The sequence below is a fragment of the Trabulsiella odontotermitis genome (genome assembly GCF_001297775.1).
GTDB classification, from domain to species: Bacteria; Pseudomonadota; Gammaproteobacteria; order Enterobacterales; family Enterobacteriaceae; genus Trabulsiella; species Trabulsiella odontotermitis.
In genome coordinates this window covers 115,344-172,361 of the sequence record NZ_LIFX01000005.1, presented here as the reverse complement: position 1 = coordinate 172,361, position 57,018 = coordinate 115,344, and the positions used below count along the sequence as shown (strand labels likewise).

Below are 57,018 nucleotides of genomic sequence, written 5' to 3'. Positions count from 1 at the left end.
CCGTATCTGGTGAATCCTGGCGACAGCGAACTGAATTTCCTCGCGGCGCTGGAATCCACCGGGACAAACGTTCTTGCTGGCGAATTTAGTGGTCTGGTTCGTCTGAAGATGGAGTACCTGTAATGAAACCTTCAGTGAAGCTGCTGCTTTGCGCATTACTGTTCCCCTCCGCCGCCTGTCTGGCGGTGGACGGTGAAATCGTCCCGGTGAACGGAACGTATGATTATTTCATCGACATTGGAAACCAGGATATTACCAATAACCAGGCCGGGGCGACCGTCGTTGATGAATTCGATCTGGCGGGGATGTTTCAGGGGCGGGCCTATTGCTCGCAACCGATGGCTGATCAGCCGGTCTATTTTATGTCACAGGCGACGTTAAACCAGTCTGGCTCGACGCCCGGTTATCTCAAGCTCAATGACTATATGGACGTCAAAATTGAGATCTACATCGGAGGCAACCTGCAGCAATACGTCACGGTTCCGTTCGAAAACGTCTCTAACAACGTCAACCAGAACTACTGCAACGTGCCCGACACGATTCTGACTAACCAGTTCGCGTCCGGCGCCCGGGGCCGTGTGACTTTTATGATCACCAAACCGATTATCAACGGCCTGAATTTACAGGGCTCGGAGATTGCCAGGCTGTTTGGTCGCCTGGGGCCAGGGCCGATGGGGCAAACCGCGCTGTCGCGGATCACCATCGCCTCCGGCGTGCTGACCGTACCGGATAAATGCACCGTCAACCAGGGCTCACCCATCGTGGTGGATTTCGGCACCATTCCCGGATCGGGAAACCTGCTGGATGGCACCCGTTACAGCCAGAACGTTCCTATTCACGTGAAATGCGAGGGCGGCAGTTTCTCGCAGGGCGCGCTGAACATCAAACTCGGTATTCAGCAGCCCAACCCGGCGTTTGTCGATGGCAAATACCTGAGCACCACCGGCACCGTGGACCGTTCGGATCTGGGGATCGCTTTGAAAGATCGTCAGGGAACGCCCGTCTCACCGAACACGTTTTATAACGTGCCGGGCTTCGCCAATAACGAAGGTGACTGGAACCTCACTGCGGCACCGATCGCCAGAAGCGCCACTTCCGTGATCCCGGAAGGCGAATTCCGGGCATCCGCAACGATCGTGGCTGAATTCCAGTAAGGAGGGAATATGAAACGACTGATGACCCTCGCTGTCCTGCTGTTGACCGCATCGCTCCCGGCGCCGGTACTGGCGCTGGGGGAACTGATTGGCGGCGATCTCAGTTTTAAAGGGCTGGTGATCGCCTATCCGTGCAGCATTGCGCCGGAGTCTGAGCGCGTGCCGGTGGATTTCGGCAAGATCTCGATTAAGTCGCTGTATGGCACCGGGAGAACAACGCCGGTCCCGTTCTCCATCAAATTGCAGGACTGTAACCCGACGACATTCGACTCGGTCACCGTGACGTTTAACGGCATCACCAATACGATGATGGCGGATCGGCTGGCAATCCAGCCTACCGCGCCGGACAACGCCAGCGGTGTCGGCATCGGCTTACTGGAGGCGGACGACACGCCGGTGCGTTTAGGGATCGCCACCAGCCCGACGGCGATCACTGACACCGTAATGCAGCTTAATTTTCAGGCTTTTGTCGAAGCGGAACCCGATGCGCTGGCAAACGGGACAATAGCCACCGGGCCGTTTACCGCCACGGCGAATTACACATTGAATTATCAATAGCGCGGATCCGGGACATGACGTACCAGTGTTTCATTTACGATCAGAATCGCTTTTTTTCGCAGGGGATTGTCACGTTAACCCTGCGTTTGTTCGCCAGGGAAAACCTGTCTGGTTGCGCCGCCAGTTATGATTTTTCACAGATGCTGGCGCTGATACGAGAAAACAGCAGTATTGAACGTCAATTGTGGTTGTTGTGCGATCTGGACAGTCTGCCGCGCGAGCGGTTTCAGGTACTGCATTTAATGAGAAGCTTTTGTCAGCATAAAAACAGAAAGCTGATCATTTTATTGAGTGAACACAACATGCCGCTGTTTATTACGCTCTATTCGCTGCTGCCGAATGCACACTGGTTGCACAAACAAGAGAGCATTGAATATGCCTGGCGCTTTTTTCAGGATTTATTACACAAACGGCACAATGGAAACTGTTTCAGCGATTCACTGACAAAATACACCGGCAACAGGCTGCGTAACCGAACCGATGACGCCATCTCGGGAAATGAGTGGTGGCTGATGGAAGAAATTATCAAAGGAAAATCACTTTCACAAATTTCCGGTGAGGTGAACGTTGATGTGCGCCGGTTGAGCTATATAAAACGCCACTTAATGAAAAGGCTGAATATAAGAAACAATATCGATTTGTTTGCTGCCATAAAAGGCATCATTCCCTGAGCAATTTTACTGGTGCAGTCCATCACCGGTAATTCGTTGCAATTCACTACCTATAAACCACAACCTGGATAAGGAAAACTAGATGAAAAAACTGACTGCATTTGAAGCCGCGGGAATCGTTGGCGGCTGCTGCAAGACCTGTGAAAGCGTATACCAGAACGTAACCGTGGGCGGTGTGACCTCCTGTAAACTGGTCACTACCTGCAAAGACAAACACGGCACCACCACCACCATGCAGAATGCTGACGCCAGCAAGTGTGGTGGCATTCCGAACCGTTTTCGTTAATCAGTAATTGCCCGGAGAGCCTCTGCTCTCCGGGTATTTTTCTTTCCTGTTGCGAGATGATTATGGCTATTCAATTTAAGCGCGCTGGTTTTATTAGCTATTCCCTGTTTCTTATTATTGTCTCGTCGCTGATGACGGTACTCTGCTATCACGTTTTTGTATTTAATACCTTTGCAACGGATGAAACGCAGACTCAGGCGTTTCGTGAAGTCAGTGCTGAACAGATTAAAAACAGCCCTATTAAAGACGACAACAGCATTATCGAAGTGATGTCCTACGGCTGCCATTATTGCGCCGCCAATGAAGAAAATCTGACAGAATTTGCCCGTACGTTGCCAGCGGGCAGCGTATTTAAAACGATCCATATTACCAGCGACAGTAATGGCCTTGCGGTTTACGCGCCGATATTTGCCACGCTCGAAGAAATGGGCATTGAAGAAGAAGTCCGCGACAGCGCCTATAACGCCATTATTACGCGCAGCCTGAATCTGGCCGATGAACCCACCCTGCTGGAGTGGCTGGTCAAAAATAATATCGACGTGAAACACTTTCAGGCCACCCGCCAGAGCGACGCCGTGAAAGCACGGCTGGCAGAAATGGCGGACATTACCCGGCATTACGCCATCACCGCCACACCGATGTTTATTATCAACAAACGCTATGTCGTGGCGCAGGATCGCGATTTCCCTGAATTTGCCCAACGGATGCAGCAGTTGCTGACAGGGGAAAAATAAGCGCCGTGGTCAGGTTTATTATCCTCTGGAGTGTCTTTAGCGTTAAACACAGCCTGGGGCGGGTGCACCACCTGCGCGGTGAGATGGCGCGCGTCAGACTCGCCATGCTGCGCAGGATCGTGCGCTATGTGCCGATCACCGTGGTGCTGGGCGTGGCGCGGGGTCTGTGCGCGCTGGGTCTGGCCGGGCGCGCTTTCCGCTTGCAGAACGCGGTGGCAACGGAGAATTTCCGCTGTCTGACCGGACAGCCGACGCCGATTAACGCGGTGTGGATTGCCGTTCGCCGCCGTCTGCTGGAAGAAGCGGCGACCTGGGGACAAAACCCGACGCTGCTGCGCCAGCTTCGCCATTGCGCCGACCAACTGGACGCGGTGGTGGCACCGCTGCATCACCAGAAAATCCCGGTCATCCTGGCGCCGTTGCATGCGGTGTCGGATGTGCTGGCGGCCATCGTCGGTGCCAGCGTCACGCCGGGCAAGGCGAGCGTGGTGGTCTCTGCCAGCGCCGAACTCTATAACCAGCATGCCCGTACGCTCGGCGGTATTCAGCTCGCCTATTGCTCCATTCATCAGGAGAACAAGGCGCTCGCCAGCAATCTGATGTCGCTGATCGCCGATGTCGCCGCGGGCGAGCAGAACATGATCATCTTCCCGGATATCTCCCCGGACTACACCCTGCAGGCGGAAGGCGCACTGGAAGCGAAACTGCCGTGCCGCTTATTTGGCCGGGCGGCGAAATTACACCATGGCGTGGTGCGGCTCTCCGGCGTGATTACCGCGCAGGTGGTGTTTTATCACCTCTGTTACGACGGCGGTTTGCAGATCCGCATTCACCCGCCAGTAGCCGCGAAGGCAGTGGCAGGCACGATGCCCGGCATTATCGAACAGACATTGCGGGAAACCCCGCAGGACTGGCTGCTCTGGCACAGCCACTCTCTCTATTTCATTAATCATTAGAACGCATCATGAAAACCACGCTCCCCGACATGATTTATCAGGAAGAGACCAATGAGTGCGGCCTTGCCTGCGTGGCGATGCTGGCGCAAACCCAGGGGCAAACCGTCTCGCTGGATACGCTGCGCGAGATGTTTCCGGCCTCCGATCACGGCACGTCGCTGGATTCGCTGATGGCCATTCTGGCGCGGCTGGGCATTGCCACCACGCCGGTGCTGTTTGAACACCATGAACTGAGTACGCTGCCGCTGCCCGCCATTCTGCACTACGGCGCGAGCCATTACGTGTTGCTCACCTGGCGCAAGGGGAATCACGTCTGCGTGATGAACCCGGCGGTGGGCGAACAGTGGCTGCCGTTTGCGGCGCTGAAGCAGGAGATCAGTGGTTATGCGCTGATTGTCGAGCCGGACACCGTCCTGCCCGCACCAGCCGATCTGCCGCCCTCATCAACCGCAAAAACGGTGCCGCGGGCGATGAGCCTGAAGGAAACCGCCGTCGTGCCGGGCATTTATCGCCTGATGCTGCTGACCTTCCTCGTGTCGCTCACCCTGTTCCTGATGCCCACCATGGTGAGCAACGCCATCAACCAGGCCTTCTCCAGCACGGAGAACAGCGACTTCCCCTACGGCTGGTTTATCGTGGCGTTTATCGTCGCCACCTTCATGGCGCTGGGCGTGCGGGTCATCAGCGAGCGGTTTATCAAACGCTTTGTGCTGGTCAACAGCGGCCTCGGGTTTTCCCGCCTGCTCAGCAACCCGCTGCGTTTTTTTGAAAAGCGCGCGCCGGGGGAGATTTACAGTCGCTTCACCGCCTGGCAGGTGGGGCTGTTGCAGAAAATCGAACTGGACAACGGTCTGCGCTCCGACTGGGTGATCTGCGCCATCGCGCTTGCCATCATGTTCTGGATAGCACCCGTGCTGGCGGCGATTTCGGCGGTGGGCGTCACCATCATGGGGCTTATCAGCGTCTGGGCGGTGTTTCGCGACCGCTGGTACACCCAGCAACTGCAACTGAAAAGCGCGGCGCTCAACGACTTTTTTATGGAGACGTTGCAGGGCATTCTGACCATCAAAACCGCCGGGCTGGAAAACCGCCGTCAGGCGCAGTTTGCCTGGTTCAGCCGCGATCTTTTCTCCTGCCTGCAGAAGCAGAAAGTCTATGAACAGGTAAAAGAAGGGCTTTATCAGCTGACCGGCAGCCTGGAGATGGTGGTGTTTATGCTGCTGGTGCTGCCGATGGTGCACGGCAAGCTCATCTCGTTTGGCGACTTTTTTGCCTACAGTTTTCTGCGGCAGATTTTTACCTCGTACGTCACGCGGATCTTCTTCTCCATTATTCAGAAATCCCAGTTAAACGTGATTGATACCCGCGCGCACAGCCTGTTCCCGCAACACGCAGAGGCCAGCGCCCCGCTGCTGGCGGAGCCTGCATCCACCGTCCCGGATCTGCGTTTTGATGACGTCTGCTATTACTACGATCCGCAAAAACCCATTCTGGATTCGGTGTCGCTCTCGTTACCGGCGGGCGAACAGATTGCGATTGTCGGCGAATCCGGCGCGGGCAAGAGCACGCTGCTGCGGTTGATTGCCGGGTTGTTTTCTCCGCAGCGCGGCACCTGCTACGCCGGAGAAACGCCGATCCCCCGTCAGCAACTGGCGCAAACCGTCTGCCTGCAAAGCCAGGAAGATATTCTGTTTAACGCCTCGGTTCGCGAAAACATCACCCTGTTCGACGCGCAGTACCGCGAGCGGGATCGCCCACGGATCGAGTCGCTGCTGGCGTCGCTGGCGCTGGGCGATGTGGTGCAGGCGCTGCCTGGCGGTATCGATGCGTTGATCCGCGAAAGCCATGCCGCGCTCTCGCTCGGTCAGCGTCAGCGCCTGTTGCTGGCGCGGGCACTGTACAGCGCACGCCCGGTGTTGTTGCTTGATGAACCCACCGCCAACCTCGACGACGACACCGCGGCGATTGTGATGGATGCCATTCATACCCACTGCCGTCAGACCGGAAAATCATTGATTGTCGTGACCCACAGCGACCAGGTACTGGCCGGGTTTCAGCGCATCTACCAGCTGGCGGAGGGGCAACTCACCCGTCTGAACAGCCCCTTAACTTCCCTGGACTTTAAGAAGGAACTTACCGCATGAAGCTATGGCGTCTCAAACCCCGTTGGTTATTCGCAGGCGCTGGCATCGTGGCGACAGCAGCGTTGATCAGTGTGGCGATCGCCTCCCTCACCTCACCGTCACCACAGGAAAACCTGCACGTTGAAACGGTCGACAAAGGCGATATCGAAAAAGTGGTGCTGGTGACCGGCATCCTCAAACCCGCCGTGCAGGTTAACGTCGGGGCGCAGGTGAACGGACAACTGCGCAAGCTGTATGTGCGACTCGGCGACAAGGTGAAAAAAGGCCAGTTGCTGGCGGAGATCGATCCGACTATCCAGGAATCCGAACTGAATAACGCCGAGGCGCAACTGGCGAGCGCCCGGGCGCAGAAACGCGCCGAAGAGACCGCGCTCAAGCGTTATCGTCTGGAATACGCACGCCAGCAGGCGATGATGCGCGACGGCTCCGGCGTACGCAGCGATTTAGAGCAGGCCAGTGCGGATTATGAAGCGCAGATCCAGCAGATTGAGGTCAGCGATTCGCAGATTGTGCAGGCGGAGATGGCGGTAAAAACCGCCAACGCCAATCTCGGCTATACCCGCATCGTCGCGCCGATTGACGGCGAAGTGCTCGGTATCGTCACCCATGAAGGGCAAACGATTGTGTCGTCGCAAATGGCGCCAACCATTCTGGTGCTGGCGGATCTCGACACCATGCTGGTGCAGACGCGGATCTCCGAAGCCGATATCCAAAAAATCCACCCCGGTCAGCCGCTGCGCTTTTACGTGATTGCCAACCCCGACAAGCACTACACCAGCACGATGGGATTTGTACAACCGGCACCACAGGAGGCGCTGGAAGAACAGCAACCCGGCATCACCGGCAATAACCAGCAGGCCACCGCCGTGTATTACAACGGCACCTTTGATATCCCGAATACGCAGCGCGAACTCAAAACCGCCATGACAGCGCAGGTGTTTATTCAGATTGCCGAAGCCAAAGGCGTGCTGCGCATTCCGGTGGCGGCGCTCGGTCAGGCGCTGGATACCGACAGCTACCGGGTTACCACGGTTGAGAACGGCAAAACCCAGCAGCGCACGATCCGGATCGGGATTAACGATCGCCAGTACGCGGAAGTACTGGAAGGGTTGCAGATGGGCGATCGCGTTGTCGTGGCGCAGGACACGGTGCAGGGATAAGCCATGGAACCGATCATCGCCTTGCGCCATGTGTATCGTGAATTTTCTGCCGGAGCGCAAAAAATCCCGGTACTGACCGACATTTCGCTGTCGATCGCCGCCGGAGAAATGGTGGCGATTGTCGGCGCGTCCGGCTCGGGAAAATCCACGCTGATGAATATCATCGGCTGCCTGGACAAGCCCACTGCCGGTGAAGTCATTATTAACGGCACGGCGGTACACAACGCCAGCAGCCTGCGGCTTGCCGAGCTGCGCAGCCGCTATCTGGGCTTTATTTTCCAGCGCTACCACCTGATGCCTTATCTGACGGCAGAAGAAAACATCGCCATTCCGGCGCTGTATACCGCCATGCCGGAAGCGCAACGCGTTTCCCGCACCCAGGCACTGGCGCAAAAACTCGGTCTGGAAGACCGTCTCCAGCATCGCCCGGCACAACTTTCCGGCGGGCAGCAGCAGCGGGTGAGCATCTGCCGGGCACTGATCAACGGCGCGCAGGTGATTCTGGCGGATGAACCCACCGGGGCGCTCGACAGCGTCAACGGCAAAGCGCTGATGGCGGTGCTCCACCAGCTCCACGCCTCAGGCCATACGGTGATCATCGTGACGCATGATCGCGACATCGCCTCGCAGGCGCAACGCATTGTTGAGATCAGCGATGGCCGCATCGTGGCGGATATCCGGCAAACAGAGGAAGTGAACAACGCGGTTACGCTGCCTGAACAGGATAACGGGCGCGCCTCGCTGGGGCGCAGCATCCACGAGTCAGTTCGCATGGCATGGCGTTCTCTGCTCGGTCACCGGATGCGCGCGTTTCTCTCGATGCTGGGGATCATCATCGGCATCTCGTCCGTGGTGTCGTCGATGGCGGTGGGCGAAGGCGCGCGGCAGGCGATCATGAGCGAGATCGGTAAACTCGGCAACACCACGCTTGAGATCCGCCCCGGCACCGGCTGGGGGAACAAGCGCCCGGACATGGAGCGCGCGCTGTCGATGGATGACGTCAGCAGTTTGCAAAAACTGCCGTGGATCCTGGGCGTGTCGCCGATGGTCAGCAGCATGACGCTCGCCGTCCGCAAAGGTCTCGACTCTTCAATGATGCTGTCCGGCGTTTCACAGGACTATTTCCCGTTGCAGGGGCTGCGGTTTGTGCAGGGTAACGGCTTTACCGCCCGCGACGTCGCCGAAGGCGAACCGGTGCTGATCCTCGACGAAACCGGGCGCGATACGCTCTTTCCGGGCGGGGAAGATCCGCTGGGGCAAATCGTGCAGATTGCCGGAGCGCCGTGGCGGGTGATTGGCGTGGCGGCGAAACCCGGCCCGAAAGTAGTGGGCGGATACATGGCGGCGTGGGTGCCGCATACCTCGCTCCAGCACCGCATCACCGGTGAAAAGCCGCTCGAAGCTATCACCCTGCGTTTTCAGGAGACCCTGACGCCACAGGAAGCAACGCAGCGCGCCGAACGCCATCTTTTACGCGAGCACGGCAAAAAGGATTTCTTCACCCAGACCGACGATCAGCTGGCTAACGCCCTGCAGAAAACCTCCGATTCGATGTCGTTGTTGATCACCACCATTGCGGCGATTTCCCTGCTGGTGGGCGGCGTGGGGGTGATGAATATCATGCTGGTGTCGGTGACGGAGCGCACGCATGAGATCGGTATCCGTTTGTCGGTCGGCGCGCGTCCGCTGGACATCATGAACCAGTTTCTGATCGAAGCGGTGATGATCTGCGCCCTCGGCGGGCTTATCGGCGTCATTGGCTCCTGGGTCGCCGGTAATCTCTTTTCCCTTTTCACCGATGAGTTTTCGATGGTCTTCACTGCCTTTCCGGTGGTGATGGCCTGCGGGTTTTCCGCATTGATCGGCCTGACGTTTGGCTATTTCCCGGCGCGCAGAGCAGCCCGCCTCAACCCGACGGAGGCACTGGCCCGCGAATGAAGACGAAAATCGCTTATCTCCTCCCGGCCCTGTTTCTGCTGACCAGTTGCGGCAGTTTTACCCGCAGCGACTACCAGCGCCCGTTGTTGTCGCTGCCCACGCAGTGGCAACCAGCAACCGGCGTTGAGAGCACGCATGCGTATCAAAACTGGTGGCAGCGGTTTGACGATCCCCGTCTGTCTCGGGTGATCGAACAGGTGCTGGAAAGTAACAACGATCTCGCCGCAGCGGCCATTACGCTCCAGCAGGCGCGGATCGCCGCCGGGTTAACCAATACCAACATGACGCCGGACGTGGCGGTCTCAGGCTCGGCAAGCAACAGCAAAAACCTGCGCCGCAATCCTACCGCGCAGGAGAGCTACAACAGCGGCATTACCATCGGCTACGAGCTTGATCTGTGGGGAAAACTGGCGCGCACCCGCGAACAAAGCGAATGGGAAGCGGTGGCCAGCGAACAGGATTATGACGCGACGGTATTGTCGACCATCGGCACCACTGCCCAGCTTTACTGGAGCATCGCCCTGTATAACCAGCAAATCCGCAACCAGCGGGCGGGGATCGCCATTTCAGAACAGACTGTGCAACTGGTGGATTCCTGGTACCGCGCCGGGAAAGTCGGGCAGCTTGATCTGTTGCAGGCGCAGCAGTCGTTACTCAGCCGCCAGAACCAGCTTCGCGCGATGGAGCAACAGCGGGATAACAGCCGCAACGCGCTGGCGCTGTTGCTGAACCGCCCGGCGGAGCAACACGCGGATGAATCGACGGTGCTGGATGCCAGCCAACGGGTGCCGGTAATGCAAAAAACACCGCTGAAGGTGATGGCCCGCCGTCCGGATATTCAGGCGGCGGAATCGCGCCTGCGCGCCGCGCTCGCCGGGTATGACGCCTCGCGCCTGAGCTTTTACCCGTCGCTGTCGCTGGATGCCGCGCTTAACGCCGGAAGCCAGATTTTCAGCCAGTGGTTCAGCGACCCCATTCGCACTGTTGGCGGTTCGCTGGCGTTGCCGTTCATTCAGTGGAACACCATGACGCTCACCGTGAAGCAGGCGGATCTACAGGTGAAACAGGCGGCGATTGCTTTTCGCAGCACAGCCTATGCGGCGCTCGCCGAGGTGGATAACGCGATGGAAAAGCGGCTCAGCGCTGAAGTTCAGCGGGCCCGTCTGCATGAATCACTGGCGCTCAGCCAGCAGCGCCTGCGGCTGACCGAAAGCCGCTATCGCGAAGGCGCGGTAGATTTTCAGACCCTGCTGGATGCGCAGGATGATCTGCTGACACTCGAAAATTCACTTGCTCAAACGCAGTACGACTACCTCTACGCCACGTTGCAGCTCTGGCTGGCGCAAGGGGGTGGCGAAACACAATACAGGATAACGAATCATGACTATGAATAATGCATTGAAGCGCGTCGTCGTTACCGGCTATGGTGCCATCACCCCGCTTGGCGCCACGTCAGAAGAGAGCTGGCAGGCGATCATGGATAACCGCCTCGGCTATCGTTACGTCGACAAAACTGCCCTGAACATCCATACCCATTTCCAGGGTTTTGTGGATAAAGAACCTGATCTGAAAGGCGTTCCCGCCGCGATCCGCCGTCGACTTCCGCGTTATGCGCGTCTGACGCTGGGAGCGGCACGGCAGGCGATGACCATGGCCTTTGGCGAGACCCCGCCGCAGACCTTTTATAACCCCCTCGCCTGCGGCGTGATCATGGGCACCGGCTGGGCCGGGCTCGATGAAAGTTATGACGCCATTGACGAGTTTTCCACCACCGGGGTGACCTCGCCGTTTAACTGCTTCTTCTCCATGCCCAGCGTCACGACCGCCGCGTGCAGCCAGTTCTGGGGGCTGAATGGCTATCAGAATACGGTGATCGCCGCCTGCGCCACTGGCACCATCGCGATTGGCGATGCGTTTGAGGTGATCCGCAGCGGCAGAGCCAGCATGATGCTGGCGGGTGCGGGGGAGTCGCTCACCAGTACCTGCGCGGTGTGGAACATTGATGTGCTGGGGGCGTTAAGCAAAGAAAAGGACGATCCGCGTCGGGCAAACTGCCCGTTCAGTGCTCATCGCAGCGGGTTTGTGCTCTCTGAAGGCGCGGCGGTGTTGTGCCTCGAAGAGCGGGACAGCGCACTGGCGCGCGGGGCGACGATCCTCGGTGAAATCACTGGTTACGCCAACTTTTCCGACGCCTGGGACTTCACCTCTCCGGCGGACGATTGCCTCGCCCGCGTGCAAACCATCACCCATGCGCTGCAACAGGCGGGGCTGGAGCCGCAACAGCTCGACTATATCAATGCCCACGGTACCTCGACGCCGCTGAATGATATCAACGAAACGCAGGCGCTGAAGATGGCTCTCGGCGACGCGGCGTATCAGATCCCGGTTTCCAGCACCAAATCCTACTCGGGGCACTTAATCTCGGCGGCGGGTTGTTTCGAAAGCATTGTCTGCCTGCAGGCCATCGCAAACAGCATCATGCCCGCCACGGCGAATTTCCAGCAGGCCGATCCGCTTTGTGATCTCGACTATATCGTTGACGGCCATCGCCCTGGTGATCTTCACCGGACGCTGAATCTGAGTTTCGGTTTTGGTGGGGCAAATGCGGCGTTGGTCCTGGAGAAGTCGTTATGACGCCGCTTTACTACACCCTTGACGATGCCCACCGCTGGGCGGCGTTTTCAGGGGATTACAACCCGGTGCATTTTGATGAAGCGTGGGTGAAAGCGCAGGGCGGGACGGCGCTGAGCGTCCACGGCATGCTGGCGTTGCTGGATGTAAAACGCTCGCTGAGCCCTGAGGTGGCACACGCCCCGTACCTGAGTTGTACTGTGCGTTTGCGCCGACCGCTGTTGCATGACACGACGTATCTCCTGACACACGACAGCGCCAGAAAAGGCGCCGCGGTGGTCACCGACATCCTCGCCGGGCAGATTTTTCTCTCCTGTCAGTTCACCCCGCAGACCCACTTTCCGCCTTCCGAAATCAGGCATCGGGCGGTGCTGGGCGGCGCCACGCTGGCGGCGTTGCAGACGAAATTTGTGCCGCTGCTGCCAATGGCACAACAGTGGCATTTCCTGGATGCGCTGTTGTTTCGCCAACTTATTCAGGACAACAGCGTGCTTCGTCAGGACGCTATCGCCGCCCTGCTGCCGCACTGCGACACGCTGGCTTCGCTGCTGTCGTGTTACCCGGTAGTGCAAACCCATCAGGAGGTTATTTTCGACAGCCAGTTACTGGCGCCCTGGCATGAGGACGCCCTACCGGGCGCGCTTGAGATCGAGACATTACCGGCGCTGGTGGTCGGCGACCTTCAGCACGGCGCGATTGTGCGTATCGCCAACCAGACCCGTTTTTTACACCATAACATCAGCAGCGCCATCACCCTGAAAGTGGGGCCCACTGGCGCGCAATAAAGCAAGGAGATTGCCATGAGTCAATACGAGATGATTTACGCCAAAATCAGCGACATGATTTGCGACGCCAAAGATCTGGAGCCAGAGGCATTAACCCCCGATACCACCCTGCCCGCGCTGGAGCTGGACAGCCTCGACTATGTTGAGCTGATGGTGCTGGCAAAGCGGGAGTTTTCGGTGACGCTGACGGCGGAGATGTTCATACAGAACCCGCATATGACGCTGCGGGAATTGTGCCAGGCGATTGAGAAGCAGATGGCGGGCTGATATGACGCAGAAATGGATGTTAATTACCGGCGGAAGCCGGGGGATCGGCCGGGCGCTGGTGACTCACCTGTTGCCGGAGTGGAATATCGCGTTTACCGGTCGTAGCGAGGCGGGTATCGACCATACGCTGACGCTCACCCGGGGCCTGAATGCCGCCACCTGGGTTAAGGGATATTGCTGTGATGGCAACGATGAAGCTCGGGTGGAACAGGTCGCGACGTCGCTCATTCGTGAGTTCGGCGCACCCGCCGCCATTGTGCATAACGCGGGGATGACCCTTGATGCGCTGCATATTCATCAGAACGCAAAAGACTGGCATGAGGTGCTGGGAAATAACCTGATTTCCATCGTCAACTGGAACCGACACCTGCTCCCGGCGATGATGACGCAGGGGAGCGGCTCCATCGTGCTGATGTCATCCGTCTCGGCGCTCAAAGGCAACAGCGGGCAGACGGCTTATGCAGCCAGCAAGGCGGCGATGATTGGGCTGGCGCACTCTCTGGCGCTGGAGGTCGGGCGTTTTGGCATTCGGGTAAACTGCCTGGCGCCGGGGCTGATTGAAGGCGACATGGTACAGACCATTCCGGAAGCGAAGCTGAAAGCGTTGCGGCAGAACATTCCGCTGCGTCGTCTCGGACGGATGCAGGATGTGGTACAGGCGACGGCATTTCTGATTGGGGAAGGAAGTGGTTATGTTACCGGCCAGACGCTGGTGATTGATGGTGGTTTGTCTGTCTAGTGTCTGCTCAGCTGATTAATGTACTGCACCAGCGCGAGCCGTTCCCGGACAGATTCATTAAAAATTTGCAGTAACACCGCGCTGTGCTGGCAGACCAGTTCCGTCAGTTCCGGCGCGATTTCCACGGTTTCCCCAACGCGCGCGTTGAATTCCGTTAATAACGTGACTTCCGGCAATAACGACGCCAGATAAATACTGGCCTTCAGAATATTCACTTCGGGGAGGTTTTCCGGGGCCGCCTCTCCTTCTTTTTGACGCCGACACCAGATGGCAATATCACTGATAGCCTCAATGGGCGAAAGCACTTCCCAGACCACGTTTTCATCACCGGCATGGGCTGGCGCGGCGCACAACGCCAGGGACGTCAGATTATGCAACAACCCGGCAATTTCAATTTTCAGACACTGGACTGGCGCAATTCCCCGCTCTCTTGCCAGATAACCGGCTATTCGGCCAATCACCAGCGAATGCTGTAAGCCATGCTGGCTGAAACCATCGACAACAAACGCCAGCATCCCGGCGATATCACGAAAGTTATGTAATGAAATAGCGTCATTGCGGATACGCGGTATTTCGTTAATGTAATCATCGAAATCCGTCGACGTCATCATTAACCAGAAATGCTCACAACTGGATACTTTTCTGAATGCGGTGATATATTCAGGTTTGAAGAGTGAATGTTCGCCTTCGAAAATAATATTGGTAATGGCTTCTTTTTCCGCGACCAGGTCTTCCATACGATAGCGCGCCACCAGAACATCAATGCGGTCAGCGAGATAAATAATATGGCTCTCTTTCGGTACTTTTTTACCATCCACATATTCGCCTTTACCTTCTTCCCAGCGGATATGGTGATAACGCACGATATCCTGCAACGGATTCAGTAAGGGAACGCTTGCCAGCAATGCACCGCCGATCGCCGCATGATCATTAAGTTCATTATCGTAATAGCTAAGCGGTTGTAGCCGCGACTCCTCATCCAGGCCGCCAATATCATGGAGAAGTGCCGCCAGCAGTGTTTTGCGGCACTGCGCCAGCGAAAAATGGGACTCTCTGGCTAAATGCCAGGCGATAAACGCCGTTCTGACATGATGTAAGTTAAGCCGGGGGTTGATCATGTCTATTATCTTAGAGATGCAAGCCAGTGATTCTGTGAGGTTTATATTTATCATAATTGAGAATTTAACTTATTTTATACTCCACTTAAGCAAAACCACACTGATTAACGTCGTTTGCAACCATACTGCGGGAATGTGTGGTTACCAAATAAGAACATGTCATCACTTACTTTTTTAATAAAAACGAGTTTCCCTTCCCCTCCTTCACCAAAAAATAAGTCGTTAGCAATCTTATCATTCACATTATCAGAATCATCACGAGTAATTTTGATATGCAATATTGTATATAAATTCGCGTTAGTATTATAACTTTTATATTTCAATTTAACCGTTCGCGAGATAATATACTTTTCATTATTTTTCGTGAGTAACCCATCGATATTGACCAGCAAATGCCCGTCACTGATATCAAAAAAAGCAAAACCTTCCGCACGAGTATTAACTGTATTGATGTTCCGCACAATAGAAAATTGCGATACACATGAAAAAGAAGAATGCCGGGCGTAGATTTCGTTTGAAACGATTAGCATGATGATCACGGAAACGATAACCGTTATGATTCGTTTAACCATTGCCCTGCTCTCTGATGTAAAAACTGACGCAGATGCTTTTACTCCTCTTACACTCAACTATCAACAACTGCATATAATTCCCCAAACTGCTTTTTATCTGCTGACGATAAACATAAATATCTTTAATGGAAGAACAATCTAATGGCTGCGATGCTAAATGAAAACTCTCCTCAACTTCCTTCATAGAAAGCGCAGGGGATAAAAAGAACTGGCATTTTCCGTGCGCGATTTCTTGCGTTTCATCATTAACGTTACTGATGCCAACGTAAATACCGAACATGATTATAATACTGGCCGCGACAATGAGAAGTTTAGTAAACAGGGGCCAGTATCGCCGCTTTTGATATACCAGCGGAGCCGGAGCGTCAGGCATTTTCTCATCAAGGCAAGGCGTTTTGTACTCACGATCGTTATTGATAATCGCATCTTCAGATATTTTAAAGCCGATGCGCGGTACGGTGACGATGATTTCTTTTTTCACGCCCAGATCACACAGGTTCCTGCGCAGCGTAGAAATATATTGATTCAGGTTGCTGTTTGACGCACGTGCGCCATATTTATCAAAAACAGACTGGAAGATTTCGTTTCGCGATAAGAGATCGCCCTGATGTTCAAGCAATTCCGCCAGCAGGCGGGTTGACGTCTGGGATAATTCAATGCAGTCCCCGGTCAACACGTTAACGAGTGAGGCATCCTCGGTGTCAAAAGTAATAAATCCTTCTATATCAAACCTCATGTCACCTCCTTACCAAACCGCGTTTCCTACCGACAGATAGAGCTTTTATCAAAAAACAAGATAAAAAGCAGATAAAAACTCTATATGTGCGTCAATCTCCAGCTAACGTTGCTAGCCTGGCGAGCGAGGCGGCATACTGTAAACTCCTTTAAAACCGTGGAGTCTGCAAAATGAAACTCTCGCTGTGTTCTTACAACTCAGGTGCGTTACATCAGGACTACAACGCTCCTCTCGACAATCTGCAACTGTTGACGACGGAAACGGGAATAAGTGGCTTCGCTACGGTCAGGGTTCCGGAACAAGTATTTATTCTCGATCTGTTAAATAAACATAGCACTGAAGGTCTGTCCACGAGGGAGTTGGCCGACCAGTGCGGTATTTCAATTTATAAAGTCAGGCATTTGTTACTGCCGCTGGAAAAATATGGCCAGGTCATCCGGGATAAGATGCAAAAGCACCATCAATGGTTTTTATCAAAAGATACCGGAGAAATTAACGATCATTCTAACAAGGAGCATTATCGGTTGCAACAATGATAAATAAATCAACCAGATAAACTTAAAACACCTGAAATGAGAAAGGAAGATCTCGCAAATATTATAGAAAGTTCTTAATAGAATATTCATGCAGTAATATTATTTTACATTTTTCGGCGACGTATTTTTCTCTTATCTACACCTAAAGCGTTATTTAAACATTTTTGTTAATAAAAAGTGAAATGTGATTTTTAGTCTTTTTCCGGTCAGCTGATTGCCGATTACCCACTGTGCGATCTGATCTGAAATTGTAACGATGCCCCATACTGGCGGCATCGTTTTTCAGTTTTTCTCATTTTCCACGATTCAGATAATGATTTTTCTGCCGGAATAAAACACGCTGGCAGACACCCATATCACAATTCCGGCTGTTTTCCGTTTTGTCGATTTAAGTTCCTTCAGAGTAACACCGGCAATTTCACCCGTCATAATCCGTCTTTTTATTTCGCTGGCGCTGAGAAAAAGTTGTTTTTTCATCACCGACAACAGGCTGACCTGAAACGAACAACGCAGCCGGATGTGCACCTTTAACCGTTTATTGCAAAGATGCCCCGCAGACCACTGCTCGCGAACGTGAAATTCAGGCATCCCCGACAGTACGGCATTATTGCGTTTCAGGATCTGGTCATCATGCGAAAAATGCACAAGCGTAGCTTCATCATTCGCCATGATCCTGCGATAGAGTGTGTGGCTAATGCGGCCCACCGGCAGGCGGGAGAACAGGCTGATATTCCAGGTGTAATCGCAGTGCGTACACTTATAAATGCTCCAGACATCGAGCCGCTTTTTCTGTGAATTCATCCGGAACGCTCCGGCCGGGAGAAACTCGCGTTTGACGTTGCACGCCGGGCAGCGTCTGGCAACCCGTTGATAGCCGACAGGGCTGACAATCCATGTGACTTGCATACTGTACCTTTCTTTAACCCATACAAAACTGGATCCGTTAAAAAACGAACCTTCGCGTTTGTTATGCGAAAAATATCGGTGAGATACTTTTCAGCGGGTTAAGAAAAGATTTCCAGCACAACAGTCCCTTGTTTTGATGAGTGGATGCCGAGCGTAGCAATCCCAAAGCCAAATATATATACGTTTAGTCAATGATTGTGGCATTACCATCAAGTTTGTTTGATCTGACATGGCATTCCAGGGGCGGGAAAATAAGTATATTTATTAACCACAAACACCACACAAGGAGAGTACCATGCCAACATTCGATAAGTTCTGTGAGGCTTGCGGCGTACCGATGTCCGTGATGGACCAGCCGAGCGCCAGCGATAAATATTGCTACTATTGCAGCGACAAAGAAGGGAACCTGAAACCCTGGGAAGAAGCCCTTGCCGGTACGGCGGAGTTTCTCGACAGCTGGCAGCATGTCGGCCCGGAGGAAGCCCGTAAGCGCGCGAAGCGCTACCTGACCGCAATGCCCGCCTGGGCGCATAAAGCGGACGACTAAACCCACCGTGGCCGCCGCCAGTCGCCAGGCTGTCGTCATTCTGCATGAAATCTACGGCATAAACGCGCACATCCGGCATGTGCGCGAGGAATGGCAAGGGCGTGGGTTCATCGCCCGCCACGAACCGGTGTTTGATAAGGGGATGGTGAGGAGAGCGAGGGAAAGGGTTTGGGAGTTTGTTGGGAGTATTTGTGTGTGGAAGGGAGTCAGGTCGGAGGCATAGAAAACGGTATAGCTATGCCCCAGCAACCCGATCATTTGTTCACAGAACGCATTAGTTTCCGGCGATCAATCAAGTTACCCTTTTCATCAAAATAGCGGCTCGGCCAGATAATGCTTGGCTCAAGATCCAGCGCTTCTGCAATGAGATATTCGCCTTTAGGCCATGGCTTGCTAAGCGCGTTGGCAAGCGTGGAAGAGCCCAATCCCGACTGGCGGGATAGTGCGGCTAATGATGATTTACGCTTATGTAATAGAGCAATAATATCAGCCGGATGCATATCTTTTCTTTCCATATACGTAACCTCTTTGAATCAACCTGGCAGTTCAGATTTTCACCGCAAATACTAAGGAATGCTTAGTACATTTTCAACTGCTAAATACCAAAATCATGATTCTGTTTCCAGACAACCGGGATCATCATGCTGCCACACCGTTTAAAAGAAGCGCGCCTGAGAGCTGGCCTGTCCCAGCAAAAATTAGGCATTCTCGCGGGCATTGATGAAGCCACCGCAAGCGCCCGGATGAACCAGTATGAACGAGGGATCCACACACCTGATTTTGCGTTGGCGTGTAAGCTGGCGGCCGTTCTGAATATCCCGGCTTGTTACTTTTATACGGTTGAGGATGATTTGGCTGAGGTGGTGGCGGGTTGGTTCAACGAAAAAGCTTAATTATGTTCACGCAAACTATGTAATCGTTTTACTCCCATAAAAGATCTCTTTCAAAATCATAGAGTTCAATTAACTTAGTCTGAACCCCAATACGCTTATCGATCATGAAGTCTGCAAGTTGCTCACCATCGATAAGCACGATAGGGACGCATGATGGCTTAAATGAAATATTTTCAGCGTCTTTTGTATAACTGCTGGTTGTAATAAAAATACCTTGCTCATACTCCCCAGTAATATCTCCACGAAAAGCAGAAATAGCACTTCTGCCTACTTTATTTTCAGCAGAATATTTCTTGCATTGGACAGCAACGCGCATGCTTGCCAAACCTGCTTTTAAGAGGCCAGTGACATCAATCCCTCCATCCCGACCACGCCGAGTAAGGTTCATTTTAAGGAAACCATATTTTGTCAGAAAAATACGACAAAAATCTTCGAATTGCTCTGCTGATAATTCTCTAAGACCTTCAATAATTTCTTTCCGTACTCTTTCTCGTTGCAATGAGGCTAATTCATGTATTTTTAATGCAGATGTGTCAACAGGCTCAGCCTTATTAAGAAAATAACTTAAATTATTATCGCTAAAATGTACGTTTTGAGAGATTAGTCCATATCGCCCATCACTCAATTTCACAAAATGCCTACTTTGATGCATAATGCCAAGATTTTTATTTATGCAATGGCGATCAAGTGTAATTCTTAAAACTGATTTTGGATCTTTAGCACCAAATGCATATAAATTATAAGAAATTATTTCCTCATATATTTCAGTAACATAAGCTGCACGCTCCAATATATTCAAAGCATTAATAGCTGCATCAACAATAGTCTTTGCTGTCACAATAACCTCTGAATTTTCTCTTGAATATCCTTTAACGGAAGTTCTTCCGTCATATAACACCATGAAATACGGATAGCTCCATCAATTCGTTCTTCGTCATATCCCATTGCCTCAAGAACATGGCTTGCCGTATAATTTTGTGAAGTACAAGCCGAACCGTTTGATACTGCAACAATACCTTTCAGGGCTACCATCGCCGCTTCTGAGTTTACATGAGGTATTGAAATATTTAAGACATGGCTAGCACTATTCTCACCATTCACTTTTGCGCCTAGTGGCAAAAGTATATCAAGCAACGACGTTTTTATTTTCTGACATTTATTGCGCCATTCCAAATAATGTTCCTGGGCTTCGGAACATGCCAACCCTAATCCTGCAATTAATGCCACAGGCAGAGTCCCTGGACGTAATCCCTTCTCTTGCCCTCCACCAAACATCAATGGCTCGAGAGGAATTTTCGAAAAACCTCTTCTCCTGACTATAAGAGCACCAATACCTTTAGGTGCATATAATTTATGGCCGCTAATGCTCAACATATCAATTCGACTATTAGTTAATTCTTCAGGATATTTTCCGTATCCTTGAGCGGCATCAATATGAAAATAGGCACCATGATCTTCAAGGATTTTACAAATTTCGCTAATGGGTTGTATTGAGCCTGTTTCATTATTTATATGCATAATAGATACCAAAAGTGTATCTTCACGCAATGACTTTTTAAGATCGGTCGGATTCACAATACCGCTTTGGTCTACGTTTAAGTAAGTGACATCAAATCCATTTTTAGCAAGATACCCAATCGGCTCAAGGACAGCTTTGTGCTCAATGGGAGTCGTTATGATATGTCTTTTCCCACTTTTTATTGCCTCAGCACTCAACCCTAAGATTGCAATATTATTACTTTCCGTTGCTCCACTAGTGAAAAAAACTTCACTTTTATCTGCATCCGCCAGTGAGGCCACTTGTCCCCGTGCCTTTTCTACAGCATGCTTAGCACTCAAACCAAACTCATGAGTACGGCTACCTGCATTCCCAAATTCTTCTCGCAAGTAGTATGTCACTAACTCTGCGACAGTCGGGGAGACTGGGGTTGTTGCATTGCAATCAAGGTAGATGCTCATCGACGTTCCACTCACATACGAGTACAGGTTTTTGTAACTTGTATGCTGACATACCCGTATAGGGACATCAAGAAGCGAAACATCAAAAGCCAAATCAAAGAGCTGTATAAGTATATAGTATTTTTTAAGGGTCTAGCTATTGACGCCACCCACCAGACGCTTAAGATAACTGAGATGAAAGAAACGTTAACCATTCGTATTGTCCCTATGAAATGTAGAGAAAAGTGGATAAAAAACCATAACTGTGAACATTTCTCTGTGATCAATCAAATGATCCCTCCTGGTGCCGCAAGCAAGAGACAAATCCCCTCATAGGTTGTAAAGTTAGAGGTTTGCTCTTGTCGTTTCCTAGTGATACGTCAATTGTGAATGTTGCAGTTGTCGCACAAGTAGCGCGTTCAAGCTCTCAACTAACCAAAGGTAGAAAATGACAGTACAAAATCACCAACCAGCTCGCTCAGCCTTTGACGATCTTGGATTTAAAGAGACGATTGCCAAACTTGTACAGCAAACGAAAGATCTTTACTTGAGCGATGACATACCTTGGGTTATCGGCTATAGCGGGGGAAAGGACTCCACTGCAATTCTCCAGCTGATCTGGCAAGCACTTTCTGAGCTCACTGTTGAGAAACGAGCTCACAAGCAAGTTCATGTCATCAGTACAGATACATTGGTCGAAAACCCTATCGTTGCTCTATGGGTCACCCGCTCCCTCAAGCAAATGGAAATGGCCGTAAGAGAACAAAAAATTCCGTTGGTACCGCATCGCCTGACTCCAGCTGTTAACGACAGATTTTGGGTGAACTTAATCGGTAGAGGCTATCCAGCGCCGCGTTACAAGTTCAGATGGTGTACGGATCGCTTAAAAATCAGCCCATCAAACAACTTTATAAAAAGTGTCGTCCAAAATAACGGTGAGGCAATTCTGGTACTGGGTACCCGTAAAGCAGAAAGCAATGCTCGAGCAACTACAATGGAAGTTTATGAGAACCGAGCCGATAACACCCGGCGCGCAGCAGGCTTATCTGTAAACAAAGAACTGGATAGGGTCTGGGTATATACACCTATTGCAGACTGGAGCAATGACGATGTATGGCAATTTTTGATGCAAGTTAAAAATCCTTGGGGTTTTAAAAACCAAGAACTTTTAACTATGTATCAAGGGGCTACAGAGGATGGAGAATGCCCTTTAGTAGTAGACAAATCAACTCCAAGTTGTGGCGACAGCCGTTTCGGGTGTTATGTCTGCACAATGGTTGGAGAAGATAAATCAATGTCAGCAATGATCCAGAACGATAGCGAAAAAGAATGGATGTATCCGCTTCTTGCCTTACGTAATGAGATCGACATAAATGATTCAAACAGGGAAAAGAAAGCTAAAAAGATTCAGGCTGACAAAGATCGCCGTGACTTTAGGCGCATGAACGGAAGCTTAACAGTCCACATCAATGAATATGGTGCAGACTTGGTTCGCGGACCATACCGGCAAGCTTTCCGTGAACATATGTTGCGAAAAGTACTAGAAGCCCAATTGCAAGTACAGGCCCTTGGACCTGAAGAAGTGAAAGATTTGGAACTCCTTACTCTTGAGGATTTAGAAGCTATCCGAGAATTATGGGTGGAAAGCAAAAATGAAGTTGAGGATAGCGTCCCTTCGATTTACCAGTCAGTCATGAACAAACCTTATCCTGGAGATAAGGCCAAAAATCATCCATTGCTGAACCGCAGCGTAATGCAGAAATTAAAAGAAAAGTGTGCGGAATTTGATGATACCGATGGGCTTAAATATGAGCAAGTTCGTGAGTTGCTAACTATTGCCGATAAACACAAGCATCTTCTTCGTCGCTCCACACTCTATAAAGAACTTGAAGCTGCTTTAGATAAAACAGCTTTTAATGACATTTCAGAAGCACGTAAATTTGCACTCGAAAAGCGGCTAAATGAGAATGCATATAAAATTCAAGACGTAAACATTGATGATAATGAGAAAAACAAATTGCAATGGGAAATTGAAAAAATTGAGCAATCTCTCGTTAACTTCGATTATTTACAATTAGAACAGATTGATGTTCAAGAGATATAATTATGATTTTTGAAGAAATAAAACTTTACAATTTTGGAATATATCAAGGACATCATACTATCTCACTCGATAGCCCTGATCACAAAAAACCAATCATATTAATTGGTGCTCTCAATGGTGCCGGTAAAACGACTTTTCTGGATGCACTTCAGCTGGCACTGTACGGTAAGTTTGCAAAATGTTCTAATCGTGGGCGGTTAGGATATTTAGCTTACTTGGAAAAAAATATTAATTCATTTTCTGAAGACAAAGCAGCAAGCGTCTCTCTGCGATTTCGCCATGGTGATGATAAAAAAGCCCCACAGGTATATGAAATAAAGAGGTCATGGGTTAAAGAAGCTAATAAAGAATGCAGAGAAAATATTTCAGTTTGTTTTAATGGTAAGCATGACCAGCTTTTAAGTGAACATTGGGAGGAATTTGTTAATGAGTTTATCCCTCAATCGATTTCTGAATTATTTTTCTTCGATGGTGAAAAAATCGAGAACTTCGCTGATCCTAAACGTTCAGCAGAACTCCTTAGAACAGGAATAGAAGCATTACTCGGACTTGAGCTCCTATCCACATTAGCAATCGATTTAAACGAACTAAAGAAAAAAAAGCAGGAAAAGCAATTAAATAAAGAAGATACAACCGCTCTCGAAGATGTAAAGAAGAAACTAGTGTCACTAAATAAATATAAAGACCAACTTAGTTTACAACTGAAATCTATTGAAGTACGAGAAAAAGAAGAAGAAGTGAAATTAGCTTTTCTTCAGCACAAAATGCATTCTAGCGGAGCAGATAAACTAGATTTAAAATCATCTTTAGAAAAAGAGAAAACAGAACTTTCACAGAAATTATTTGCTGTGAAGCATGAGCTTTTTAAATTAGTTTCAGGTCCTCTTCCACTAGGTTTGTTAGGGGATTTACTTAGTAAAGCAGATGCTCAAGCGATACTTGAGCGAAAATCAAATATTTTTAAAGATGCTGAAGCATTGTTACAGAAACAAAAAGAACAACTGTTAAATATCTTGTCAAATGTTATAGACAATGATGAATTGTCACGTTTGAAAAGTGAATTTAATAAATTATTAGAAAACGAAAGAGAAAAAAATAACATCAATTGTTATTTGGATACTAACCCTATCTATTTTTCTAGCTTAAGTGATCGCATTGCCGAGGATAAACGTTCAGCGAATAAACTTCTAGGCCTCAAGACAGAAATAGAAGAAGCCATTGTATTGTCCGAGCGAAAAATAAATGCAATCCCAACACTTGAATCGGTAAAGGAATTATTCACAAAGCATGCAAAACAAGAAGAAAAATTAGCAATTGTGCAAAAAGAAAAAGAACAATTGGTCAATTCATTAAATGAAACCATTTGTGCAATCAAACAAAATGAGAGCCAACTTAGCTCAATTTTGATTAGCACGAACTCTGTACATTTCGAACATAAAAGGCAGAATCAAATTGTAAAACATATAGACACATTAAAAGAAATAATTCTTTCTTTTAATAAGAAACTTGTTAGAGACAATATTACTAAGCTTGAGAAAAAAATCAAATCGAAATTTGATCAATTGAAAAGAAAAGATAGCCTAATTAGTAAAATTGAGATTAACCCATTTGATTATTCTATGACTTTATTTACGTCAAATAAAACTGAAATTTCAACAGATCGCCTTTCCGCCGGGGAGAGACAGTTACTAGCTATAGCTATCCTTTGGGGATTAGCTGATAGTTCAGGAAAGGAATTACCAACAATCATTGATACCCCAATGGGGCGCCTAGATGGTGAGCATAGAACTCGTTTGATAGAACAGTATTTCCCCAATGCAGCTTCACAAGTTATCCTACTTTCCACTGATGAAGAAATTTATGGGCGATATTACAATAAATTGAAATCTTTTATAGCTCAAGAATATCATATCGAATATGATGAAAAAGAAGAGACTTCATACTTTTCAAAAGGATATCTGGAGGGCGCATTGTGAGTATCGAACACGTACGATTATCCGAAAAAGCGAAGCAGCAGCTTATCACACTAAAACGTCGAACTGGGATTGAGAATTGGAATGTGCTTTGTCGGTGGGCATTCTGTTTGTCCCTTTCAGAAAAGGCAATTCCTCCTCATGAAGATATTATGACTGACAGCTCGGTTGAGATGACATGGAAAACATTCTCTGGAGAACAGTCAGAAATATATTTGGCTTTGCTTAAACAGAGAGTTTATGAGGACTATAAAGACCACCCCGAAACCGTGGATATGAATTACTTATTTAAACTTCACTTACATCGTGGTATCTCGTATATGCTAAATAGAGTTCACAATTTGGATGACATGATTTTTTTGTAGTTAAATAGCAAAGGTACATATAATGAATATGTGCCTTTAAGAATTAAGGGGCAATGAATAACCCTTAGTTATTAAATTCAGTGCGCAAAACAAAACGCTCGCGCTCCTGAGCATGCTCATAGCACAGAATTTTCATACTTATTGGATTTATTATTTTCCCAATTCCATGGAAGGATGATATTGTCAATTGTGAGTTTTCGAGATTATTTTTACATCCATCACACTCACATTTTCTTTTCAAACCTAATGTTCGAATAGCCCAATAATAATTATCGATACTTTGATATGGTTGTATTTTTTTAGTATATTTGGTACCCCTCCCATACATTGTCACTTGCGAACTTTTCACCATATTTGCCCAACCACAAATCAATCGAAAATTTTCTATCGAATCATCGCCACCTAATGCGAAAGGATAGAGATGATCAATTTCTATTTTTAGATCTCGATCAATTAAGCCTATTGGCATATATTTATCTACATAGTCTGGCAACTTTATGGTCGCATTTTGTCTACCTAAGAAAAGGTCAATCGCTTCTTGTGAAAAAAGCATACCGGTTAACCAACAGCGAGGTTTGTCACCGAGTAGCTCCAATAACTCACGCTTCTCGGACAAAGATATTTTTTTTCTTTTATAACTTTCAGTGATAATTCTTATTCTTTGTAGAACATATTTAGATATTATCCCCGATATTTCTTGTTTATCATTTCGGTCATAAGTCCATCCACAGATCTTATCAATAATTAAAAAAACATCATAAAAAATTTCAGCGTAAGTCACGTTATTTGACAGATATTTTGCATCAATAAACTGCTCAATGAACCAACGCCCCCATTCACGATACATATCACCTTTTAAAAGATCCCTCCGGAATCCAAGCATGGGGTCAGGAAAAGACATATGCGATAATTCACTTTGAGTATCGTTGCACCATGCTTTCTGTATATTTAATATACTATTAATTACGAAATTAAAATCTCTTTCCATAAGTCAGTCAGTCTTCTTAGGATTACGATACATTCTGATTTGAGGCAACGCTGAACTATTTTTTCTATAATCTGACCACAACTGAGCCCAACGATCTCTAATTCCTTTTGAATCCTTTTTCACACCTGATAATTCCCAATCCCGATCAAAGTATGCAGGTTTGATCTCCTGCAACCATTCATCGACTAAGACCTCTAAATGCTCTGTCGAATCTATTCCTGACCTTATTTCAACAAGATATTGAAAGAAATCAGAAGAAAGAATCATTAATGAAATTTTATTAAAAATATTAGATTCACGAGGGGCTCCCCAAAAATTTTTTCTCTCATTATTTTCTCGCTGAGCTAGCTTATTACTTACTCTATTCCAAAAACAAACAAAAATTTTTCGCCACGGCCCTTCGAGGGAACGCCAATAATCATATTGTGAAGAAAATTCATAGTCCTCAAAATCAGCAACTACACCTGATGAAGCCAGATATTTTTCTTGCCAGATTTTTGCGTAATCATTCCTCTCACCGAACAGAATCCCGCCTTTTAACTCCTTGAAGATATTTATAATTTTCCCCATAACAGACCATTGCAACATTTCTTTAGAATCATTATTAACACCACGTTCTACAAGATTTGCAAAAGGGCTTGCTGGATTCCTCGCCATCCATGTTATAGCCCGAGCCTCTTCAAGTTGTATACCGGAATCCATTAAGCGCTGCGAAACAACTTCCATTTCATCGTTAGTCAATGTTGTCGAGACTATAGTTCCCAAGAGAGAACGTCCAATCGGCGTAGCTTTTTGGTTAATAACGACGAATTGAAATACTTGCTCAGATGGACTTTCTGACATTAGTAATGAAACAGGCAATATTCGCGTATGTCTTTTCAAAATTTCATCATTAGCCATAGGAGCATCAATACCACTATCTATAAAAGATGAAAGTTCATCATCGAATTCACCATTTTCAAGCCTAGAAGAAATTTCGCTAATGGCACCTAATAGTCTATGCTGCCCATCAACTAAAGAAACAGGGAGAATAAATGAAATAAGAGATTCTTTAGAAAACCCTAGAAAATTTTCTCGATCTTTATATAATCCAGGATTCTCTTTTAATATTTCATGGCGTAATGCAATTTCTTTTATGAAGTCTGCTATATGTGACTCATCAAAAATTAGAGAGTCTTGGTCAGAACCTTGAGCTTCTTCTAAGTCCTCTCTATCATCATATACGTCCTCTGGTATAGAGAAACCTTCTGACTCAATCTCCATTGATTCATTTGCAACTGATAATTGTTTTTTTAATTCTTGCTTTTCTTCTTCTGACAATGAAAGATTCACTTTTCCATGTAAACGGCTTTCCAAGGACTGTCTCAAAATACCAAATAAATCAATAATCGGCATCTCATAAAAACTAGGAAATTCAATTTCGAGGACCCCTGCAACATCATTACCATCCTTGCTTTTGAAATTGACAGAGCATCCAGCTATATCTCTCATTGCACAGATAAGAGTGTTTTGAACTACGTTTTGCTGATTTAAGTAAAATTTCTTCAATTCACTTAATCTTGCTTTATTGTCAACACGCTGAAAACCGACTGTTTCTACATCATCAAATGATTTCTTTTGAGGAACACCTGCCCATTGACGAATCTCATATGCAGAAGCACCAAACAATACAACATCACTACACATTTCATTCTGTTTGATTTTAATTGCTGGATATTCAAATGTGAGCTTATGCATTCCTTTTTCCTTTTAGATTTGTATATTGCATCGTAAGAACATTCAATTGTGTTTTTACGCTTCTCATTATTCCCTTATATTTTTCATTGTCAAGTGATCCATCTGATTGCCCAACAAGTTAATACTTAGATAACCCATTGATATTTATGAAAAAATAGACAACAAGTCCTGCATGCAGATTTCATCTGTCAATTGAAGGCTACAAAAACTTTGAGATCCACAAAGCTCTTTATCGCTTCCGTCTCACTAAGGTAACCGCCTTCAGTTCTGTGAATACATGTATGTTCTCATACAATACTGACGTCATTATGACCCAGTCCTTACTTATGAATCTCAATGTTTGATCTATACATAATAAATTATGAACTTGTAATATCAAAGCTGCACTGCTCAATCACTGGTACAAGAGATACAATTTCGACCTAACCTATAAATCTATGGCGCACATTCAAATGACCGTGCAAATGCTGGCGCTGTTTGCGAAATCAAGCAACATATAATATTAACTTTTTGAAGGACAAAATCATATTCTACTAGCAAACTTGAGATATCTGAAGGCACAAAAAAAGCCGCCCTCAGGCGACTTCATTGCATCACTTGGTGCCGAAGGCCGGACTCGAACCGGCACGGGGTATAGCGGCTTAGCTTGCTTCAAGAATCATTGTTAACTCATTGAACCAGCGAGACTAAAGCTCATAACCCCGGCACATTTCACAGACTGTTTAGCCATGAAAAAGCCCTGACAACATAACCGGGGTTTGTATGAGTTTCAAGAGAGATCGTTATCTAGTTTTAGATCCCTGCGGGAATTACCTCGTGCGGATAGCTATCCCCAGCTACATGCGCCACCTGTTCCAAGGGAAGCGCTACTTTATGAAAAGCACAGGGACACGTGACATACGCCAAGCACGGTTGTTTCGGGATGCTATTGCTCTGGAGTGGACTCGCTTACGGAATCTGCTAAAGCCGCAAGGCGGCTCATCCGTCGATCAAATCATTGATGAGCTACGCCGTGTAAGTGTGTATGCCAAGGAAGCACCCGCATCATTTGGTGCATCAATTCAGGCTTGCCCTTCCCTGCTTAAAATGCGCGATCTGTATCTTCTCCAATACAGCGAGAAACGAAAGCTAACCACGCTATCCAAGACCAATAAAGCCGTAGAGGTGCTGTTAACCCACCTGAAAAAGAAAGATGTTCAGTTGCGGGATATTAATCGAACCATAGTTACAGGCTGGTTAGATAAGCTCAAAACGGAGCGAGCGCCCCAAACTATCCAGAACTATATAAGCGCACTGGCGCAGATATGGGATCTGGCACGCAATCGCTATCACGATGCGCCGCAGGATAATCCTTGGCGCGGTCATGCGCTCGAAGCAAAAAGCAGCAAAGTCAGCTATGAAGTCTTCGAACCGGGAGAGCTGGCAAAGGTCTATGCCTTGCTTGATGACGAGATGAAGGCAGTAACGGCTATTGGTGCATACAGCGGTATGCGGATCAATGAGATATGTACGCTACGTGAAAGCAGCATTAAAACTATCGAGGGTATATTGTGCTTTGAGATCACCGAAGGGAAAACCAAGAGCGCAGCGCGAATCGTCCCAATACACAGCAAACTAATCCCCCTCGTGAAATCATTGCTCAAAACCACACATAGCGGTTTTCTGTTCTATCATGCCTCAATCACAGACCGGGCGGATGGGAAACGCTCAACGTGGCACACGCAGCAATTCACTCGGGCCAAGCGTAAAGCTCTTGGCGAGCCTGCCGCAGAGAGAAAAGTGTTTCATTCACTCCGCCATGCGTTTGTGCAACAGCTCGACCGTGCTCAAGTGCCAGAGGATCGTATTGCCCTGCTCGTCGGCCATGAGCGAGGTAACACGGAGAGCTTCAAAACATATTCAAAAAACGCAGCAGCACCAGCCGAGCTGTCGCGCTACGTGGAGTTTGTGAACCATCAAATAACCATTTAAATTTATGGATGTTTGTACCGTCCATCTGAGCCAACCCATCTCTACAGCTACCCGCAATCCGTTGCAATGACCCCCTCATCTGTTAAGATGCAGGGGCGTTTTCGCATGTCTTAATGATCAGCAATAGGTAAAAAATGTCCACACTTAAACCCGCCATCTTCTCTTTCTTTTCCGGCTCAGGCTTTTTAGACCTTGGCTTTGAAAACTCAGGCTACGAAGTGGTTTTTGTGAATGAATTTCACCCGCCGTTTATGGATGCTTACAAGCACTCACGTGCGGTAATGAACAAGCCTATCCCCCGTTTCGGCTATGCAGAAAAGAGCATAGAGGAAGTTGATCACAAGCAGTTGAAGGATGCTATTAAAGCCCTCAAGAAAGAGAAAAGACTGATTGGCTTCATTGGTGGCCCACCTTGCCCGGACTTCTCCGTTGCGGGCAAGAACAAAGGGCGCGATGGGGAAAATGGTAAGCTGTCCCAAAGCTACATTGATATAATTGTCGAGATGAAACCTGACTTCTTCTTGTTCGAGAACGTCAAGGGGCTATATCGTACACTCAAGCATCGTGAATTTTTTGAGCATCTCAAAGAGCAGTTGATGAATGTGGGTTACACCCTTCATGAAAGGTTGATTAATTCGATTGAATACGGTGCTCCGCAAGACCGAGAGCGCATTATTCTATTGGGTTTCCAAAGTAAGAAATTAGCCAAGTCATTTAATTGGAGTGGCAGATTATACCCCGATCGTAATGCCTTTAATTACAGTTGGCCAACAACAAATGAATTTTCCGAGGACTCTATACTGGCATTGCCAGAGTCACTCCCAAAAGAATTAACTGTTGATTACTGGTTTAAGAAAAACAATGTTTCTGAACATGTGAACGCAAAGCATGTGTTTACGGCCAGAGCCGGATTAGTTCGCTTCAAGGCTGTTGCAGAAGGTGACGATAGTAAAAAATCTTACAAGCGCCTCCACCGCTGGAGATATTCTCCGACTGCTGCTTATGGTAACAACGAGGTCCATTTACATCCATATAAGCCACGCAGAATAACAGTTGCAGAAGCGCTTGCCATTCAGTCTTTGCCGAAAGAGTTTGAATTGCCATCTTATATGACTCTTTCAAATATGTTCAAAACTGTTGGCAATGGAGTTCCTTACCTTGCGGCCTTCGGAATAGCAAAATCTATATTAGAGCATTTAGGGATAAAAGATGAATTTGACAGCAATGAATCTTGTGAATGCGATAGCCAACCTGCCCAAAAACAGGCAGTTTGATTATGTGAATGAAAGTAATGCTGGGAAGATTGTTGTCGACTCGATTAAGTCGCCACAAGGCCCGATACGCTTTAAGCGTTTTAACCCAACCAAAGGCGAGACGCTCAAAGATGCAAAGATGGACAGCATCTCTAGCCAGATGCTTTGGCGTTTGGCTAACGCAATTCAAGAGGATGCGCCTATCAATTTAGATAGAGTGCTTGGTGCAAGCTATAACTCTCGTTCCGTTATTGAGAGTTTGCTTGCGCACACACCGCAATTTTATTGGTGTAAACTCGACCGTTTAGAAGTTATTAACACTAAACAGACGGTAAAGAAAGGCCACAAGCATCTTGTATACTTACCCAATTCACCACACGAAAACGGTAAGCTCTCTGAATACAAAGCTAATATTGTAATATCAGAGATGAAAACAGAAGTTGTATATCAAAGCGTTGATCTGGAAACGATCCGCCCAGTGGAGGGCATGTCGATTGAAGAATCAAGAAGACATGCACAAATCCAGATTGCCTTAGTAAAAATCGGCCACCACTTAGGCTACAGAACATGGGTGGCAGCTAATGATCGTGGACTTAAATATAACGGAAAAGTCATTGCTCAAATGGATGGGGTAATTGATAGCCTCTCAAATGAAAAGGTATTAAGCTCGTACAGCGAGGCCATTGACGGTGCAAAACTAATAGATTGCATTTGGTTTAGAAATGGAAAATTAATGCCCGCCGTGATGGAAATTGAGCACAGCACTGGGATTAAAAGCGGGTTAACCCGGATGAAGAATTTTTGTGACTATGCCCCACGGCTTCAAGATATCAGATGGACAATCGTAGCCCCCGATGAATATCGCGCTAAAGTCATTGAGTTTGCGAATATGCCGCAATTCCGAGAGCTGGACACAAAATTCTTCCCGTACTCAGCAGTCGAAGAGTTGTATTCTCTTTGTGAACGACGCAAACCTCAAGGAATTACAGATCAATTCCTTAATGCGTTTATGGAAAACTGCGTAACCCACTGACTAGAAGTTAAACATCTTTCGTGCCGGGTGCAAACCCGGCGCAGCCAGAACTCATCACCCCGGATAAACAACGCCCAGCCCTTGGTTTTGTTGGCGGTAGCTCGCCAGCATCGCGTTCATGCTGCTAGGCGACAGCCCACACAAACGCCCAGTATGGTAGCCACCCTCGGCAGCATTAGCAGAGCGATGAACCACAGCACGCACGCGCCCTGTTCGGTGGCAGTGATCCAGCACGGCAGACGCAAGGCGCAGCGGCTTACCTGTCACCGCACAGCGTCGGTATTGATAATTCCACAGGAAGACACGGACAGCGGCCACATCAGCGCGGCGCAACTCCAGCCGCCCGGAACCATTCAACAGAAAGCGATAAACATCTTCGAATACAGCAGCGTTTGTAATCCGTTCAGCCAACGGCATGTTGCCGAGGTGTTCCAGATAGTCCCGCATCGCTTTTCTTAGTAGTTGGTCTGTCCGTGTAACCATGATTCAAAATCTCCATTGTCAGACGCAGCCCTCTTGCAGGCTTCGTATTCTTCGCGCTGGCGTTGGCAAACCAGAACATAAAGCTCATCGGCCATCACATTAACACGTTCGTAACTGATACCATTGCGGCGCATCAGCCCCAGCAGCTTACGAAATTCAGCTTCCAGCTCAGGCTCTCCGGTATCCATTACCCACTGTTTCAGGTCAGCGAGTGCGCCATTCATTGGCGGCGGCTCGATGTACCGCCACCTTAATTTAATCGTGGTTATCATCTTCTTTATTCTCTCTGTAAGCCGGGTGCATTGCCCGGTATTGCTCAATGGTCAAACCCTCGCTGGCCGCTGTAAGCCGTTCCTTTTGCTTACCCGCCAATCGCAAGGCGCTGTCTCTCCAGCAGAGCAGAAAGAAGATGGTCAGCACCTGTTTACTCAAGCCATCCAGAAGATCGCCAAGCCCTTGCTCCAGCATACAGGCACGCCATGCAGCGGCGTGCTCAGTCATAGCACCGACTATCGGGACAGGTGCGCCGAGCATCGTCGCAAGCTGGCTCATAACACTATTAGCATCGCCCGGATGCAGTCGGGGAATAGTCATGCGGCCAGCCTGCGCCAACAGTTCAGCGTACCGCTGGCGGCGTGGGTCATCATCTGCCAGCGGTTTAATTGGCTTTTCATCAGCCATATATGGAACCTCCGAGGATTAGGCAGCCTGCAACAAATCGGCTGGCGTTGAGGGATGGTATCTGGCTTTAGCTTTTAGATAGGCAGCACGCGCCGCCGCTTCGGTAGTAAATAAGCCAAGGTGACGGAGTACACCATCAACGCGTATGTAAGCCTCCCATTTGCTACAGCCCTTATTCCAGCTATACCCCCTTGCCCTGCGTCGGTTCTGGTCGTTTTCCCGCTGCGTAACCAAACGCAGATTGCATAGGCGGTTGTCGTCACGGATACCGTTGATGTGATCGATCTGCTTACCGTGAGGAATAGCGCCATGCGCAAGAATCCACGCCACGCGATGGGCTTTTAGCTGGTACTGCTTGCCATCAAGTCGCAGGGCAACTTGACGATAGCCATCAGCTCGCCGGGTGGAGTCAGCATAGGAGCCAGCCTTAACCCGGCGTCGGTTAGCTTTATGTTGTAGGCGGCCTGTCACCGGGTCATACAGGAAAAGGGAACACAGCAGCTCAGGGGCGTAAGGATCATTAACCATGACTCAGCCCCTCCAGTTATGCAGCTTGTCGGAAATTGATAACGCAGTCCGGGCGGCGCAGCCCAACATTGAACAGGCGATATGAGTCCATCACCATTGTCATTTCGCGTTCATCATCCCACTGGCGATTGATAATGCTCTGCGCTTCGACTGTCACAAGTACAGACACAGGCCGGAACAGCGTCGCCCGTGTTAGTGCTTCCCCTGCGGTCACATCATAATCAGCGCCCAGCTCATGCGCGGTAATTGCTTCCTGCGGGTAACTGTTCAGCTCAATAACTCGCACCCCGGCCACGTAACCGATGCGCCGCCATGCGTAATCGTTGCCACTATCCCGGCTGTAACGGACGTTCATCAGCTTCTTATGTTCCATCAGGATGCTGAACCATGCAGGGTCAATGAGAAGCACCAGCTCGGCCACCGGAATATCTTTCTCAGTGAGGAAGCGATTAGCAGCCGCTTTGACGGCGTGAACCAATTCGTTTGCGGCGTCCTCTGCGCTCACCGCTGTCAGGTCGAGCGAGACAACGTTATCCGTAATCGGGTTAAACGTTGGTTGCAGTGTCGGCGGCGGTACAAAGTCAGTCGCTTTGATTAACTGGATGGTATGCGCTTCGTCGTAGAACTTAGCGTGCGCAGTGCCGATATTGCGGCTCAGCTCTGCGCGAAAGGTGGGTGCAGTCCAGTCATCCTGATAATCAATCGGGATGCGGATATAACTCAGCGTATCCACAGAGATAACCAACTTGTCCGACTTAACGGCGGTAGGCTCCAGCGATTGCCCTGCGGTTCTGCCCTTCACCTCAAGATCACCACTCAGGCGATCAATGCGGTATTGGTTGCTGGCTTTCAGCGGCTTGTATGTGCTCAGCCCCTCGGCCAGAAAGACGCTCTTTGCCTCAAGGCGGGTCTGAACGTCCCGGTCATACGCTTCAATGTGAATGTCGTTGTCAGCATCTACACCGCCCCAGTGCGGGCGGAATTGGTCAGGGGTATAAACATTGTCAGTCATAGAAATAGCTCCCGCGCCAGCGTTAGCCAGCGCGATTTATAGAAATGGGAAAAGAGAATGTGACGGATCAGGCAGCAGCTTTTTCAGCCGCGATCTCAAGAATCAGGCCGATAAGCGCGAAAGCAGGCCAGCGGGGATTAAGCTCGTGCAGGTGCGCAACGCCTCCACCGAAAGCATCGCGCATGTCAGCACCAGAGATGCCCGCGCGTTTGGCCGCCCTGCGCAACAATCGCAGCTCAGAGCCGGGAACATACGCCGAGGGCATACGCACGCCAAAGCGTGAGGCGAGCCGCCGCCAGTGCACTTCGTCAGCAAAGTCCTGCTTAAGCTGGCTGGCGTTGGCTTTCCAGTGTTCAATCCTTACGCTACGGGCAGCCCTAGCCGCTGCCACGTTTTCAGGTGTCAGTAAGGTCATTGTCAGATCTCAATGCAAAATGGGTTTATGTGTGGTGTTTGAGAGGTAATTTCGCGTTTTACAGGTGCAGGTATACGAATGCACATCTGGCGATGTACAACGCGATTCAGGCTCTAAAACGTAAGGTTAAGACGTGGGGAAGACAGGACAGGCGATTGCTTAACGGCCAGCGCGTTTGCCAGCGGAGCGCTGCGCAACCAGAGCGCGGTATTGATCGTCGTACTGGCGATGGCCGGGGCCATACCCTGATTGCTGCGCCCACTGCGAAAGCTGGTCATACGCCGCGATAAACTCCGCATGTGACATTCCGACAGATTGCGCGGCAGGCTGGCCGTATGGGTTCCCCTGCGATGGAACATAACCAGTCGCAGTGCCTGCGGCCATCCTCTCGTGCAGGTACTGAACTGCCCGCTGCATCTGCGCAGGGTCGCCAGACATAACCATCCGTTCAAGGGTGGATTGCGTCCCGGCGTCGAGTGTGCCAGCGTATTGCAACATCGCGTCAACTGTACCCTGACCTAGCTGGCTTTCTATGGACTGGTGAAACTGCCCCATCAATCCTTGCAGCTCGGCGGTGTACTCAATAGCTGTTCCATCCATCAGGGGGATAGTATCGCCAACCTGAACGGCAACATCGGCGTTCTGGTCTTGCTGATTGGCAATGTTGCCTTTGTTCCACTGTCCGCCATCGTTGCCGTTAACTGGTTGCGTTTTCAGGAAATCGTCATCGGCAGGCGCAGAGCTAAAGCGGGATGCGCCATTATCAGCCCCGACAGGTGCGGCCATGTATGGCAATTGCTGTGGCGCAGCATCAGCACCGGAAAGGTACGGATTAACATTCTGATCAGCCATGATTATGCAACCTCTTGTGATGTAACTCGGCGGTGTGCCAGTTCAAGTAAAAGCATGTGCGCGTGTACGCATCGGGCAGGAATCATCTTCTGTCCGTGGTACGCTTTGCCGAGATCTTGTCTGTCGATCTGGTACACATGAGCCAAATCGATTTGACGAAGATCCAAGGCTTCGGCAATAAATTTCAGTTGTTGCCCGCAATCAGCCGCGCGGCGTGGCTCCATTAAAATGATGGTGCTCATGAAATAATCCTCAGTTAGATAAGGCCATGACGACGCAACCAACGTCGCTCGCCAACGGAGCCACGCGGTCGCTGCCTTGGATTCTGGCTAAGTGTTTGGCCGGGATCAGTTCGCCCTTCCCCGGACAGATTCTGTGTCAGCACATCCCAGCCGCGTGATTCAAACGGGGCGTACCCTTCACGCTGTTCGTCAAGGTTCACGTAGAGATCAGGGTTAACGGCGGGGTGCAGCGGTTCGTTCTCTGCCATCATTCAGCCTCGCTGAATTTGGAGTTAACAGACTCCAGAGTATCCGGGTACGACCAACGATTTCTCAGGCAGCGTTGCACATGCGCGACGACCTCAACAGGGACGCCCAGCTTCCCGGCGATATCCGCAGCAGGCCAACCGAAGCGCTCTAACTTGTGGATTTCATCTAAATCAGTAGGCACTAACTTGCGCATTGCTTTCGGCTTAGCTGGCTTCACCTTCACGGTTTTCTCTGCCGGGTGCGTGTGAGCATTGCTAAAGCGGGAATGTGCGATAGCCAACACAGTTTCAGGGCGAATCAGCATATCGCGAGCGATGGCATACTCAGTGTCCCGATGCAACTTGCCGGGCTGATAGCGACGGCGGATAGTGTCGTATTCTTGCAGGGTAATATCAGCGTCATCCTTCCACTGTTCGGCGAGATCGTCCACGTAAACGCCACGGATTACGGCGTCGATATCTGCCAGACTGAAACCAGTGGCATCAGCAATCTGCGCGTTGTTCATGTGCTCAACAATGCACAAACGGTTAATGTGCTGGATGTCGGCAATGGTCAGGGTTGCGTTACTGGTGGTTGTCATACAGAAACTCTCCATCAAAGTTAATCGAATCTTCTACAAGGTTTTTAATCAAAGCGAGGCTTGACGCAGTATGTGTGCCCGACTTGCGGGCGTTGTCGTACATGGTGCGTGCGGCGCTCTGATAATTCGGCGGCAGGGTGGCAAACCATGCTCTAAACTCTGCGGGTGTCATTGCTCGTCATCCTCAAATACACGGTTAAATGACGTGTCCGGCGCTTCTACGGCATTGGCCTTAAGGAAGTTGACCGCACTGGATAACTCCGCTGCGGCCATGCGCGACTCACCAGCCTTGTCTTCCTCAAGGCGGCGAATCAGCGCCCCAAGAAGCAAGCCTTTCATTCGCCACGTTTCATTTTCAAATTCAGATTTCGTCATTGGTGGTTGTCTCCAGTTAGCCCCATTACACGCAGGTGTTGAATGACCTCGGCATGTACTGGCTTTGGTAAAAACAGGCGACGCTGCACGGATTGAAATATCTCGTCGCGCGTCTTGTCGGCAGGGTGAACAGTCCCATTAAAGATCTCGCGAGCCATACGGTAGGTCGGCCAAATACGAGAGCCATCCTCCCGGCGTCGAAATCGGTTCAATACCGCAGCGATACATTCCCAAGGCTCACAGTTATTGAGCAGGCAATAGCGCTGTAGTGGTGTGCTTACCCGGCGCAATATGGCCTCACGATTAAGAGCGTGAACATGGTGTGACGCCAGTCCGTCAAATGAATATCCGTTCAGGGCGTAGGCCAGTTGGGCATTAAGCAGGGCGTCAGAACGCCCCGCGCAATGCAGCGCGGTTTCATCAGGCATGTGGATTCTCCAGAGAGGAAATTAAACAGGCGAGCCAGTCAGCTCAGAGGAAACGGGAGATGTAACCCCAATTGCAGTTTTCAGGGCGGTACAACGCTGCCAGCTCATCAGGTACACCGGACGGCACCGGGGCAGAGTCGGCGTCATAGGTGATGGGGTCGCCATACAGAGCCAGCGATGACCAGAGTATGAAAGCGCGGGCAGGTTCCCCATCGCGCCCGGCACGTCCAATCATCTGCACCATGTCGGCGAGGTCTTCGGGAACATAAGTCACAATGACGTTACGAATATCGTGAATGTCAGCCCCCAATCCGAAAGCCTTGGTCGCAACCAGAACAGCGCCGGGGGTGCTGGCGAACCAGTCAGCGTTAGCGTGACGCTGGTCACGGCTCAGACGGCGGGTGTCGGAATGATAAGGCCGGGCGCGGCTTCCCAGCTCGTCGAGGTACGCGTAAAGCATCTTGATACTGTCCACCATAACCAGCGTTTTTTCATCCACCGGGAGGGCATCGACCAGACCAACAGCAGCGCTGCGCTGCGCTTCACATTGCCGAACAGGAACAAGCTGGATGTTTTCTCTGGCAGCGCTGGCGCGGAAGGTCAGGAACTCGCCACGACAGCCCAGCTCTTTCATCAGCTCAAACTCATCACCTCTTCGCAGGGTCGCGGTAAACGCGCAACGCTGCGCATCAGGAAAGGCATTTTGCAGGGTGTGCTTCATCGCGGGGAAAGCAGTGCGAAACTCCCAGTCATCAACGGTGTGAACCTCGTCGATGATGAACCTGTCCACACCAGCGGCCATCAGCGCCGCCAGCACCTGACTTCCCGGCACCAGATGCTCAGGAGAAACGACAATCACCCGAAACGCCCCGGCAGCCAGCCCCGCAAGTTGCTGCGCATTACGCCGCTTCGGTAGTTTATCGCCAAAGGCCACCGCGTGAACGCCAGCCTCCCTTAACTGCTGTAGCACCTGCTGCTTGATGGTGTTCGTCGGCACAACGATAACGGTCAGCCCCTCGCCAGCACCGGATTCAAATTGCAGGGCATAGATGAATGCAGCCGTCTTTCCGTACCCGGTCGGTAGCACCGCCAGCATATCGCGGTCACGGGCAAACACAGCGGCGGCTACGTCCTGCTGTCCGGGTCGCCAGTCGCCCCCGTCTGGCGGCGGTAATGGTACAAACGCCGGGCGGTCGCATTGCTCCAGCTCGCGGAACCTGTACGGCGCTGTAACCAGCGGCGGGATGGACGGCGGCAGGCCAGCGCCCCCAACGTCACAATGCAGATTCAGCGTATTGAAATTATCATCCGTGGGTTTCAGCTCACCGCACCACAACTGACGGAAAGCCGGGCTGTCCCCCATTCGCGTAAAGTCAGCATGGCGCATAGCTTCCAGTTGGCTCATGCCGCGATTGATTCTTTTCAGGGTGGCATCGTCGCAAATCAGGAACTCGCGACAGGCTTTAAGAAAGGCGTTTTGCCCCGTGGTCGCTTCCGGGATGGCGTGCTCGCGCGGTTTCAATGCGGCATCATCGACACGCACACCGGGGAAATCTGGCGGCAGCGGGTCAACATAACGAGCGGGCTTCTTGTTCAGCCATTGCTCAATCTCAGCGCGTCGGCAATGGATTGCATCGCCGGGTTGGATGACTTGACGCAGCCCGACATCAGAGCGGCGAGCATGATGCTTGCGGCCGATGCCGTTCGCTTCTTTCCATTCACGGAACGACATAACAGAATCGTCAGCGTTAAAGTAAAACTCTTTGGTTTCGGTATTAAACGCAGCCTGTACAGGTTTACGTTTGATGGGACATTGTTTGTTACGGGACACAATAATCTTATCTTGTACAAGTTGTTGGGCGTCAGCGGCAGCAGTGTTAATAGGGTCAACGTCTGCGGCCTGAGCCAGCAGGCGGTTTAATCTATTCGGCATGATAAATTCTCCAAGAAATTAAAGTGAGTTTAGAGCGGCACGGGAGTGACGTTGGTGAAAGAACCACCACCGCGCAAAGCAGCGGCGGGTGTACCGCTTCTCACAGTAGATGCCTCTATTGCAATAGCGCTGATGTTCTGGCTCTCTTTAGTAGTGATCTTCATCCCGTGATTTAGATTAAATGCAGACACGGCGGGCATTGCAGCGGGATGGATAGTAGGCGGGCTTGCGGTTTCAGTCTGCCTTAGTACAAGTTTCTACTGGTCGGTAGCCTTTCCCTTATTAGTAGCTCTCATTTATCCGGGGCTAGTCTCCCCACAGTAGCCGTCTTCTAAAGCAAGTGCGCCACAATCCACTATTAGCAAGGAGTTAGCAGACAAGGTGATGTAGGCTACTCAAGTGTGGATTTGTAGGCATTTTATGGTATCTGTCCTTCTTATTAGACACTTTTAAATTTATTAATAAATACAGTTGGTTAAACGGTTATCTTTATTACCTATAAATTTTACAGATCAATAAATTAATATTGATCGGAATTATCAGCTTTAAATTTCTTGACAGCTATTTGTATAATGGTTTTAAGAAGTTGTATCGGAGTGAGCGATTGGCAGTGAGCGTAGCGAACGTTAAGCCAATCGGCGAATGATGAAGAGTATGAGATGACTTGTCATCGAATACGATGAATCAATGAGCGGTACGAACGAAGATACGCTGTATAACAGTTAACAAGCTGATTAATGCTTTCAATGATTATCTGAATCAGTGTTATCAATTCCGAAATAACTCTTCCTCTCCTGTATTGATTCAATCATTTCTTTCATTTCAAGAATCACTACCAGCTCAGCTAATAGCCGTCTCAGTTCAACACTTGAATCATTAGCACGACACTTATTTTCTGAGTATTCCATACGGTCAACTCCCTACGGCATAAGTCCATTCCAATCCGTTCACAGATTACATTGCTGAATGATCATCAGACAAGTGGCAGTCATCATCACCAAGTGAAAACCGTCTCACTACATATCCCCGCCGGATTGCCAGCGCGGCTAACACGGTTGTGAGGAGCGCCGAGCATCGCATTTCGCAAAGCGAAAGAGAAGCGCAGCAGCAGGCGGCGACTGATAAACGAGCCGAACAGGTGAGTGCAAGCAGGCGTAAGCACTGCACCGTTGAGAGGTGTGGAGACGGCGGAACGTCTCCGCGTTAAGGCAAAGCGGAGCCACTGAGGCGCAGCACTTGCCATCTAGGAGATGACACCAGATAAGAACCTCCATAGATAATTCATTCAAGAATTATAAGTGATACTTAATAAAGTTGATATGAATAAGCAAACCTAATAATGATAAGTCTGTATAAATCTTAGTCAACCTAACCACATCTTGAATAAATTACCGTTGAACCCCTTCCCCTGCCCCATCCCTCGAATTGTTCAGTGATGAATCACATTCACAATCTGATCTCGATGTTCATCGTCTGGCACGGCTAAAGCCCCGCCACCTCTTCACATCGAGAGCCGCAAGTAATACGAAAACACATTATAAATCATATAATTGAGAGATTAAGCACGGAGTAAGCCACTGATACCCATACAAAAGTTGTAGGCCATCCGTCACCCACAGCCCAGTAACGGCCAGCCGTAGCACCTCGTTTGCTTGTAGGTCATCACCCCTCGCCCTTGTTCCAGTGGCGTTTAACAGTGCTCACGCTAACGCCGAGACGCTTCGCTACCTTCGATTGAGACAGCCCCTCACTCCGCAGCTCCTGCACCTTTTGAGTGGTGTCGGTGGCTTCCTTGCGTCCCAGCTTAACGCCATTGGCTTTCGCTTTCTCCAGCCCGTCCAGTGTCCTCTCACGGATACGGTTCCGCTCGAACTCCGCAAAGGCTCCGAACATGTGTCTGATTAACGTGCCTTCGGATGAAGTCAGGTCGTGCGCTGGCAGGTCAAGAGACACCACCTTCACGCCGCGTTCTAACAGCATGTCGATGGTCTGCTGTACGTCGATGTTGTCACGCCCCAGCCTGTCCAGTTTCAGCACGACAAGCTGATCTCCCGCTTCCAGCTTGTGCTCAACCATCGCCCGAAATTTAGGGCGCTGCATAGCCTGAACACTACCGGAAATGTCCTCGCTGATTACCCTGCTCTCCGGCACCTTGTACCCGGCACGCTCAATAGCCAGCACCTGATTCTGCGTATCCTGCTCGCGTGTTGAAACGCGGCAGTAGATAAAAGTCCTCATGGTTCACCTCACCCGTCTGGTATCACAAAACGGTAGCATCATTGCATTGGTGGTAGCATTTAGTCAAACCCTAAATTGATGACACCAGATAGTAATCACTCAGGCAGGTAGCAAGAATCGAACGATTGATGACACCAAAGTCAAAACAATAACGACAGCCAAGATAAGCGCCAAGCATCAACGCAAAGTGCTTTAACAGTGGAGATTCAGGAGTGATTTAGCGTTTAAAGAGAAGAGTAACCCTAACCCACAGCCTCACGGTCAAAACGCGAAACAGGGTCATAAACGCCACAGAGGAAGGCAAATCGATATACAGCCCGCCCAGCCTTCGGCTGGGAGAGGCGCACGGGGGAAGTTGAAGCCTTAATCGTTGAGGGAGGGGCAACCATAAGCGTGCAATTTTTCAAGCCGGGGACTCCGCCTACAGTCTGAATCAACACTCAGTCAATTCGAAACCACGGGAATGGAGACACCATACTTTTTGTAACACTCAGACTTATTACAGTGAGTGTGGACGTACCCCAAACGAAAATTAGCACCGCTGGCGATGGCATTTGTAACAGCATCCATTTGGTGGGGCGTGATGAAAACCCCCTGATACGCCAGATTGCGAGCAATGCTTATGGTAGTTTGATTAGTATATCTTTGTGCAAGTTTACGTTTTTCTAGCGAAACAAAGTAAGCCGTGGCAATCGAAGAAATCACAGCAACAATAACAGCGGTAGTAATGAGATAAATCAACGGACTTCTGTTCTTTTGCATAGTCACCCAAACGCTACATTAGGATTAGTCTCAGGTTAACGACTCTTCATAGCTAAGGCAACGTCAGAAACTAAATCGAAGCAGCACAGTACCAGAGCCTCGATAAAGGGACGCCCCAGTATCCTGAAATCAAGGAGCTGGGGCGTTATGCGGACGGAGCCACCCATCAGCCAATTAAACTTAGATTGCATCCAAAATTAATCCAGCAGCAAGAGCATTTTTTGTTTATAAAAGGCAGAGAATGCGTTTGATAAAAGCAAGCCGTGCCTAATGCCCCGTTGGTGGTAAGGCAACAAGCGGAGCCTCTGGCGACTGCATCAGGGTTATGTCAGTTAGTGAGGCTTATCAGGATGACCATGTACCCAAAGGGAGCGAGGCCGAACCGCTGGCAGAGCTTGCATATGGTCTGCAAGTACCGTGACCACCATAAACCTGTTTATCCCCTGCGACGTCTCGCGACGGCGACAGAACGGGGGCATCGGGCTAAAATGCGCTTCACTAAAAGTTTTTGGGATTGTTTAGAGACGGTGGTTACGTCATAGCTTTCAAGTTGAGTCAGTACGTGTTTGACGCTTGGAACTACACGCCGCTATGAGTTAACATCCCAATTACCACTATCAACCACAGCGGCTTTTTCAAGGGACATAACAGAGCATTTCTTACAGGCAAAAGAGACAGATTTTATTGTCTAACTAGCTGTATTGTAAGGAATTTAGTGACTTGGTGCCGAAGGCCGGACTCGAACCGGCACGTATTTCTACGGTTGATTTTGAATCAACTGCGTCTACCGATTTCGCCACTCCGGCACGGAAGGGGATGCGGAAACGTGATGGATTATACCTGTCACACGCGCCCATGCAAGCGACGATGCGGGGTCCCGCCGTTAAGTGATGAAAAATTCATCGTCTCAGTACGTTAGCGTTGGCGCAGTCACATTTTTACCCCACCCCCATGCCTCCTTCTGCCAAAGCGCCTGCCTCGCGCATGCTCTACACTTCCAGTTCAACACCAACAACGGGAAAGCATGATGACGATTATAAAAAGCTATGCCGCAAAACAAGCGGGTGCCGATCTGGAAGTGTGGGAGTACGACGCGGGTGAACTGATGCCGGAAGATGTGGAAGTACAGGTGGATTACTGCGGGATCTGCCATTCGGATCTGTCGATGATCGACAACGAATGGGGTATGTCGCAGTATCCGCTGGTGGCGGGCCACGAGGTGATCGGTCGCGTGGTGGCGCTCGGCAGTGCGGCGCAGGGCAAAGGGCTGAAAGTCGGGCAGCGCGTGGGCGTGGGCTGGACGGCGCGCAGTTGCGGTCACTGCGATGCCTGTATCAGCGGTAATCAAATCAACTGCCTGGAAGGCGCGGTGCCGACCATCATCAACCGTGGTGGTTTTGCCGATAAGCTGCGCGCTGACTGGCAATGGGTGATCCCGCTGCCGGAAAACATTGATATCGAAAGCGCAGGGCCGATGCTGTGCGGCGGCATCACCGTCTTTAAACCGTTACTAATGCATCACGTCACGGCCACCAGCCGCGTGGGGGTGATCGGTATCGGCGGGCTGGGGCACATCGCTATTAAACTGCTGCATGCCATGGGCGCGGAAGTGACGGCATTCAGTTCAAATCCGGCGAAAGAGCAGGAAGTCCGTGCGATGGGTGCCGATAAGGTCGTCAATAGCCGTGATGCGGCCGCGTTACAGGCACTGGCGGGTCAGTACGATCTGATCATCAACACCGTTAACGTTGACCTCGACTGGCAGCCGTACTTCGAAGCGCTGACCTATGGCGGCAACTTCCATACCGTCGGCGCGGTGCTCAAGCCGTTATCGGTTCCGGCGTTTACGCTGATTGCGGGCGATCGCAGCGTCTCCGGTTCGGCGACAGGCAACCCGTCGGAACTGCGTAAACTGATGAAGTTCGCCGGGCGCAGCGGCGTTACGCCAACGACGCAACTGTTCCCGATGTCCAGAATCAACGACGCCCTGCAACACCTTCGTGATGGCAAAGCGCGCTATCGTGTGGTGCTGAAAGCGGATTTCTGATCCCTCGGCCCTCTCCCCTGAGAGGGCCAAAAAACGACCTGTTCATAAAATCATCATCTTACCGCCATTCATTTGCAGTAAATCTGTTCCAGACTGGGTCGCTTTGAAACGCCTTAGCGAGCCCGATGATGATGACGAAAAAAACCTGGCTTCCCTGGCTTATCCTGTCGCCTTCCCTGCTGTTTTTATTGCTGTTTACCTATTTTCCGCTGCTGCGCTCGGTATATGACAGCCTGTTCGATACCCGCATGGCGGGCGAAACAGCGCCGTACGTCGGCATGGGCAATTTCATCCGTCTGTTTGAAGATGCCGTCTTCTGGCAGTCGCTGGTCAACAACCTGATTTATATCCTGCTGACGGTGGTGCCCGGCGTGGCGCTGGCGTTGTTGCTGGCCGTCGCGCTGTGGGAAAACCACCGCGTTAACCGCTGGCTGCGCACCGCCTTTTTCTTTCCGATGATTATCCCGATGGTCAGCGCCGCGGCGCTGTGGCTGTTCATCTTTATGCCAGGCATGGGGATGCTGGATTACTATCTGGCGAAGCTGTTCGGGCCGATGAACAACAACTGGCTCGGTCGCAGCAACAGCGCGCTGTATGCGCTGGCGCTGATTGGCGTGTGGAAATTCGCCGGTTATTACATGCTGTTTTTCCTCGCCGGATTGCAGAGCATTCCGGTTTCGGCGCGCGAAGCGGCGATGATGGAAGGCGCCACACCAACGCAGATCTTTTTCAAAGTAACGCTGCCACTGCTGCGCCCGACGCTGAGCTTTGTGGTTACGACGGCGCTCATCTACTCCATTACGCAGATTGACCACGTTGCGGTGATGACGCGCGGCGGGCCGGACAACGCCACCAGCGTGCTGCTCTATTACATCCAGAATCTGGCGTGGGATACCCATGACCTCGGCAAAGCCTCCGCCGCGACATTCCTGACGCTGGCCGGGCTGTTCGCTTTCTCTTTCATTAACCTGAAATTACTGGAACGAGGTGCGCACCATGAGCGTTGAGATCTCGCCAGCCATCACCCGCACGCAAAATGCCTCGCGCCCGCTGTGGTTGCGTCTGCGCCGTTCGAAAACCGTCACCCTCAGCGTGCTGATGAGCTGCATGGCGCTGTTATGGATTAGTCCGTTCCTGTGGATGCTGTCGTCGGCCTTCAGCGCCAGTACCTTTGGCGAGGGAATGGCCTCGGTGCTGCCACGTTTCCCGCTGACCTTCGATAACTTCCGCGATGCCTGGGACAGCGCGAACTGGCTGAGCCTGTACGCCAACACCATTATCTTCACCTTCGGCACTTTTGCCGTGCAGTTGCTGACCATCACCACCGCCGGGTACGTCTTTGCCTGCCATGAGTTTCGCGGCAAGCAGACGCTGTTCCTGCTGTTTCTCGTGCAACTGATGATCATGCCGGTGGTGATGATGGTGCCGAACATGATGACGCTGAAAACCTTCGGCCTGCTCAACACGCTGACCGGCGTGATGATGCCCTATTTCGCGTCGGCGTTTGGCGTGTTCCTGATGCGTCAGGCGTTCCTCGCCATTCCGAAAGAGCTGGAAGAGGCGGCGCTGATGGAGGGATGCCGCTGGTGGCAGGTGCTGTATCGCGTGCTGCTGCCGATGTCGTGGCCGTCGGTGCTGGCCTTCGCCACCGTGAGCATTACCTATCACTGGAACGAATATTTGTGGCCGTTGATGATGCTCAACGATCCGGACAAACAGGTATTAACCGTCGGGCTGGTTTCCTTCGCCATGGGCGCGGAATCCGGCGGGCAGTGGGGAATGATTGGCGCCGGGACGCTGATGGTCTGTCTGCCATTGATGATCGCTTTTATCGCATTTCAGAAACAGTTCCTGCGAAGCTTCGGTTTCTCAGGCATAAAATAAGGAGTTTTTTCATGCTGTTAGCGCATATTTCCGATACCCATTTCCGTAGCCAGGGTCAGAAACTGTATGGTTTTATCGACGTCAACGCCGGTAATGCCGACGTGGTGGCGCAACTCAACGCCCTGCGCGAACGCCCGGACGCGGTCATCGTCAGCGGTGATATCGTCAACTGCGGTCGCCCGGAAGAGTACCTCGTCGCCCGCCAGACGCTCGGCGCGCTGCATTATCCGCTGCTGCTGATCCCCGGCAATCATGATGACAAAGCCCTGTTCCTGGAATATCTGCAACCGCTGTGCCCGCAACTGGGTAACGATCCGCAGAACATGCGCTACGCGGTGGATGACTTCGCCACCCGCCTGTTGTTTATCGATTCCAGCCTGCCGGGCCATTCCAAAGGCTGGCTGACGGAAGAGACGCTCGAATGGCTGGAAGCGCAGCTGTTTGAAGGGGGCGACAAGCCTGCCGCGGTGTTTATGCATCACCCGCCGCTGCCGCTGGGTAACGCGCAGATGGACCCTATCTTCTGCGAAAACGGTCATCGTCTGCTGGCGCTGGTGGAGCGTTTTCCGTCGCTGGTACGCATCTTCTGTGGTCATAACCATAACCTGACCATGACGCAGTACCGCCAGGCGACGATTGCCACGGTACCCGCCACCGTCCATCAGGTACCTTACCACTTTGAAGACACGCGCCCGTATTACGACATGTCGCCGTCGTCCTGCGTGATGCACCGCCAGGTGGGCGAACAGTGGGTCAGTTATCAGCACTCGCTGGCGCAGTACGCCGGACCGTGGCTGTATGACGAAAACACCAGTTGCCCGGCGCAAGAGCGCTAATCGCCATGTTGAACCTGCACAATATCAGTAAGGAATTCGACGGCAAACCGGCGCTGAATGCGCTGTCGCTGGACATTGGCGAAGGGGAATTTGTGGTGCTGGTCGGGCCGTCCGGCTGCGGTAAAAGTACGCTGCTACGCCTGCTCGCCGGGCTGGAAGCGGTAAGCGACGGCGAAATCTGGCTGAACGACGAGAACATCACCTCGCTGTCGCCGCGCGAACGCAACTTCGCGATGATTTTCCAGAACTACGCCCTGTTTCCGCATCTGTCGGTGCGCGACAACATCACCTTCGGCATGAAGATCCGCAAAGAGGAGAAAGCCAGCTGGCAGCCGCGCCTCGAGCGGGTCGCGCAGATGCTGCAACTGGAGGAACTGCTCGATCGTAAACCGGCGAAGCTCTCCGGCGGTCAACGCCAGCGTGTGGCGATGGCGCGGGCGATTGTGCGCAATCCACGGTTGTTTCTGATGGACGAACCGCTCTCCAACCTCGACGCACGTCTGCGCAGCGAAGTGCGCGACAGCATTATGGCCCTGCATCAGCAGCTCAAAACCAGCACCATCTACGTCACCCACGATCAAACCGAAGCGATGTCGATGGCTGACCGCATTGTGGTGATGAACAACGGTTACGTGCAGCAGGTGGGCAAACCGGAGCATCTCTACGCCAGCCCGGCGAATCTCTTCGTGGCCGGGTTTATCGGCTCCCCAGCGATGAACCTGGTGCTGCTGCCCTGCGCGGAAGGCCAGGTGCAACTCGGCGAAGTGACGCACCCGCTGCCGCCACTCTCCCGCGAGGAGACGCGCGTCTGGCTGGGCGTGCGCCCGGAACACATTACCGATCACCCCACGGGCGACCATCTCGTTCTGCCCGCGACGGTGATGCAACGAGAACTGATGGGAGCCGATTACCTGCTCCACGTCAGCACCCCTGTCGGGACATTGCGCTACAGCCGCCGCCACCGCGGGGCAGTGCCTGACAAGGGCGACACCCTTACCCTCGGCTTTTCGCCGTCGGATATTCATCTTTTTCATGCTGAGAAACAGCACAACTTACTCCAGGAGATTGACCATTATGCTTAAGCCCCTGAAACAGAAGTTGCAGGCGCTCACCGTCAGTATCGTACTTGCCTTTAGCGGTACGGCGCTGGCGAAAGAACAAATCGATTTTATGTTCCCGGCACCGGTCGACGGTCAGCTGACAAAGGAAATGACCCGCGTCATTAAAGTCTTTAACGACTCGCAGCAGGATGTGGAAGTCCGCGGCATTTTCACCGGCAACTACGACACCACCAAAATCAAAGCGGAATCCGCGCAAAAGGCCGGGCAGCCGCCCGCGCTGGTGATCATGTCCGCTAACTTCACCACCGACCTGGCGCTGAAAGACGAAATCCTGCCGATGGACGAGCTGTTCAAATTCGGCAATCAAAAGGCCGGTCCTTTCCTGCTGAACGAATTCTTCCCGGCGATGCATAAAAACGCGCAGGTGATGGGCGTGACCTATGCCATTCCGTTTCACAATTCAACGCCGATCCTCTATTACAACAAAACGCTGTTCAACCAGGCCGGTCTTAAAGAGCCGCAAACCTGGACGGAACTGCTGGCCGCGGCCAAAAAACTGACTGACGAGAGCAAAGGCCAGTGGGGGATCATGCTGCCGTCAACGAACGATGACTACGGCGGCTGGATCTTCTCTTCGCTGGTTCGCGCCAACGGCGGTAAGTACTTTAACGAAGACTATCCTGGCGAAGTGTATTACGACGCCCCGTCCACTATCGGCGCGCTGCGCTTCTGGCAGGATTTGATCTACAAAGACAAAGTAATGCCGTCCGGTGTGCTGAACTCCAAGCAGATCAGCGCCGCGTTCTTCTCCGGCAAAGTTGGTATGGCGATGCTGAGCACCGGCGCACTGGGCTTTATGCGTGAAAACTCGAAAGACTTCGAGCTGGGCGTGGCGATGATGCCTGCCAAAGAACAGCGCGCAGTGCCGATTGGCGGCGCCAGTCTGGTGAGCTTCAAAGGCATTTCCGATGCGCAGAAAAAAGCCGCGTATCAGTTCCTGACCTGGCTTATCAGCCCGCAGGTTAACGGCGAGTGGAGCCGCTTTACGGGGTATTTCTCACCGCGCAAAGCCTCGTACGATACGCCGGAAATGAAAGCGTATCTGCAAAAAGATCCGCGCGCGGCGATCGCCCTGGAACAGCTGAAATACGCGCATCCGTGGTACTCCACTTACGAAACGGTAGCGGTTCGTAAGGCGATGGAAAACCAACTGGCTGCCGTGGTTAACGACCAGAAAGTAACGCCGGAAGCGGCCGCCAAAGCCGCGCAGCAGGAAGCCGACACCCTGATGAAGCCATACGTTGAGAAAACCGCGCTGGCTGAAGTGAAGTAACACCACTGGCGCCTTCACCCTGTGTGAAGGCGTCAGAACGTTATTGCCCGATCGCTGCAAACACCTCCGCAATCGCCACCGCTCCCGGGTCGGTCACGCCATCGAGATTCTGTTTATTCACGTAGGATGAACGTCCGGCACCCGCTTTTTGCATTGTTGCCGTACGCGCGGCACCCTGCTTCGCCGCGGTGATGGCCGCGCTGAGATCACTGTCGCGCAACGCTTCGAGCGCAGGCTGGAGTGCGTCGATCAACGTGCGATCGCCGAGATCCGCGCCGCCGTAGTGTTTCATTTGCTTCAGGCCGTTCAGCAGCGCGTCCGGCAATGCTTTGCCATCCTGCACCGACTGCCCCGCCGCGGTGAAGAAGATAGACATCAGCACGCCACTGGAGCCGCCCATCACCGTGGCCAGCCGTTCGCCGGTCAACTGGAGCAGTTGCGCGGTATTGTTCAGCGGCAGTTTGTTCTGCGCCAGCAACTGTGCGATTTCGCGCGCGCCTTCGGCAAACGTGGAGCCGGTATCGCCGTCACCGACTTTCGCATCCAGCGCGTTCAGCCGGTTCTCAAGGTTGATCAGCGTTTGCGTCGCTGTCGCCACCAGCGCTTTTACGCGCGGGTTGTCAGAGGGCGTCACTTCCACGCTGTCGTGAATTTTACCGTGCTTCAGTGTTTTCAGTGGTGCGAAAGCAACGGGTTTCTGCCAGCCGACGGTCTCGACCTCTTCTTTCAGTGCCGCTTCAAAGCCAGGATCCAGCGTCAGCAGCGACAGCGAAAACCCTTTCATATCGAGCGAACTGACCAGCGGCGCCGGGCCAATCAGGTACGCGAGTTGATCTTTCAGCGCCGAGTGCGCCAGCTCTTTCGTCAGCAGCGCCATCTCCAGCGCCGACACACCGCCGAGGTTGTTAATCAGTACCGCGACACGCGCATCGCCCACTTTCTCTTTCAGCGGCGCCACCAGCGTATCAATGATCGTTTTGCTGTTGTGGCTGTCGACGGTGGAAGCACCCGGCTCGCCGTGGATCCCCAGCCCCAGTTCAACCTGGCCGTGTTTGATACGGCTTTCGTCATCCTCGCTGCCCGGCAGATTGCAGGTTTCCATCGCCACACCGAGGCTGAACACGCTGTCGCAGGCCTTCTGAGCGATGTCGCGTACTTCGCACAACGATTTGCCCTGCTCGGCGGCGTACCCGGCGATTTTGTGCACCAGCGCCGTGCCGGCAATGCCACGCGGCTGTTTGTTATCCGGCAGCGCGATGTCGTCCGCGACGATCACCATTTCCACCTTCAGGCCGTAGCGTTTTGCTTTTTCCGCCGCGAGGCCAAAGTTAAGGCGATCGCCGGTATAGTTTTTCACAATCAGCAGGCAGCCGCGATCACCGGTCACCGCCACAATGGCGTTCAGCACCGCATCGACGCTCGGCGAAGCGAAGAGATCGCCACACACCGCGGCGGTCAGCATCCCCTTGCCGACGAACCCGGCGTGCGCAGGCTCGTGCCCCGAACCGCCGCCCGAAATCACCGCCACGCGGGATTTATCCCAGTCGCCACGCGCGACGATACGAATTGCCGGATCGATATCCAGCTTCACAAGATTGCCATGCGGCGCAGACAACACTAAACCTTCAATGGCATCATTAACCAGCTGTTTGCGGTCATTAAAAAAGAATCTGGACATAATTTCCCAAAAAAAAGTAAACCGTATGCAAAGCATAGTTCGCACTGGATAATACGCCGCAAAGTGCAGAATTTACTGAGTCGCTTTGGTGTCAGGTTGCCTATACTGCTCGCAGGACCAACGGAGGAAGAATCATGAGCGCACCCTTGTTAATAGCTCGTACCATCGACAAAGAGCTGTTTTTAATGCCAGGCATGGCGAACCGGCATGGATTGATTACCGGTGCGACGGGAACCGGCAAAACCGTCACCCTGCAGAAGCTGGCGGAATCCTTTTCGGAGATTGGCGTTCCGGTCTTTATGGCCGACGTGAAAGGCGACCTGACTGGCGTCGCCAGAGCGGGGCAATCGTCAGAGAAGCTGCAGGAGCGACTAAAAAAGATCGGCGCCACTGACTGGGAGCCTCATGATAATCCGGTGGTGCTGTGGGATATCTTCAGCGAAAAAGGCCACCCGGTACGCGCCACGGTGTCTGATCTGGGACCGTTGCTGCTCGCCCGCCTGCTGAACCTTAATGAAGTGCAGTCCGGCGTGCTGAATATCATTTTCCAGATTGCCGATGACCAGGGCCTGCTGCTGCTCGATTTTAAAGATCTGCGCGCCATTACGCAGTACATCGGTGATAACGCCAAAGGCTTCCAGAACCAGTACGGCAACATCAGCAGCGCGTCGGTGGGCGCTATTCAGCGTGGGCTGCTGACGCTGGAGCAACAGGGTGCGGAACATTTCTTCGGCGAGCCGATGCTCGACATCAAAGACTGGATGCGTACCGACAGCAACGGCAAAGGGATCATCAACATCCTCAGCGCGGAAAAGCTCTACCAGATGCCGAAACTCTACGCCGCCAGCCTGCTGTGGATGCTCTCCGAACTGTACGAACAGTTGCCGGAAGCGGGTGATCTCGAAAAACCGAAACTGGTGTTTTTCTTCGATGAAGCGCATCTGTTGTTCAGCGACGCGCCTGACGTCCTGCTGGATAAAGTCGAACAGGTGATCCGCCTGATCCGTTCAAAAGGGGTCGGCGTGTACTTTGTGTCGCAAAACCCATCCGACGTGCCAGACAAGGTGCTCGGGCAACTGGGTAACCGCGTTCAGCATGCGCTGCGCGCCTTTACGCCGAAAGATCAGAAAGCGGTGAAAGCCGCGGCGGAAACCATGCGTGCCAACCCGGCGTTTGATACCGAGAAAGCCATTCAGGAGTTGGGTACCGGCGAAGCGCTGATCTCCTTCCTTGACGAAAAAGGCAGTCCGTCGGTGGTCGAACGTGCGATGGTGATCGCTCCGTGCTCACGCATGGGGCCAGTAACGGATGATGAGCGCAACGGGCTTATCAACAACTCGCCAGTGTACGGCAAGTACGAAGAAGATGTCGATCGTGAATCGGCCTTTGAGAAGCTGCAAAAAGGCGTTCAGGCGACGACGGAAGCGCAAAGCGCACCGCCAGTGAAAGGGAATAACGTTGAAGTCGATGACGGTCTGCTTGGCGGCCTGAAGGACATTCTCTTCGGCAGTACCGGGCCACGTGGCGGCAAGCGAGACGGCGTGGTGCAGACCATGGCGAAAAGCGCGGCGCGTCAGGTGACCAACCAGATTGTGCGTGGCGTGCTGGGAAGTTTGTTAGGCGGAAGACGCCGGTAGTGTTAATACCGCGCTCCCCGGCGGGGAGCGCGATTTCGGTTACTGATAGACCGGCAGCAGGTTAAAGCTCGACAGCAGATGCACCGCGGCGTTGCCGATGCCGAACAGCAGGATCAGCACAATCATCGGCTTGCCGCCCCAGACGCGAAACCGCGGGCTGCCAAAGCGTTTACGCGACGCGTTCGCCAGCAGCGCCGGAACAATCGCCGCCCAGATCGTTGCCGCCAGCCCTGCATAGCCAATGGCGTACAGGAAACCGTTCGGCCACAGCAGACCGCCAATCACTGGCGGCAGGAAGGTCAACAGCGCGGTTTTGAAACGCCCCATCGCGGAATCATCAAAACCAAACAGATCCGCCAGGTAATCAAACAGGCCGAGTGTGACGCCGAGGAACGAGCTCGCCACCGCAAAGTTGGAGAACACCACCAGCAGCACATCAAGGCTACGGCTGTTCAGCACGCCGCTCAGCGCCTGTACCAGCACATCAATGTTGCCGCCCGCCTGCGCGATGCCGATAAACTCCGGGCGAGGAATGTTGCCCATCGTGCCCAGCAACCAGATCACGTACAGCCCCAGCGCCAGCAGCGTGCCGTAAATCAGGCAGCGGGTGATGGTACGGGGATCTTTGCCGTAATACTTCATCAGGCTCGGCACGTTGCCGTGATAGCCAAACGACGCCAGACAGAACGGCAGCGTCATCAGCAGGTAAGGCATGTATGAGGTATTCGGCTCCGCAACGTTCAGCAACGTTGCAGGCTGGACGTGCCCGAGCAGACTGCCAAATGTGAGGAAGAAGGTAATGACCTTCGCGCCCAGCACAATCGCCGTCATACGGCTGACCGCTTTGGTGCTCATCCAGACAATAAATGCCACCAGCAAAGCAAAGCCGAGGCCTGCCGCCCGTGCGGGTACGTTCAGCGACAGCTCGCTAAAGGTGTGGTGTAGAATCGAACCGCTCGCCGAGATATAGGCGTAGGTCAGGATGTAGAGCACGAACGCGATTGAAATCCCGTTCACCACGTTCCAGCCGTTGCCGAGCAGATCTTTGGTGATGGTGTCGAAGCTGGAGCCGATGCGGTAGTTGAGGTTAGCCTCAAGGATCATCAGCCCGGAATGCAGCATACAGAACCAGGTAAAAAGCAACGCCGCCAGCGACCAGAAAAACCACGCACCGGACATCACGACAGGTAATGAGAACATCCCTGCCCCGATAATCGTTCCGCCGATGATGACCACGCCGCCAAACAGTGACGGTCGGGTTGCTGTGGTAGTGAGTGTCGCCATGCGAGCCTTCTCCAGAAAAACGGTGATCTGATAACGTGAAGCACTGTACCAGTACATGAGTACAAATGGAATAAAAAAAGCCCCAATCACAGGATCGGGGCTGTATATTTTACTTTACGTCAGTGAACGTAGTTTTTTACGCGGTGGTTACGCGTCACGACGGCGGCTGCTGCCGTTGTCATCACGACGCGGTGCGCGACCTTCGCGGCGCTCGCCACCAAAGCTACGGCCGCCTTCGCGACGTTCACCAGAGAAGCGACGACCTTCACCACGACCGCCTTCACGACGCTCGCCACCGAAACCACGACCACCGCCACGACGTTCGCCGCCGCGATCGGTACGCGGTTGCGCGTCGCCCAGCAGCTGCATGTTCATCGGCTTGTTCAGGATGCGGGTACGCGTAAAGTGCTGCAGCACTTCGCCCGGCATGCCTTTCGGCAGCTCGATGGTGGAGTGAGACGCAAACAGCTTGATGTTGCCAATGTAACGGCTGCTGATGTCGCCTTCGTTGGCGATAGCGCCCACGATATGACGAACTTCAACACCATCATCACGGCCCACTTCAATGCGGTACAGTTCCATATCACCCACATCACGACGCTCGCGACGCGGACGATCTTCACGCGAACCACGATCATTACGGTCGTTACGGTCGCCACGACGCTCAAAGCGATCGTCACGGTCACGGAACTCACGCTTCGGACGCATCGGCGCATCCGGCGGCAGGATCAGCGGACGTTCGCCCTGCGCCATTTTCAGCAGTGCAGCGGCCAGCGTTTCCATATCCAGTTCCTGACCTTCCGGCTGCAGTTTGCCGAGCAGGTTGCGGTACTGGTCCAGATCGCTGCTTTCCAGCTGCTGCTGAACTTTCGCGGCGAATTTTTCCAGACGGCGTTTGCCCAGCAGTTCTGCGTTCGGCAGTTCCACTTCCGGAATGGTCAGCTTCATCAGACGTTCGATGTTGCGCAGCAGACGACGCTCGCGGTTCTCAACGAACAGCAGCGCGCGGCCAGCACGACCCGCACGACCGGTACGGCCGATACGGTGAACGTAAGATTCGGTATCCATCGGGATATCGTAGTTCACCACCAGGCTGATACGCTCAACGTCCAGGCCACGGGCCGCAACGTCTGTCGCGATCAGGATGTCCAGACGACCATCTTTCAGGCGATCCAGGGTCTGCTCACGCAGGGACTGGTTCATGTCGCCGTTCAGCGCCGCACTGTTGTAGCCGCTGCGCTCAAGGGCTTCAGCCACTTCCAGGGTCGCGTTTTTGGTACGAACGAAGATAATCGCCGCATCAAAGTCTTCCGCTTCCAGGAAACGCACCAGCGCTTCGTTTTTACGCATGCCCCAGACAGTCCAGTAGCTCTGGCTGATGTCAGGACGGGTGGTGACGCTGGACTGAATGCGCACTTCCTGCGGCTCTTTCATGAAGCGGCGGGTAATGCGGCGGATTGCTTCCGGCATCGTTGCGGAGAACAGCGCGGTCTGATGACCTTCCGGGATCTCCGCCATAATGGTTTCTACGTCTTCGATGAAGCCCATGCGCAGCATTTCGTCAGCTTCATCCAGTACCAGACCGCTCAGTTTAGAGAGATCCAGAGTGCCGCGTTTCAGGTGGTCCAGCAGACGACCCGGCGTACCGACGACAATCTGCGGCCCCTGACGCAGGGCGCGTAACTGCACGTCATAACGCTGGCCGCCGTACAGGGCAACCACGTTTACGCCGCGCATATGTTTAGAGAAATCCGTCATTGCTTCAGCAACCTGAACCGCCAGTTCGC

The 57,018-nt window shown here is 51.5% G+C and carries 59 protein-coding genes and 1 tRNA gene (2 of these 60 running past the window's edge); 31 read left to right on the top strand and 29 right to left on the bottom strand.

Features of this window, described 5'->3' with window-relative positions:
• From AOY23_RS08215 to AOY23_RS08145, 15 genes are all read left to right on the top strand, one after another.
• On the top strand, positions 1-123 hold the end of the coding sequence (locus AOY23_RS08215; RefSeq protein WP_054178947.1) for a fimbrial protein. 501 nt of this gene lie to the left of the window's left edge; 123 of the gene's 624 nt are visible here — the last part of the coding sequence; its start codon lies beyond the left edge, outside the window; its stop codon occupies positions 121-123.
• Positions 123-1,154 (top strand): fimbrial protein, encoded by a 1,032-nt coding sequence (locus AOY23_RS08210; RefSeq protein ID WP_054178948.1) that lies wholly within the window; start codon positions 123-125, stop codon positions 1,152-1,154. The genes AOY23_RS08215 and AOY23_RS08210 overlap by 1 nt, the downstream gene beginning before the upstream one ends.
• 9 nt (positions 1,155-1,163) lie before the next feature.
• A complete protein-coding gene (locus tag AOY23_RS08205) occupies positions 1,164-1,712 on the top strand; it encodes a fimbrial protein (RefSeq protein WP_054178949.1) in 549 nt (182 codons plus the stop codon).
• 140 nt (positions 1,713-1,852) lie between these two features.
• Positions 1,853-2,383: a helix-turn-helix domain-containing protein gene (locus tag AOY23_RS08200; protein WP_235501634.1), complete on the top strand. Its 531-nt coding sequence runs from the start codon at positions 1,853-1,855 to the stop codon at positions 2,381-2,383.
• 82 nt (positions 2,384-2,465) lie between these two features.
• Positions 2,466-2,669, top strand: coding sequence for a DUF4762 family protein (locus AOY23_RS08195; RefSeq protein WP_038162550.1), 204 nt, complete (start codon positions 2,466-2,468; stop codon positions 2,667-2,669).
• Positions 2,670-2,731: 62 nt separating this feature from the next.
• Complete coding sequence (locus AOY23_RS08190) at positions 2,732-3,403, top strand: thiol:disulfide interchange protein DsbA/DsbL (RefSeq protein WP_054179085.1); 672 nt, start codon at positions 2,732-2,734, stop codon at positions 3,401-3,403.
• 5 nt (positions 3,404-3,408) lie between these two features.
• The gene (locus AOY23_RS08185; protein WP_054178951.1) at positions 3,409-4,359 is read left to right on the top strand and encodes a hypothetical protein; all 951 of its coding nucleotides are present in this window, start codon (positions 3,409-3,411) and stop codon (positions 4,357-4,359) included.
• 8 nt (positions 4,360-4,367) lie between these two features.
• A complete protein-coding gene (locus tag AOY23_RS08180; protein ID WP_054178952.1) occupies positions 4,368-6,503 on the top strand; it encodes a peptidase domain-containing ABC transporter in 2,136 nt (711 codons plus the stop codon).
• Entirely contained in the window at positions 6,500-7,663 is a 1,164-nt protein-coding gene (locus AOY23_RS08175; RefSeq protein ID WP_054178953.1) for an efflux RND transporter periplasmic adaptor subunit, read from the top strand. The genes AOY23_RS08180 and AOY23_RS08175 overlap by 4 nt, the downstream gene beginning before the upstream one ends.
• A 3-nt stretch (positions 7,664-7,666) precedes the next feature.
• Positions 7,667-9,601 (top strand): ABC transporter permease, encoded by a 1,935-nt coding sequence (locus AOY23_RS08170; protein WP_054178954.1) that lies wholly within the window; start codon positions 7,667-7,669, stop codon positions 9,599-9,601.
• The gene (locus AOY23_RS08165) at positions 9,598-10,995 is read left to right on the top strand and encodes a TolC family protein (protein ID WP_054178955.1); all 1,398 of its coding nucleotides are present in this window, start codon (positions 9,598-9,600) and stop codon (positions 10,993-10,995) included. Before AOY23_RS08170 ends, AOY23_RS08165 begins: the two co-directional genes overlap by 4 nt.
• Complete coding sequence (locus AOY23_RS08160; protein WP_072170968.1) at positions 10,988-12,235, top strand: beta-ketoacyl-[acyl-carrier-protein] synthase family protein; 1,248 nt, start codon at positions 10,988-10,990, stop codon at positions 12,233-12,235. The genes AOY23_RS08165 and AOY23_RS08160 overlap by 8 nt, the downstream gene beginning before the upstream one ends.
• Positions 12,232-13,017: a hotdog family protein gene (locus AOY23_RS08155; RefSeq protein WP_054178957.1), complete on the top strand. Its 786-nt coding sequence runs from the start codon at positions 12,232-12,234 to the stop codon at positions 13,015-13,017. The genes AOY23_RS08160 and AOY23_RS08155 overlap by 4 nt, the downstream gene beginning before the upstream one ends.
• Positions 13,018-13,032: 15 nt before the next feature.
• On the top strand, positions 13,033-13,284 hold the full coding sequence (locus tag AOY23_RS08150) for an acyl carrier protein (RefSeq protein ID WP_038162525.1): 252 nt from the start codon (positions 13,033-13,035) through the stop codon (positions 13,282-13,284).
• 1 nt (position 13,285) lies between these two features.
• On the top strand, positions 13,286-14,023 hold the full coding sequence (locus tag AOY23_RS08145; RefSeq protein WP_054178958.1) for an SDR family NAD(P)-dependent oxidoreductase: 738 nt from the start codon (positions 13,286-13,288) through the stop codon (positions 14,021-14,023).
• On the opposite strand, the gene AOY23_RS08140 is transcribed toward AOY23_RS08145, so the two are convergent.
• The 3 genes from AOY23_RS08140 to AOY23_RS08130 are packed head-to-tail and all read right to left on the bottom strand — an operon-like array spanning position 14,020 to position 16,449.
• Positions 14,020-15,195: an HD domain-containing protein gene (locus AOY23_RS08140; protein ID WP_327152790.1), complete on the bottom strand. Its 1,176-nt coding sequence runs from the start codon at positions 15,193-15,195 to the stop codon at positions 14,020-14,022. The two genes, AOY23_RS08145 and AOY23_RS08140, sit on opposite strands and share 4 nt — an antisense overlap.
• A 50-nt stretch (positions 15,196-15,245) precedes the next feature.
• A complete protein-coding gene (locus AOY23_RS08135; RefSeq protein ID WP_054178960.1) occupies positions 15,246-15,713 on the bottom strand; it encodes a FidL-like protein in 468 nt (155 codons plus the stop codon).
• Positions 15,706-16,449, bottom strand: a complete 744-nt coding sequence (locus AOY23_RS08130; protein ID WP_054178961.1) for a winged helix-turn-helix domain-containing protein — start codon at positions 16,447-16,449, stop codon at positions 15,706-15,708. The genes AOY23_RS08135 and AOY23_RS08130 overlap by 8 nt, the downstream gene beginning before the upstream one ends.
• Positions 16,450-16,619: 170 nt before the next feature.
• Here AOY23_RS08130 and AOY23_RS08125 point away from each other — a divergent pair, with 170 nt between their 5' ends.
• Positions 16,620-16,985, top strand: coding sequence for a FaeA/PapI family transcriptional regulator (locus AOY23_RS08125; RefSeq protein ID WP_054178962.1), 366 nt, complete (start codon positions 16,620-16,622; stop codon positions 16,983-16,985).
• Between the two features lie 306 nt (positions 16,986-17,291).
• Here AOY23_RS08125 and AOY23_RS08120 read toward each other — a convergent pair whose 3' ends face one another.
• Complete coding sequence (locus tag AOY23_RS08120) at positions 17,292-17,891, bottom strand: DUF1062 domain-containing protein (protein WP_054178963.1); 600 nt, start codon at positions 17,889-17,891, stop codon at positions 17,292-17,294.
• Positions 17,892-18,186: 295 nt separating this feature from the next.
• Between AOY23_RS08120 and AOY23_RS08115 the strand changes: the two genes are divergently transcribed.
• A complete protein-coding gene (locus AOY23_RS08115) occupies positions 18,187-18,438 on the top strand; it encodes a zinc ribbon domain-containing protein (RefSeq protein WP_049855621.1) in 252 nt (83 codons plus the stop codon).
• A 254-nt stretch (positions 18,439-18,692) separates the two neighbouring features.
• Here AOY23_RS08115 and AOY23_RS08110 read toward each other — a convergent pair whose 3' ends face one another.
• Positions 18,693-18,953 carry a helix-turn-helix domain-containing protein gene (locus AOY23_RS08110; RefSeq protein ID WP_038162508.1) on the bottom strand — a complete coding sequence of 87 codons (261 nt, stop codon included), beginning with the start codon at positions 18,951-18,953 and terminating at the stop codon, positions 18,693-18,695.
• 126 nt (positions 18,954-19,079) lie between these two features.
• On the opposite strand from AOY23_RS08110, the gene AOY23_RS08105 reads away from it, so the two are divergent.
• Positions 19,080-19,331 (top strand): helix-turn-helix transcriptional regulator, encoded by a 252-nt coding sequence (locus AOY23_RS08105; protein ID WP_054178965.1) that lies wholly within the window; start codon positions 19,080-19,082, stop codon positions 19,329-19,331.
• Between the two features lie 28 nt (positions 19,332-19,359).
• Here AOY23_RS08105 and AOY23_RS08100 read toward each other — a convergent pair whose 3' ends face one another.
• The gene (locus AOY23_RS08100) at positions 19,360-20,169 is read right to left on the bottom strand and encodes a restriction endonuclease (protein ID WP_054178966.1); all 810 of its coding nucleotides are present in this window, start codon (positions 20,167-20,169) and stop codon (positions 19,360-19,362) included.
• Entirely contained in the window at positions 20,166-21,290 is a 1,125-nt protein-coding gene (gene dndA / locus AOY23_RS08095) for a cysteine desulfurase DndA (RefSeq protein ID WP_054178967.1), read from the bottom strand. Before dndA ends, AOY23_RS08100 begins: the two co-directional genes overlap by 4 nt.
• A 427-nt stretch (positions 21,291-21,717) precedes the next feature.
• Between dndA and dndC the strand changes: the two genes are divergently transcribed.
• The 3 genes from dndC to dndE are packed head-to-tail and all read left to right on the top strand — an operon-like array spanning position 21,718 to position 25,711.
• Positions 21,718-23,373: a DNA phosphorothioation system sulfurtransferase DndC gene (dndC, locus tag AOY23_RS08085; protein ID WP_054178969.1), complete on the top strand. Its 1,656-nt coding sequence runs from the start codon at positions 21,718-21,720 to the stop codon at positions 23,371-23,373.
• 2 nt (positions 23,374-23,375) lie between these two features.
• Entirely contained in the window at positions 23,376-25,349 is a 1,974-nt protein-coding gene (gene dndD / locus AOY23_RS08080) for a DNA sulfur modification protein DndD (protein WP_054178970.1), read from the top strand.
• A complete protein-coding gene (dndE, locus tag AOY23_RS08075) occupies positions 25,346-25,711 on the top strand; it encodes a DNA sulfur modification protein DndE (protein ID WP_054178971.1) in 366 nt (121 codons plus the stop codon). Before dndD ends, dndE begins: the two co-directional genes overlap by 4 nt.
• A 64-nt stretch (positions 25,712-25,775) precedes the next feature.
• Here the strand turns inward: dndE and AOY23_RS08070 are convergent, their stop codons facing one another.
• Both AOY23_RS08070 and AOY23_RS08065 read right to left on the bottom strand, forming a co-directional pair.
• Complete coding sequence (locus AOY23_RS08070; RefSeq protein ID WP_235501706.1) at positions 25,776-26,699, bottom strand: HNH endonuclease domain-containing protein; 924 nt, start codon at positions 26,697-26,699, stop codon at positions 25,776-25,778.
• A gap of 3 nt (positions 26,700-26,702) precedes the next feature.
• Positions 26,703-28,436, bottom strand: a complete 1,734-nt coding sequence (locus AOY23_RS08065; protein ID WP_054178972.1) for a ParB N-terminal domain-containing protein — start codon at positions 28,434-28,436, stop codon at positions 26,703-26,705.
• Between the two features lie 762 nt (positions 28,437-29,198).
• Here AOY23_RS08065 and AOY23_RS08060 point away from each other — a divergent pair.
• From AOY23_RS08060 to AOY23_RS22530, 3 genes are all read left to right on the top strand, one after another.
• Complete coding sequence (locus AOY23_RS08060; protein WP_054178973.1) at positions 29,199-30,407, top strand: site-specific integrase; 1,209 nt, start codon at positions 29,199-29,201, stop codon at positions 30,405-30,407.
• Between the two features lie 134 nt (positions 30,408-30,541).
• On the top strand, positions 30,542-31,681 hold the full coding sequence (locus AOY23_RS22535; protein WP_054178974.1) for a DNA cytosine methyltransferase: 1,140 nt from the start codon (positions 30,542-30,544) through the stop codon (positions 31,679-31,681).
• Positions 31,617-32,693, top strand: coding sequence for a hypothetical protein (locus AOY23_RS22530; RefSeq protein WP_032191052.1), 1,077 nt, complete (start codon positions 31,617-31,619; stop codon positions 32,691-32,693). The genes AOY23_RS22535 and AOY23_RS22530 overlap by 65 nt, the downstream gene beginning before the upstream one ends.
• Before the next feature lie 54 nt (positions 32,694-32,747).
• Here AOY23_RS22530 and AOY23_RS08045 read toward each other — a convergent pair whose 3' ends face one another.
• The 17 genes from AOY23_RS08045 to AOY23_RS07970 form a co-directional block, all read right to left on the bottom strand.
• On the bottom strand, positions 32,748-33,176 hold the full coding sequence (locus AOY23_RS08045) for an endonuclease domain-containing protein (RefSeq protein WP_054178975.1): 429 nt from the start codon (positions 33,174-33,176) through the stop codon (positions 32,748-32,750).
• Positions 33,149-33,448, bottom strand: coding sequence for a hypothetical protein (locus AOY23_RS08040; protein WP_054178976.1), 300 nt, complete (start codon positions 33,446-33,448; stop codon positions 33,149-33,151). Before AOY23_RS08040 ends, AOY23_RS08045 begins: the two co-directional genes overlap by 28 nt.
• Positions 33,432-33,857 (bottom strand): hypothetical protein, encoded by a 426-nt coding sequence (locus tag AOY23_RS08035; RefSeq protein WP_054178977.1) that lies wholly within the window; start codon positions 33,855-33,857, stop codon positions 33,432-33,434. Before AOY23_RS08035 ends, AOY23_RS08040 begins: the two co-directional genes overlap by 17 nt.
• Positions 33,858-33,875: 18 nt before the next feature.
• Positions 33,876-34,385, bottom strand: a complete 510-nt coding sequence (locus AOY23_RS08030) for an HNH endonuclease signature motif containing protein (RefSeq protein WP_054178978.1) — start codon at positions 34,383-34,385, stop codon at positions 33,876-33,878.
• Positions 34,386-34,401: 16 nt separating this feature from the next.
• Positions 34,402-35,397, bottom strand: coding sequence for a capsid protein (locus AOY23_RS08025; protein WP_054178979.1), 996 nt, complete (start codon positions 35,395-35,397; stop codon positions 34,402-34,404).
• Positions 35,398-35,464: 67 nt separating this feature from the next.
• Positions 35,465-35,812: a hypothetical protein gene (locus AOY23_RS08020; RefSeq protein WP_054178980.1), complete on the bottom strand. Its 348-nt coding sequence runs from the start codon at positions 35,810-35,812 to the stop codon at positions 35,465-35,467.
• Between the two features lie 159 nt (positions 35,813-35,971).
• On the bottom strand, positions 35,972-36,664 hold the full coding sequence (locus AOY23_RS08015) for a hypothetical protein (protein WP_054178981.1): 693 nt from the start codon (positions 36,662-36,664) through the stop codon (positions 35,972-35,974).
• Between the two features lie 2 nt (positions 36,665-36,666).
• Positions 36,667-36,906 (bottom strand): hypothetical protein, encoded by a 240-nt coding sequence (locus tag AOY23_RS08010; protein WP_054178982.1) that lies wholly within the window; start codon positions 36,904-36,906, stop codon positions 36,667-36,669.
• A gap of 14 nt (positions 36,907-36,920) precedes the next feature.
• Positions 36,921-37,154, bottom strand: coding sequence for a hypothetical protein (locus AOY23_RS08005; RefSeq protein ID WP_054179087.1), 234 nt, complete (start codon positions 37,152-37,154; stop codon positions 36,921-36,923).
• Positions 37,154-37,735, bottom strand: coding sequence for a hypothetical protein (locus tag AOY23_RS08000; protein WP_054178983.1), 582 nt, complete (start codon positions 37,733-37,735; stop codon positions 37,154-37,156). Before AOY23_RS08000 ends, AOY23_RS08005 begins: the two co-directional genes overlap by 1 nt.
• Positions 37,719-37,907 (bottom strand): hypothetical protein, encoded by a 189-nt coding sequence (locus tag AOY23_RS07995; protein WP_054178984.1) that lies wholly within the window; start codon positions 37,905-37,907, stop codon positions 37,719-37,721. Before AOY23_RS07995 ends, AOY23_RS08000 begins: the two co-directional genes overlap by 17 nt.
• The gene (locus tag AOY23_RS07990) at positions 37,904-38,110 is read right to left on the bottom strand and encodes a hypothetical protein (protein ID WP_015387042.1); all 207 of its coding nucleotides are present in this window, start codon (positions 38,108-38,110) and stop codon (positions 37,904-37,906) included. Before AOY23_RS07990 ends, AOY23_RS07995 begins: the two co-directional genes overlap by 4 nt.
• Positions 38,107-38,538: a hypothetical protein gene (locus tag AOY23_RS07985; protein WP_054178985.1), complete on the bottom strand. Its 432-nt coding sequence runs from the start codon at positions 38,536-38,538 to the stop codon at positions 38,107-38,109. Before AOY23_RS07985 ends, AOY23_RS07990 begins: the two co-directional genes overlap by 4 nt.
• 43 nt (positions 38,539-38,581) lie before the next feature.
• Positions 38,582-40,471, bottom strand: coding sequence for a DEAD/DEAH box helicase (locus AOY23_RS07980; protein WP_054178986.1), 1,890 nt, complete (start codon positions 40,469-40,471; stop codon positions 38,582-38,584).
• A gap of 743 nt (positions 40,472-41,214) precedes the next feature.
• Positions 41,215-41,379 (bottom strand): hypothetical protein, encoded by a 165-nt coding sequence (locus tag AOY23_RS22795; protein ID WP_160316732.1) that lies wholly within the window; start codon positions 41,377-41,379, stop codon positions 41,215-41,217.
• A 754-nt stretch (positions 41,380-42,133) separates the two neighbouring features.
• Positions 42,134-42,709 carry a recombinase family protein gene (locus AOY23_RS07975; RefSeq protein WP_035892798.1) on the bottom strand — a complete coding sequence of 192 codons (576 nt, stop codon included), beginning with the start codon at positions 42,707-42,709 and terminating at the stop codon, positions 42,134-42,136.
• Between the two features lie 1,483 nt (positions 42,710-44,192).
• Positions 44,193-44,277 (bottom strand) — tRNA-Leu (locus tag AOY23_RS07970).
• 221 nt (positions 44,278-44,498) lie between these two features.
• On the opposite strand from AOY23_RS07970, the gene ahr reads away from it, so the two are divergent.
• The 6 genes from ahr to AOY23_RS07940 all read left to right on the top strand — a co-directional run bounded on the left by ahr (position 44,499) and on the right by AOY23_RS07940 (position 50,632).
• Entirely contained in the window at positions 44,499-45,518 is a 1,020-nt protein-coding gene (gene ahr, locus AOY23_RS07965) for an NADPH-dependent aldehyde reductase Ahr (protein WP_054178987.1), read from the top strand.
• A 125-nt stretch (positions 45,519-45,643) separates the two neighbouring features.
• Positions 45,644-46,525: a carbohydrate ABC transporter permease gene (locus AOY23_RS07960; protein WP_054178988.1), complete on the top strand. Its 882-nt coding sequence runs from the start codon at positions 45,644-45,646 to the stop codon at positions 46,523-46,525.
• Positions 46,515-47,402 (top strand): carbohydrate ABC transporter permease, encoded by an 888-nt coding sequence (locus tag AOY23_RS07955; RefSeq protein ID WP_054178989.1) that lies wholly within the window; start codon positions 46,515-46,517, stop codon positions 47,400-47,402. The genes AOY23_RS07960 and AOY23_RS07955 overlap by 11 nt, the downstream gene beginning before the upstream one ends.
• 11 nt (positions 47,403-47,413) lie before the next feature.
• Entirely contained in the window at positions 47,414-48,238 is an 825-nt protein-coding gene (locus AOY23_RS07950) for a phosphodiesterase (protein WP_054178990.1), read from the top strand.
• 5 nt (positions 48,239-48,243) lie between these two features.
• Positions 48,244-49,320, top strand: coding sequence for an ABC transporter ATP-binding protein (locus AOY23_RS07945; RefSeq protein WP_054178991.1), 1,077 nt, complete (start codon positions 48,244-48,246; stop codon positions 49,318-49,320).
• Positions 49,313-50,632 (top strand): ABC transporter substrate-binding protein, encoded by a 1,320-nt coding sequence (locus tag AOY23_RS07940; protein WP_054178992.1) that lies wholly within the window; start codon positions 49,313-49,315, stop codon positions 50,630-50,632. The genes AOY23_RS07945 and AOY23_RS07940 overlap by 8 nt, the downstream gene beginning before the upstream one ends.
• A gap of 40 nt (positions 50,633-50,672) precedes the next feature.
• Here the strand turns inward: AOY23_RS07940 and AOY23_RS07935 are convergent, their stop codons facing one another.
• Positions 50,673-52,310: a dihydroxyacetone kinase subunit DhaK gene (locus AOY23_RS07935; protein ID WP_054178993.1), complete on the bottom strand. Its 1,638-nt coding sequence runs from the start codon at positions 52,308-52,310 to the stop codon at positions 50,673-50,675.
• Positions 52,311-52,444: 134 nt separating this feature from the next.
• Here AOY23_RS07935 and AOY23_RS07930 point away from each other — a divergent pair, with 134 nt between their 5' ends.
• A complete protein-coding gene (locus AOY23_RS07930; protein WP_054178994.1) occupies positions 52,445-53,947 on the top strand; it encodes a helicase HerA-like C-terminal domain-containing protein in 1,503 nt (500 codons plus the stop codon).
• A gap of 39 nt (positions 53,948-53,986) precedes the next feature.
• Here AOY23_RS07930 and mtr read toward each other — a convergent pair whose 3' ends face one another.
• Entirely contained in the window at positions 53,987-55,231 is a 1,245-nt protein-coding gene (gene mtr / locus AOY23_RS07925; protein ID WP_054178995.1) for a tryptophan permease, read from the bottom strand.
• Between the two features lie 147 nt (positions 55,232-55,378).
• Positions 55,379-57,018, bottom strand: the 3' portion of a protein-coding gene (locus tag AOY23_RS07920) for a DEAD/DEAH family ATP-dependent RNA helicase (protein WP_054178996.1). Its footprint extends 250 nt past the window's final position; only the last 1,640 of its 1,890 coding nucleotides appear in the window; its start codon lies beyond the right edge, outside the window — the gene reads right to left on this strand; the stop codon is at positions 55,379-55,381.

Bases quoted from the DNA above. Each gene is read 5' to 3' on its own strand.
- AOY23_RS07960 (WP_054178988.1), top strand. From the start codon at position 45,644: ATGATGATGACGAAAAAAACCTGGCTTCCCTGGCTTATCCTGTCGCCT.
- AOY23_RS08000 (WP_054178983.1), bottom strand. From the start codon at position 37,735: ATGACAACCACCAGTAACGCAACCCTGACCATTGCCGACATCCAGCAC.
- AOY23_RS07935 (WP_054178993.1), bottom strand. From the start codon at position 52,310: ATGTCCAGATTCTTTTTTAATGACCGCAAACAGCTGGTTAATGATGCC.
- mtr (WP_054178995.1), bottom strand. From the start codon at position 55,231: ATGGCGACACTCACTACCACAGCAACCCGACCGTCACTGTTTGGCGGC.
- AOY23_RS08005 (WP_054179087.1), bottom strand. From the start codon at position 37,154: ATGGCAGAGAACGAACCGCTGCACCCCGCCGTTAACCCTGATCTCTAC.
- AOY23_RS08175 (WP_054178953.1), top strand. From the start codon at position 6,500: ATGAAGCTATGGCGTCTCAAACCCCGTTGGTTATTCGCAGGCGCTGGC.
- AOY23_RS07940 (WP_054178992.1), top strand. From the start codon at position 49,313: ATGCTTAAGCCCCTGAAACAGAAGTTGCAGGCGCTCACCGTCAGTATC.
- AOY23_RS08105 (WP_054178965.1), top strand. From the start codon at position 19,080: ATGCTGCCACACCGTTTAAAAGAAGCGCGCCTGAGAGCTGGCCTGTCC.
- AOY23_RS08065 (WP_054178972.1), bottom strand. From the start codon at position 28,436: ATGCATAAGCTCACATTTGAATATCCAGCAATTAAAATCAAACAGAAT.
- AOY23_RS07930 (WP_054178994.1), top strand. From the start codon at position 52,445: ATGAGCGCACCCTTGTTAATAGCTCGTACCATCGACAAAGAGCTGTTT.
- AOY23_RS08040 (WP_054178976.1), bottom strand. From the start codon at position 33,448: ATGATAACCACGATTAAATTAAGGTGGCGGTACATCGAGCCGCCGCCA.
- AOY23_RS07950 (WP_054178990.1), top strand. From the start codon at position 47,414: ATGCTGTTAGCGCATATTTCCGATACCCATTTCCGTAGCCAGGGTCAG.
- dndA (WP_054178967.1), bottom strand. From the start codon at position 21,290: ATGAGCATCTACCTTGATTGCAATGCAACAACCCCAGTCTCCCCGACT.
- dndC (WP_054178969.1), top strand. From the start codon at position 21,718: ATGACAGTACAAAATCACCAACCAGCTCGCTCAGCCTTTGACGATCTT.
- AOY23_RS08030 (WP_054178978.1), bottom strand. From the start codon at position 34,385: ATGGTTAATGATCCTTACGCCCCTGAGCTGCTGTGTTCCCTTTTCCTG.
- AOY23_RS08130 (WP_054178961.1), bottom strand. From the start codon at position 16,449: ATGAGGTTTGATATAGAAGGATTTATTACTTTTGACACCGAGGATGCC.
- AOY23_RS08010 (WP_054178982.1), bottom strand. From the start codon at position 36,906: ATGAGCACCATCATTTTAATGGAGCCACGCCGCGCGGCTGATTGCGGG.
- AOY23_RS08160 (WP_072170968.1), top strand. From the start codon at position 10,988: ATGAATAATGCATTGAAGCGCGTCGTCGTTACCGGCTATGGTGCCATC.
- AOY23_RS08150 (WP_038162525.1), top strand. From the start codon at position 13,033: ATGAGTCAATACGAGATGATTTACGCCAAAATCAGCGACATGATTTGC.
- AOY23_RS22535 (WP_054178974.1), top strand. From the start codon at position 30,542: ATGTCCACACTTAAACCCGCCATCTTCTCTTTCTTTTCCGGCTCAGGC.
- AOY23_RS08200 (WP_235501634.1), top strand. From the start codon at position 1,853: ATGCTGGCGCTGATACGAGAAAACAGCAGTATTGAACGTCAATTGTGG.
- AOY23_RS07985 (WP_054178985.1), bottom strand. From the start codon at position 38,538: ATGCCTGATGAAACCGCGCTGCATTGCGCGGGGCGTTCTGACGCCCTG.
- AOY23_RS08115 (WP_049855621.1), top strand. From the start codon at position 18,187: ATGCCAACATTCGATAAGTTCTGTGAGGCTTGCGGCGTACCGATGTCC.
- AOY23_RS08070 (WP_235501706.1), bottom strand. From the start codon at position 26,699: ATGGAAAGAGATTTTAATTTCGTAATTAATAGTATATTAAATATACAG.
- AOY23_RS07990 (WP_015387042.1), bottom strand. From the start codon at position 38,110: ATGACGAAATCTGAATTTGAAAATGAAACGTGGCGAATGAAAGGCTTG.
- AOY23_RS08110 (WP_038162508.1), bottom strand. From the start codon at position 18,953: ATGGAAAGAAAAGATATGCATCCGGCTGATATTATTGCTCTATTACAT.
- AOY23_RS08120 (WP_054178963.1), bottom strand. From the start codon at position 17,891: ATGCAAGTCACATGGATTGTCAGCCCTGTCGGCTATCAACGGGTTGCC.
- AOY23_RS08155 (WP_054178957.1), top strand. From the start codon at position 12,232: ATGACGCCGCTTTACTACACCCTTGACGATGCCCACCGCTGGGCGGCG.
- AOY23_RS08180 (WP_054178952.1), top strand. From the start codon at position 4,368: ATGAAAACCACGCTCCCCGACATGATTTATCAGGAAGAGACCAATGAG.
- dndD (WP_054178970.1), top strand. From the start codon at position 23,376: ATGATTTTTGAAGAAATAAAACTTTACAATTTTGGAATATATCAAGGA.
- AOY23_RS08190 (WP_054179085.1), top strand. From the start codon at position 2,732: ATGGCTATTCAATTTAAGCGCGCTGGTTTTATTAGCTATTCCCTGTTT.
- AOY23_RS08015 (WP_054178981.1), bottom strand. From the start codon at position 36,664: ATGGCTGATCAGAATGTTAATCCGTACCTTTCCGGTGCTGATGCTGCG.
- AOY23_RS08210 (WP_054178948.1), top strand. From the start codon at position 123: ATGAAACCTTCAGTGAAGCTGCTGCTTTGCGCATTACTGTTCCCCTCC.
- AOY23_RS07975 (WP_035892798.1), bottom strand. From the start codon at position 42,709: ATGAGGACTTTTATCTACTGCCGCGTTTCAACACGCGAGCAGGATACG.
- AOY23_RS08060 (WP_054178973.1), top strand. From the start codon at position 29,199: ATGAGTTTCAAGAGAGATCGTTATCTAGTTTTAGATCCCTGCGGGAAT.
- AOY23_RS08045 (WP_054178975.1), bottom strand. From the start codon at position 33,176: ATGGTTACACGGACAGACCAACTACTAAGAAAAGCGATGCGGGACTAT.
- AOY23_RS08025 (WP_054178979.1), bottom strand. From the start codon at position 35,397: ATGACTGACAATGTTTATACCCCTGACCAATTCCGCCCGCACTGGGGC.
- AOY23_RS08140 (WP_327152790.1), bottom strand. From the start codon at position 15,195: ATGATAAATATAAACCTCACAGAATCACTGGCTTGCATCTCTAAGATA.
- AOY23_RS08145 (WP_054178958.1), top strand. From the start codon at position 13,286: ATGACGCAGAAATGGATGTTAATTACCGGCGGAAGCCGGGGGATCGGC.
- AOY23_RS22530 (WP_032191052.1), top strand. From the start codon at position 31,617: ATGAATTTGACAGCAATGAATCTTGTGAATGCGATAGCCAACCTGCCC.
- AOY23_RS08205 (WP_054178949.1), top strand. From the start codon at position 1,164: ATGAAACGACTGATGACCCTCGCTGTCCTGCTGTTGACCGCATCGCTC.
- AOY23_RS08165 (WP_054178955.1), top strand. From the start codon at position 9,598: ATGAAGACGAAAATCGCTTATCTCCTCCCGGCCCTGTTTCTGCTGACC.
- AOY23_RS08170 (WP_054178954.1), top strand. From the start codon at position 7,667: ATGGAACCGATCATCGCCTTGCGCCATGTGTATCGTGAATTTTCTGCC.
- AOY23_RS07980 (WP_054178986.1), bottom strand. From the start codon at position 40,471: ATGCCGAATAGATTAAACCGCCTGCTGGCTCAGGCCGCAGACGTTGAC.
- AOY23_RS08125 (WP_054178962.1), top strand. From the start codon at position 16,620: ATGAAACTCTCGCTGTGTTCTTACAACTCAGGTGCGTTACATCAGGAC.
- ahr (WP_054178987.1), top strand. From the start codon at position 44,499: ATGACGATTATAAAAAGCTATGCCGCAAAACAAGCGGGTGCCGATCTG.
- AOY23_RS07955 (WP_054178989.1), top strand. From the start codon at position 46,515: ATGAGCGTTGAGATCTCGCCAGCCATCACCCGCACGCAAAATGCCTCG.
- AOY23_RS07945 (WP_054178991.1), top strand. From the start codon at position 48,244: ATGTTGAACCTGCACAATATCAGTAAGGAATTCGACGGCAAACCGGCG.
- AOY23_RS08195 (WP_038162550.1), top strand. From the start codon at position 2,466: ATGAAAAAACTGACTGCATTTGAAGCCGCGGGAATCGTTGGCGGCTGC.
- AOY23_RS08020 (WP_054178980.1), bottom strand. From the start codon at position 35,812: ATGACCTTACTGACACCTGAAAACGTGGCAGCGGCTAGGGCTGCCCGT.
- AOY23_RS07995 (WP_054178984.1), bottom strand. From the start codon at position 37,907: ATGACACCCGCAGAGTTTAGAGCATGGTTTGCCACCCTGCCGCCGAAT.
- AOY23_RS22795 (WP_160316732.1), bottom strand. From the start codon at position 41,379: ATGGAATACTCAGAAAATAAGTGTCGTGCTAATGATTCAAGTGTTGAA.
- AOY23_RS08135 (WP_054178960.1), bottom strand. From the start codon at position 15,713: ATGGTTAAACGAATCATAACGGTTATCGTTTCCGTGATCATCATGCTA.
- AOY23_RS08035 (WP_054178977.1), bottom strand. From the start codon at position 33,857: ATGGCTGATGAAAAGCCAATTAAACCGCTGGCAGATGATGACCCACGC.